The 57,671-nt window shown below is 55.5% G+C and carries 47 protein-coding genes, 1 tRNA gene and 2 pseudogenes (2 of these 50 running past the window's edge); 20 read left to right on the top strand and 30 right to left on the bottom strand.

Going from position 1 to position 57,671, the window contains the following annotated elements:
• Positions 1-793, bottom strand: the 5' portion of a protein-coding gene (locus GOV53_RS16410; protein ID WP_170468380.1) for a glycosyltransferase family 25 protein. 8 nt of this gene lie to the left of the window's left edge; the window shows 793 of its 801 coding nt (coding positions 1-793); its start codon is at positions 791-793; its stop codon lies off the left edge, out of view.
• Positions 794-1,384: 591 nt separating this feature from the next.
• Between GOV53_RS16410 and GOV53_RS16405 the strand changes: the two genes are divergently transcribed.
• A complete protein-coding gene (locus tag GOV53_RS16405) occupies positions 1,385-3,169 on the top strand; it encodes an ABC transporter ATP-binding protein (protein ID WP_170468378.1) in 1,785 nt (594 codons plus the stop codon).
• Positions 3,170-3,456: 287 nt separating this feature from the next.
• Positions 3,457-7,818, top strand: a complete 4,362-nt coding sequence (locus tag GOV53_RS16400; RefSeq protein ID WP_170468376.1) for a glycosyltransferase — start codon at positions 3,457-3,459, stop codon at positions 7,816-7,818.
• A gap of 117 nt (positions 7,819-7,935) precedes the next feature.
• On the opposite strand, the pseudogene GOV53_RS16395 reads toward GOV53_RS16400, so the two are convergent.
• A pseudogene (locus GOV53_RS16395) lies at positions 7,936-8,796 on the bottom strand (FkbM family methyltransferase); the annotation flags it as partial.
• 1,381 nt (positions 8,797-10,177) lie between these two features.
• Between GOV53_RS16395 and GOV53_RS16390 the strand changes: the two are divergent.
• The 3 genes from GOV53_RS16390 to GOV53_RS16380 all read left to right on the top strand — a co-directional run bounded on the left by GOV53_RS16390 (position 10,178) and on the right by GOV53_RS16380 (position 13,906).
• Complete coding sequence (locus GOV53_RS16390; protein WP_170468374.1) at positions 10,178-11,257, top strand: Gfo/Idh/MocA family protein; 1,080 nt, start codon at positions 10,178-10,180, stop codon at positions 11,255-11,257.
• 5 nt (positions 11,258-11,262) lie between these two features.
• On the top strand, positions 11,263-12,402 hold the full coding sequence (locus GOV53_RS16385; RefSeq protein WP_170468372.1) for an ATP-grasp domain-containing protein: 1,140 nt from the start codon (positions 11,263-11,265) through the stop codon (positions 12,400-12,402).
• Positions 12,403-12,760: 358 nt separating this feature from the next.
• Entirely contained in the window at positions 12,761-13,906 is a 1,146-nt protein-coding gene (locus GOV53_RS16380) for a DegT/DnrJ/EryC1/StrS family aminotransferase (protein ID WP_170468370.1), read from the top strand.
• A 293-nt stretch (positions 13,907-14,199) separates the two neighbouring features.
• On the opposite strand, the gene GOV53_RS21200 is transcribed toward GOV53_RS16380, so the two are convergent.
• Positions 14,200-15,882 (bottom strand): hypothetical protein, encoded by a 1,683-nt coding sequence (locus GOV53_RS21200; RefSeq protein ID WP_217361258.1) that lies wholly within the window; start codon positions 15,880-15,882, stop codon positions 14,200-14,202.
• A 170-nt stretch (positions 15,883-16,052) separates the two neighbouring features.
• Between GOV53_RS21200 and GOV53_RS16370 the strand changes: the two are divergent.
• Positions 16,053-16,202: pseudogene (locus GOV53_RS16370) on the top strand (IS5/IS1182 family transposase); the annotation flags it as partial.
• Positions 16,203-16,330: 128 nt separating this feature from the next.
• Here the strand turns inward: GOV53_RS16370 and GOV53_RS16365 are convergent.
• On the bottom strand, positions 16,331-17,314 hold the full coding sequence (locus GOV53_RS16365) for a hypothetical protein (protein ID WP_170468368.1): 984 nt from the start codon (positions 17,312-17,314) through the stop codon (positions 16,331-16,333).
• Positions 17,315-17,329: 15 nt separating this feature from the next.
• Positions 17,330-17,692: a hypothetical protein gene (locus GOV53_RS16360; protein WP_170468366.1), complete on the bottom strand. Its 363-nt coding sequence runs from the start codon at positions 17,690-17,692 to the stop codon at positions 17,330-17,332.
• A 166-nt stretch (positions 17,693-17,858) separates the two neighbouring features.
• Here GOV53_RS16360 and GOV53_RS16355 point away from each other — a divergent pair, with 166 nt between their 5' ends.
• Positions 17,859-18,230: a hypothetical protein gene (locus tag GOV53_RS16355; RefSeq protein ID WP_170468364.1), complete on the top strand. Its 372-nt coding sequence runs from the start codon at positions 17,859-17,861 to the stop codon at positions 18,228-18,230.
• A gap of 291 nt (positions 18,231-18,521) precedes the next feature.
• On the opposite strand, the gene GOV53_RS16350 is transcribed toward GOV53_RS16355, so the two are convergent.
• Positions 18,522-18,598, bottom strand: a tRNA-Arg gene (locus GOV53_RS16350).
• Between the two features lie 114 nt (positions 18,599-18,712).
• Between GOV53_RS16350 and GOV53_RS16345 the strand changes: the two genes are divergently transcribed.
• Both GOV53_RS16345 and GOV53_RS16340 read left to right on the top strand, forming a co-directional pair.
• Entirely contained in the window at positions 18,713-19,738 is a 1,026-nt protein-coding gene (locus GOV53_RS16345) for a LacI family DNA-binding transcriptional regulator (protein WP_170468362.1), read from the top strand.
• A 4-nt stretch (positions 19,739-19,742) separates the two neighbouring features.
• Positions 19,743-20,957 carry a winged helix-turn-helix domain-containing protein gene (locus GOV53_RS16340; RefSeq protein WP_170468361.1) on the top strand — a complete coding sequence of 405 codons (1,215 nt, stop codon included), beginning with the start codon at positions 19,743-19,745 and terminating at the stop codon, positions 20,955-20,957.
• 7 nt (positions 20,958-20,964) lie between these two features.
• Here GOV53_RS16340 and GOV53_RS16335 read toward each other — a convergent pair whose 3' ends face one another.
• Positions 20,965-21,657, bottom strand: a complete 693-nt coding sequence (locus GOV53_RS16335; RefSeq protein WP_170468359.1) for a fumarylacetoacetate hydrolase family protein — start codon at positions 21,655-21,657, stop codon at positions 20,965-20,967.
• A 431-nt stretch (positions 21,658-22,088) separates the two neighbouring features.
• Positions 22,089-22,523: a homoprotocatechuate degradation operon regulator HpaR gene (gene hpaR, locus GOV53_RS16330; RefSeq protein WP_170468357.1), complete on the bottom strand. Its 435-nt coding sequence runs from the start codon at positions 22,521-22,523 to the stop codon at positions 22,089-22,091.
• A 196-nt stretch (positions 22,524-22,719) separates the two neighbouring features.
• Between hpaR and GOV53_RS16325 the strand changes: the two genes are divergently transcribed.
• Complete coding sequence (locus GOV53_RS16325) at positions 22,720-23,490, top strand: HpcH/HpaI aldolase family protein (RefSeq protein ID WP_170468355.1); 771 nt, start codon at positions 22,720-22,722, stop codon at positions 23,488-23,490.
• 4 nt (positions 23,491-23,494) lie between these two features.
• Here the strand turns inward: GOV53_RS16325 and GOV53_RS16320 are convergent, their stop codons facing one another.
• The gene (locus GOV53_RS16320; protein ID WP_170468353.1) at positions 23,495-24,637 is read right to left on the bottom strand and encodes a DUF3095 domain-containing protein; all 1,143 of its coding nucleotides are present in this window, start codon (positions 24,635-24,637) and stop codon (positions 23,495-23,497) included.
• Between the two features lie 141 nt (positions 24,638-24,778).
• Here GOV53_RS16320 and GOV53_RS16315 point away from each other — a divergent pair, with 141 nt between their 5' ends.
• The 4 genes from GOV53_RS16315 (at position 24,779) to GOV53_RS16300 (ending at position 30,478) form a co-directional block, all read left to right on the top strand.
• Positions 24,779-25,951: an MFS transporter gene (locus GOV53_RS16315; RefSeq protein ID WP_170468351.1), complete on the top strand. Its 1,173-nt coding sequence runs from the start codon at positions 24,779-24,781 to the stop codon at positions 25,949-25,951.
• A 19-nt stretch (positions 25,952-25,970) separates the two neighbouring features.
• Entirely contained in the window at positions 25,971-27,011 is a 1,041-nt protein-coding gene (locus GOV53_RS16310) for a glycosyltransferase family 4 protein (protein ID WP_437436799.1), read from the top strand.
• Between the two features lie 111 nt (positions 27,012-27,122).
• Positions 27,123-28,145: an aspartate-semialdehyde dehydrogenase gene (locus GOV53_RS16305; protein WP_170468347.1), complete on the top strand. Its 1,023-nt coding sequence runs from the start codon at positions 27,123-27,125 to the stop codon at positions 28,143-28,145.
• A 242-nt stretch (positions 28,146-28,387) separates the two neighbouring features.
• Positions 28,388-30,478, top strand: coding sequence for a sterol desaturase family protein (locus GOV53_RS16300; protein WP_170468345.1), 2,091 nt, complete (start codon positions 28,388-28,390; stop codon positions 30,476-30,478).
• Between the two features lie 35 nt (positions 30,479-30,513).
• Here GOV53_RS16300 and GOV53_RS16295 read toward each other — a convergent pair whose 3' ends face one another.
• Both GOV53_RS16295 and GOV53_RS16290 read right to left on the bottom strand, forming a co-directional pair.
• Complete coding sequence (locus GOV53_RS16295; protein ID WP_170468344.1) at positions 30,514-31,050, bottom strand: SRPBCC family protein; 537 nt, start codon at positions 31,048-31,050, stop codon at positions 30,514-30,516.
• A 103-nt stretch (positions 31,051-31,153) separates the two neighbouring features.
• A complete protein-coding gene (locus tag GOV53_RS16290; protein ID WP_170468342.1) occupies positions 31,154-31,804 on the bottom strand; it encodes a carbonic anhydrase in 651 nt (216 codons plus the stop codon).
• 144 nt (positions 31,805-31,948) lie between these two features.
• Between GOV53_RS16290 and GOV53_RS16285 the strand changes: the two genes are divergently transcribed.
• The 3 genes from GOV53_RS16285 to GOV53_RS16275 all read left to right on the top strand — a co-directional run bounded on the left by GOV53_RS16285 (position 31,949) and on the right by GOV53_RS16275 (position 34,518).
• Entirely contained in the window at positions 31,949-32,338 is a 390-nt protein-coding gene (locus GOV53_RS16285; RefSeq protein WP_170468340.1) for a hypothetical protein, read from the top strand.
• A gap of 63 nt (positions 32,339-32,401) precedes the next feature.
• Positions 32,402-33,784: a leucyl aminopeptidase family protein gene (locus tag GOV53_RS16280; protein WP_170468338.1), complete on the top strand. Its 1,383-nt coding sequence runs from the start codon at positions 32,402-32,404 to the stop codon at positions 33,782-33,784.
• Positions 33,781-34,518 (top strand): NlpC/P60 family protein, encoded by a 738-nt coding sequence (locus GOV53_RS16275; protein WP_170468336.1) that lies wholly within the window; start codon positions 33,781-33,783, stop codon positions 34,516-34,518. Before GOV53_RS16280 ends, GOV53_RS16275 begins: the two co-directional genes overlap by 4 nt.
• On the opposite strand, the gene GOV53_RS16270 is transcribed toward GOV53_RS16275, so the two are convergent.
• The 13 genes from GOV53_RS16270 to GOV53_RS16210 all read right to left on the bottom strand — a co-directional run bounded on the left by GOV53_RS16270 (position 34,515) and on the right by GOV53_RS16210 (position 48,288).
• A complete protein-coding gene (locus GOV53_RS16270; RefSeq protein ID WP_170426184.1) occupies positions 34,515-34,865 on the bottom strand; it encodes a DUF2794 domain-containing protein in 351 nt (116 codons plus the stop codon). The genes GOV53_RS16275 and GOV53_RS16270 overlap by 4 nt on opposite strands.
• A gap of 77 nt (positions 34,866-34,942) precedes the next feature.
• Positions 34,943-36,607 (bottom strand): ABC transporter permease, encoded by a 1,665-nt coding sequence (locus GOV53_RS16265; protein WP_170468335.1) that lies wholly within the window; start codon positions 36,605-36,607, stop codon positions 34,943-34,945.
• 120 nt (positions 36,608-36,727) lie between these two features.
• Entirely contained in the window at positions 36,728-37,945 is a 1,218-nt protein-coding gene (locus GOV53_RS16260; RefSeq protein ID WP_170468333.1) for a phenylacetate--CoA ligase family protein, read from the bottom strand.
• Positions 37,946-37,964: 19 nt separating this feature from the next.
• A complete protein-coding gene (locus tag GOV53_RS16255) occupies positions 37,965-38,798 on the bottom strand; it encodes an ABC transporter ATP-binding protein (RefSeq protein ID WP_170426189.1) in 834 nt (277 codons plus the stop codon).
• A 70-nt stretch (positions 38,799-38,868) separates the two neighbouring features.
• Positions 38,869-40,152 carry an ABC transporter substrate-binding protein gene (locus GOV53_RS16250; RefSeq protein WP_170426191.1) on the bottom strand — a complete coding sequence of 428 codons (1,284 nt, stop codon included), beginning with the start codon at positions 40,150-40,152 and terminating at the stop codon, positions 38,869-38,871.
• A 74-nt stretch (positions 40,153-40,226) separates the two neighbouring features.
• Positions 40,227-41,303 carry a branched-chain amino acid ABC transporter permease gene (locus GOV53_RS16245; protein ID WP_170426193.1) on the bottom strand — a complete coding sequence of 359 codons (1,077 nt, stop codon included), beginning with the start codon at positions 41,301-41,303 and terminating at the stop codon, positions 40,227-40,229.
• A 3-nt stretch (positions 41,304-41,306) separates the two neighbouring features.
• The gene (locus GOV53_RS16240) at positions 41,307-41,564 is read right to left on the bottom strand and encodes a hypothetical protein (RefSeq protein WP_170426195.1); all 258 of its coding nucleotides are present in this window, start codon (positions 41,562-41,564) and stop codon (positions 41,307-41,309) included.
• Positions 41,565-41,566: 2 nt separating this feature from the next.
• Complete coding sequence (locus tag GOV53_RS16235) at positions 41,567-42,553, bottom strand: branched-chain amino acid ABC transporter permease (RefSeq protein WP_170426197.1); 987 nt, start codon at positions 42,551-42,553, stop codon at positions 41,567-41,569.
• Between the two features lie 29 nt (positions 42,554-42,582).
• On the bottom strand, positions 42,583-43,401 hold the full coding sequence (locus tag GOV53_RS16230) for an ABC transporter ATP-binding protein (protein WP_170468331.1): 819 nt from the start codon (positions 43,399-43,401) through the stop codon (positions 42,583-42,585).
• Between the two features lie 78 nt (positions 43,402-43,479).
• A complete protein-coding gene (locus GOV53_RS16225; RefSeq protein WP_170468329.1) occupies positions 43,480-45,471 on the bottom strand; it encodes an AMP-binding protein in 1,992 nt (663 codons plus the stop codon).
• A gap of 341 nt (positions 45,472-45,812) precedes the next feature.
• Positions 45,813-46,211, bottom strand: a complete 399-nt coding sequence (gene mutT, locus GOV53_RS16220) for an 8-oxo-dGTP diphosphatase MutT (RefSeq protein WP_170468327.1) — start codon at positions 46,209-46,211, stop codon at positions 45,813-45,815.
• The gene (argJ, locus tag GOV53_RS16215; protein ID WP_170468325.1) at positions 46,208-47,434 is read right to left on the bottom strand and encodes a bifunctional glutamate N-acetyltransferase/amino-acid acetyltransferase ArgJ; all 1,227 of its coding nucleotides are present in this window, start codon (positions 47,432-47,434) and stop codon (positions 46,208-46,210) included. Before argJ ends, mutT begins: the two co-directional genes overlap by 4 nt.
• A 5-nt stretch (positions 47,435-47,439) precedes the next feature.
• Positions 47,440-48,288, bottom strand: coding sequence for a peptidylprolyl isomerase (locus GOV53_RS16210; protein WP_170468323.1), 849 nt, complete (start codon positions 48,286-48,288; stop codon positions 47,440-47,442).
• A 176-nt stretch (positions 48,289-48,464) separates the two neighbouring features.
• Between GOV53_RS16210 and secA the strand changes: the two genes are divergently transcribed.
• The 3 genes from secA (at position 48,465) to GOV53_RS16195 (ending at position 53,786) form a co-directional block, all read left to right on the top strand.
• Positions 48,465-51,182 carry a preprotein translocase subunit SecA gene (secA, locus tag GOV53_RS16205; protein ID WP_170468321.1) on the top strand — a complete coding sequence of 906 codons (2,718 nt, stop codon included), beginning with the start codon at positions 48,465-48,467 and terminating at the stop codon, positions 51,180-51,182.
• A gap of 99 nt (positions 51,183-51,281) precedes the next feature.
• The gene (locus GOV53_RS16200) at positions 51,282-52,205 is read left to right on the top strand and encodes a hypothetical protein (RefSeq protein ID WP_170468319.1); all 924 of its coding nucleotides are present in this window, start codon (positions 51,282-51,284) and stop codon (positions 52,203-52,205) included.
• A 24-nt stretch (positions 52,206-52,229) separates the two neighbouring features.
• Complete coding sequence (locus GOV53_RS16195) at positions 52,230-53,786, top strand: phosphate ABC transporter substrate-binding/OmpA family protein (protein WP_170468317.1); 1,557 nt, start codon at positions 52,230-52,232, stop codon at positions 53,784-53,786.
• Between the two features lie 3 nt (positions 53,787-53,789).
• Here the strand turns inward: GOV53_RS16195 and radC are convergent, their stop codons facing one another.
• The 6 genes in view from radC to GOV53_RS16165 are tightly spaced (at most 35 nt apart) and all read right to left on the bottom strand, a layout consistent with a single transcriptional unit that may run on beyond the window.
• A complete protein-coding gene (gene radC, locus GOV53_RS16190) occupies positions 53,790-54,545 on the bottom strand; it encodes a RadC family protein (RefSeq protein WP_170468315.1) in 756 nt (251 codons plus the stop codon).
• Between the two features lie 35 nt (positions 54,546-54,580).
• A complete protein-coding gene (locus GOV53_RS16185; RefSeq protein ID WP_170468314.1) occupies positions 54,581-55,315 on the bottom strand; it encodes an ABC transporter permease in 735 nt (244 codons plus the stop codon).
• Positions 55,312-56,040 (bottom strand): ABC transporter ATP-binding protein, encoded by a 729-nt coding sequence (locus GOV53_RS16180; RefSeq protein ID WP_170468311.1) that lies wholly within the window; start codon positions 56,038-56,040, stop codon positions 55,312-55,314. Before GOV53_RS16180 ends, GOV53_RS16185 begins: the two co-directional genes overlap by 4 nt.
• Positions 56,037-56,711: a thiaminase II gene (gene tenA, locus GOV53_RS16175; protein WP_170468309.1), complete on the bottom strand. Its 675-nt coding sequence runs from the start codon at positions 56,709-56,711 to the stop codon at positions 56,037-56,039. The genes GOV53_RS16180 and tenA overlap by 4 nt, the downstream gene beginning before the upstream one ends.
• Entirely contained in the window at positions 56,708-57,643 is a 936-nt protein-coding gene (locus tag GOV53_RS16170; protein ID WP_170468307.1) for an ABC transporter substrate-binding protein, read from the bottom strand. The genes tenA and GOV53_RS16170 overlap by 4 nt, the downstream gene beginning before the upstream one ends.
• A 19-nt stretch (positions 57,644-57,662) precedes the next feature.
• Positions 57,663-57,671 carry the end of a HesA/MoeB/ThiF family protein gene (locus tag GOV53_RS16165; RefSeq protein ID WP_170468305.1) on the bottom strand. It continues 954 nt past the right edge of the window, so the window shows 9 of its 963 coding nt (coding positions 955-963); its start codon lies beyond the right edge, outside the window — the gene reads right to left on this strand; it ends in the stop codon at positions 57,663-57,665.

The raw sequence follows: 57,671 nt of genomic DNA, 5'->3' as shown, positions 1-57,671 counted from the left end.
GGTTCCGAACCCGATTATCGGCCTGCAGCAACGGGCCAAGCTCATCGATCATGTCCGGGTTCAACGGATGGCTCAACCGCCCATGGGTAAATTTGGCCTGATACATCAGGTTGCGCACAAATCTGGACAGTGGCGAACCGGGTTTCGTGCGACTACGGCAGTGGTCAATCGTGCTGGTGGCCTCTGCACGCTCGGCAACCATTTGTTCGCTGAGCGTCAGAATTGGAACGTTGTGTTCCCAATAGAATTTCAGATCGATATCGATTGGCCGCGCAATACGTTCATCAAGCGCCAACAACTGCGCCGCCGCACGGCGTCCGATGATATAGCCTGTGGTCCTGGGCGGGAGGTGATCCGACAAAACAAGGTCCTGGCCTCCGACCTTTTTGATCACTTGCCCGTTTCGCCTTGAGACACCGTCAAGCTTGATCATAACATCTTCGAAATGCGCGCCGCGTTCTGCAAGTTCTTCCAAAAATCCCCTAGGATCTTGCACAAATGTCGCGTCATCTTCCAGAACAAGCGTTACGGGGTCTTGAGAGTCCGCTATCGCCTTCCAGATAAGACGGTGCCCAAGCGTACAGGCGACCTCGTTACGACTGAGAGGGCGTTTAAACTTGATACGGTTCATGTCCGCATCATAAAAACCCTTTAACTCAGAGGTGTTTATCTGTTCACCGGGGATCGCGTCGCAAAACTCGTGCTGAAGCCCAAGGCGATCAAACTCATACCCGCAGGAACGTCGACGTTCCACGTCGTCTGGCAGACTTAGAATGACAGCCTTGATCGACACTGCACTTTAACCATAAATCTTTTCATTGCGTTCCTATGGGCCGCGCGCCCCGAGCACAAGCAAAAATGATCAATCCTATTTTCCGTCATCCGCGTTGCCGTCCTAAAGGCAGAAATCCGCTGGGAAACGACCAAAAACTAGCAAACTAAAGTCAACCTTCGGAAAAGCTGGGACTTCACACTATGCGTAACATACACATATCACAATGAAACCATGAAGAAAATCAATTGATGCAACAGGCATGGCAAACTACCGGCCCCACCAGTGTGCCTGCTTTTCACGCAATTGAGCGCACTGTTGCCCCCAAAACGCTCAACGACCTTACAACACGAGTATTCTTAAGTGTTGAAATGTATAGCGCACCCACCTTGGTCCACAGTCTTAAGTGAAGCGTTCCACTTATCAGAAACTCAACTCTGCAAGTGCTTTCACACCGGGGACTTGTACCGTACGGACACTGTGATTATTTGCCTGACGCTCCGCATAGCCAATAAAATGGGTAACTCTGTCGCGTCAATTGATCTGCCCTTTAGACTAAAACGAGTTTAGGTTAACTGAGCGAGCGCAAGATTTGACAATCTGGAGAATGCAATGATTAAGCGCGCCTGGAACAAATGGCGATCTGGCTACATGGGCCGTCTTGTAGCAGATAGTTTTTTTGCTCAGGGGGGTCTTTACGCGATCGCCATTGTTGCAATGGTTGCTGTCGCGGCCACCACTGCTGGCTCCGCTTACATGATGGAGTACATTGTCGACGCAATGACCAGCCCCGAAATGCGTGACTGGGCTGTTGTGATCGCTCTCGGTGTCGTATTACTATTTTTGACCAAAGCCATAGCCTCTTACATCCAAGCAATATACCTAGCACGTGCAGGCAACCGAATCGTGGCCATCCAACAAGAGCGAGTCTATCGCAAACTCTTAAGGCATGGTGTTTCGTTTTTTGCAACGAACGAATCCGCAGATTTGCTTATGCAAACTACCAATGGAGCTCAAGCAGCGCGCTCACTTATTGACGTCCTGGTCACAGGGTACGTTCGCGATGCTTTAACTCTTGTCGGCCTAGTGATCGTAATGGTTTATCAACAACCAGTCCTCTCAGTAATGTTTTTCGTGGTCGGTCCAGTGGCATTGTATGGGGTCCGGCAATTACTGAAGAGCGTACGGGCTATAATGCAAGCCGAGTTCAAGTCACTGGCCGAGATCATTCGAGTGCTTCAGGAGACATCTGCTGGCATCAAGGTAATCAAGGTATTTTCGCTGGAAGACCGAATGATTACCCGAATGGAAACAGCGATCCGAAAGGTTGAAGAGCGCTCAAACGACATTGCAAAGCTTCAGTCTATTGCCAGCCCTTTGATGGAGTTTCTCGCAGGACTAGCCGTCGCTGGCGTTCTAGTTGTCAGTACTCTCGGGATTGCTGGTACTGAACAACCTACCGCTGGCCAACTAATGTCTTTTATCACGGCGTTGCTGATGGCCTACGAACCAGCCAAACGTTTGTCCAGAATGCGCGTCCAAATTGAGACCGCCATGGTCGGCGTAGGCCTACTGTTCGGGATTCTTGATCAAGAGGATACGATGCAAGAAAGCCCTGAAGCCCGCGACTTAATTGAAGGTCCCGGCAGAATAGACTTGCGCAACGTAACTTTTGGTTATCACGGGTCCCTTCCAGTAATTGAAAATATGAATTTGACCTTCGAAGCCCAAAAAACTACCGCTTTAGTTGGCCAATCCGGTGGAGGAAAATCGACGATTTTTGGACTGATTATGCGGTTTTATGATCCGGATGAAGGCTATGTTGAGATTGACGGGCAAGATGTCAGTAAAGTCAGTTACTCGTCACTGAGGCAAAAAATCTCCTATGTTGGTCAGGACACCTTCCTTTTTTCGGCTTCAGTAAAAGAGAACTTGAGGTGTGTGGCACCCGAAGCAACTGATGAAGAAATCACTGCAGCCGCGCGTGCGGCTTACGCCCACGACTTCATTTGCGAACTGCCCAACGGATACGATACGCACGTTGGTGAGAACGGAACTTTCCTTTCTGGCGGTCAAAAGCAACGCATTGCTATCGCTCGCGCCATCCTGCGCAACGCTGAGATACTGCTGCTCGACGAAGCGACCAGCGCTCTTGATGCGGAGTCGGAAGCGCTCGTTAAAGAAGCGTTAGACAGGCTCACTCAAAGAATGACAGTTATAGTTATTGCTCACCGTCTATCCACCGTACTCGAAGCCGACAAAATAATGGTCGTGCAAGACGGAACCATCGTGGAAGAGGGAGATTTGGATGCGCTTATGAAAGCTGACGGGCATTTTCGCAATCTCTTCGATCAACAATTCAAGAAACGGGGGAAACAGGCCGAAACACTGGAGTGATACTACGTTTTGTTTGCAACGCAGCCCGCAAGAAGTACATCAGCCTTCGTCATAGTTTGGACTTTGGGTTTAGCTGTTCTTCTTGCCAAAAGTCGGAGACCACAACTCGTCTATCTGTATAGCATCAAAAAAGCGAACTCGGGATTGTTCTCGACCTAACAGACCGGAACCTGAATTTGGGGACTAGAAAATTAGGATGATAGGTCAAAAAACCAAGCTAACCCCAATTCCATGGGTTGACTGAACTGCACCTACGTACCTTCAGAGCATGGTATCCAAGATTTTTCTTGGCTAACCTTGTCGAAGTTGAAATGACTGCGCGAACACGCGTTGGGCGAAACGAAGAAAACATCACACTTAAAGGCCAAGACTTGATGGATCACACGAAAGAATATGGGCTTATTGACCTGTATGCTCAACATGCGGGTAAAGTTAGTGATAAGTGGAAGTCATATTTGGACTTTTATGAACTAGTCTTTCATCCATTCAAAGAAAAGCCGGTCCGGATTCTCGAAATTGGCATCCAGAATGGCGGATCTTTAGAAGTATGGGCCGAATTCTTCCCAAACGCAGAATGCATTGTGGGATGTGAAATAGAACAAACCGCTGAAAAACTGTCGTTCAATGATAGTCGGATTTCAGTAGTGATAGGCGACGCAAACTCAACCGAGACACATAAAAAAATCAAAGACATCAGTGATAACTTCGATATCATTATCGACGATGGTTCGCATGTTTCCAAGGACATCATTCGAAGCTTTGCTTTGTATTTCCCAATGATGTCTGATGGAGGTCTTTTCATCGCGGAGGATTTACATTGCAGCTATTGGGATGACTTTCAAGGTGGCATCGAAGCACCGTTTTCGTCAGTAAGCTTCTTCAAACGACTCGCGGACTTCGTGAATCGCGAGCACTGGGGGGCGGATATAAATCCCGGTAGAATATTGGATTATTTCGCCGATACTTATGGCGCCGACTTTGACATCCCCACGCTGGATAGAATTTCAGAAGTGCGGTTTATTAACTCGATCTGCATGGTAAGAAAAGGCGCTGAGGGCGAAAACATGATTGGGCAGCGGATCGTCGCTGGCACCGAAGCAGTGGTGGAGCCAAATATCAACCCGGACATTAATGGTATGAAATTTGTTGGGCCCCGCACCTCCGAAAGTCCCTTTGGACCCAATTCTGTGCGCGGCGAAGTTAGAGCCGCAAAAAACGACGAGCTTGTTCAGCTGCTCAAAAGCGCGCACGATCAGGCGAGCGATATGCAATCGATTATCAACACCCTACGCCAACAGGATTTTGCCCAGAAGTCTGTTATCGAAAAACAGGTAGTCGAACTGGAATCAATGCAGAAATTTCTAGACGCACGCACCGTAGACCTTCAAGCTGCACAGCAAACAGCGACAAATTTATCTTCCGCTTTATTGGCGGCGCAACGGCGCCCCTTTAAGCAATTAAATCGACACCTTACCTTCAAGCTGCTGAATAGAGCTCAAAACTCGAAGTTCTTTTCGGAAAGAACTCGGGCTCGTTTCTCGAACAGTGCCAAAAAACGTAACCCTGACCAAATTGATGATGCTTTGTTTGTTGGTGATCAGTCAAAATACAATGAACGTCTCACGCCTAGGGAGGATGTGACTCATCCACAAAGTTCCCTTCGACGACTCGCGTTCCATCGCAATGGAAAACCACGCGGCTGGTTCCGGGCGATAACTATGCCCCGCTCCAAAAATGAAATACGCCCTCAATTTCGTCGCGCTTTTTTTAAGAAGAATGGTGAACTTCGCCAGGACGTGTTTTCTTTTGCGAAACGAAACCCAAACTACTACCTTCAAGTCAACCCTGTAGTTGAATTACAACGTCTATTGGCCGACGCCGCTCCAATAGCTGATCGTGATGAAATCGGACGCCAGATTTTTGAGAGACAGCAAGCTGAACTTGACGGTAAGTCTGCAGTGAAATTAATATCGGAGCTCCCCCAAAAGCCCTTAATTTCAATCATCTTACCTGTATACAAGACACCTGAGAAATGGCTACACCGAGCGATCAAATCTGTGCAAGACCAATACTATGAGAATTGGGAGTTGTGTATTGTAGATGATTGCTCCCCCACCAACGAACAACGCGTTTTAATTGAATCCTATGCAGCTATAGACTCGCGCATTCGGTTTGATGTTATGGACAATAATAGCGGGATATCGGGGGCGTCTAACCGAGCTCTTGACATGGCGGAAGGCGAGTTCTGCGCGTTGCTGGACCATGATGATGAACTTACGCCAGACGCACTTCTTTGGATGGTTGAAGCCCTTAACTCTGATGAGGACACAGATTTTCTATATAGCGACGAGTGCAAAGTTGATGACAAAACTGGGCTGCGTTTTTTTGACTTTATTTTCAAGCCAAGCTGGTCGCCCGAGATTATGTTCAATTCGATGCTTACTGGCCATTTCACTATGTACCGCAGCACCTTGATACGCAAGGTTGGCGGGTTTCGCAGCGAGTTTGATTTTTCGCAGGATTACGATCTTGCATTGCGAATGTCAGAAGTTGCTCGAAAAATTGTTCACGTTGACCGCGTTCTATATCTTTGGCGAGCAATAAGCGGATCAGCGGCTTCTGGTGGCAAGGACTACGCGAGAACCAGCAATGTTGCTGCACTAAAAGCCGCGCTGGAACGTCGTGGTATACAGGGTGATGTTGAACCTCTCGCACATGCCAATCAGGTCCGCGTTGCAATTCCCGAGGAAGGGTCAAGGGTTTCGATCGTAATCCCTTCGGATTCAGCCAGCAACTTGCGCTTGGCGCTTGATGCCCTGAAGAAGGGCACTGATTATGAAAACTATGAAATCTGCGTTGTTTGCAACAGCAAGGTCGCTTCGACTTTAGAGGAAGAGTACAAGCTTTGGCCGGTCGCAAGGTTCATACGCTACGATAAACCTTACAATTTCTCGGATAAATGCAACGAAGGTGCTCGCAACGCGCAAGGCGAGATTGTTGTGTTCTACAATGACGATGTGTTTCCCATTAGTCGGGACTGGATCGAGCGTTTGATCGAGTATTTCTGGGTTCCCGGCGTTGGTGGGGTTTCACCTCAGCTGCTATATGAAAATGGCACAATCCAATATGCTGGCATGATTTCAGGTACTCCGGGAATGGCGGGAACGGCCTGTCACAACTTACCGCACGACAGCAATGCAATGTTCCCGGCCTACAACCGATTGGTTCGTAATGTCTCGGTACTTTCGGGTGCCTGTTTTGCAATACGCCGGACTTTGTTCCTTGAAGTCGGGGGATTTGATCCGAAAAATACACCTGACGGTCACTCCGACCTCGATTTGAGCTACAAGATTCAGGAAAAAGGGTTGCGTTGCGTATACACGCCTTATTCATTGCTCACTCATGTCGGTAATCACTCTTGGGGGGCAAAATCAACGAAGTACAAAGCCGACATTTTTTGCCTAAAACGCTGGGGAAAGTACGTGTCGTCCGATCCATATTTTACCGATACAATGAAAAACGCCCTTTATCCCGACTTTTTATTCGATTTCCGGATTCACGCAAACCACACTGAACCCTCTGTGAAATACTCTGGAAAAGATGTCCTATTTGTTTCACATGAACTAACCAACACGGGCGCACCCTATATGCTCCTGCAAGCCGCGAGAGCTGTAAAAGTGGCGGGCGGTTTCCCGGTTGTTGTAGCTCCTACAGACGGACCACTTAGAACCGCGTTTGAAAAGGAAGGCATCGTCGTAATCATCGACGCATCGATAGCAGCCAATCACTTTTTGTTTGAAAACTTCGCAAAAAACTTCGACCTCGCGGTGGTCAATACGGTAGTGATGCGACCTGTCGTTGAACAGCTTTCTCAGATTCCGATCCTTCAGACAGTTTGGTGGCTGCACGAGAGCCAACTATTGGAGGAAGCCCTCGCTGATATGTCCGTTTCTTTTGGAGAGCGAGTAACCATCGTTTGTGTGAGCGAATATGCTCAAACGTTTCTTCCAAAAGGCACCTCAAGCCAGGTTTTGTACAACGGCCTGCCCGACGCACTTGGCGAGCACGAAAAGCACGCTACGAAGGCAGGTTCTGAAAAACTTGTATTCTTGTTGTTGGGAACCATCGAACCACGAAAGGGTCAGGATGTTTTTCTGAGGGCAATTGAGAAGCTGAATCCAGAAATACGAAAAAACTGTCGGTTTGAAATTGCGGGCAAGCTTTCGCCAGGAAACGAAGAATTCTGGGCGAGCATCAGTAGTATGATGAAAGAACACCCAGAAGTTTCATACTTAGGAGACCTTTCACATGAGGAAGCGCTTTCTTTGATAGCACGATGTGACGTTCTTGTTTCATGCTCGCGAGACGACTCCTTTTCACTTGTTGCAGTCGAAGCCGCACAACTGGTTAAGCCGTTGATCTTAAGTGATAAAGTCGGTGTCGGTGCGATATTCGGGAGCGCAGCTTCGCTTTCTTTTAGGTCGCAAGATGACGCGGATCTGGCAAGAAAGATGATTGAGGCCTACGAGAACCAAGATAGACTTTTGGAAATGGGGCGCGCTGCTCGCAAAGTCTACGAAGCGGAATTGAACGATACGCAGTTCGCTAAGCGTTTTCTTGAAACCGTCGGTTATATTCGATTGAACTAGGACACTATTGTAACAGCAACCAAATATGTTCCAGACAAAATCTGAAACGGTCAAATTAACGATCGCCTGCAACTGTGATATTGCGGGCGTTTTTGAGGAAATCACCGAACAGGGTTGTCAGCTTGACTTTCTTTTTTCCCTACGCAGCCGGTAAGCGACCTTCAGGTATTTCCATGGATATCGCCGTGCGTGATCTCTATCAATATTCGCCTGATCCAGTTGTGCGTTCATCCTTGACAGTTCTGAGCGTAGATCGCGATTTTCCTGCTGAACTTTTTCTTTTTCGGCACTTGAGAGATTAATTATTTCTGTCGCCTGTTCAAATTCATCATCGAAACAAACGGCGGGTGTCATCCAACTAGCCGCAGCTGGCGAGTTTGCCAGTACATCCGAAAGATATTGCGGCTTGCGTAACAAAAGCAACGCGAGATCATCCTCAGACTCAATTTCTGTCAATGTTCTGAGAATTCCATCATGTTGTTCACGCTTTTCCATCGGCACCAAAACAAGCATGCACTCGGCAGCGTCACCAAAAATGTTATTGGCCTCTCCTTTGAAGTTGTTTCTGTTAAATGCCTGCGATATCGACCCGTAACTACGGTAATTTGCACCGCGGCAAAATCTAATCAGGTCTACATATCCTGCCAGGCAGTTGACTTCGCAGAAAATTATGGGGCGGCTTTCAGAAATCAATTTCGCTGCGCCTTTCAGCACTTTTATTTCGGCGCCTTCGACATCAATCTTAATGACGGCTGGTCTTGGAAGCTCGATAGCATCGAGTGTGACCAAAGCAACTGTTTCCGCGTTTCCGCCACTGTCCGAAATCAGCGAGTTAGTACCGGGCAATTCTGAGTTCACTGCAGCCAAACTCGCGGTCCCACCTTTATCCGCGACGGCTTTGTTGATCGCAACGATGTTCCCAGAAAAATCGTTTTTTATGTTTTCACTGAGATACTGGAACGTGTCGCTAGAAGCTTCAAACTGAACACTTGCCCGTCCCGTCCTACCGCCTCAGAAAAAGCTAAAGCATGTGTCCCTACGAATGCCCCAATGTCATAGACCGTTTCGCCAGATCGTACGAACGATGTCATGATATTAATCTCATCTTGCGCCCACTCTCCGTAGTACATCAAAGACTGAACGACGGCGTCTGAAACGTCCGGCACCAAAAATTCACCGTAACGAGTTATTATTCTGTTCTTTTTTGGCACTTTCACTCCCTCAGTTTATTGTTTTTGTGGGTCAAGAACGCCCGAGTGGTGCTTGAGTGCTACTCGCTGCTGAGAATTTCCTCAAGCTTTTATGACAGAAGCCCTCCGAGGGAGAGTCCTGCTGTCAATGGTCTTCGTATTAGAGCCATTAATCTGGCTTTCCCAGTTAGGAAGCGGATCGCAGTGATCAACGGCGCTACAATCAAAATCCGCCGACCTAGAATGGACACGGCCACGAGCAGCACTCTACAAAATACCGAGTACCTGTTTTTAGTTGACTGTTATTGAAAGGGATCGCCTTTATTGCTTCAAGGTTACCCCAAGTGGCTCAATCCCAATCCAGTGAAATACTCCCACCATCATCGTGCGCTATTACGTTATGTCCGAAGTCAAAGCCAAAGCGCTAAATGTCGATGTTTACTAATGAAGTAGGTTTGCGGCAAGCTGAGGAACGCCCGTTCAAATTACGAAAAAGCCTAGGAGTTTTAAATCAATTTGGTTTTGATTAAGATTTAGTAAAAAGCAGTTTTCAATTGTTAACTTTCTTCTCTCGCCGCGTATCCGCTCGCTCGACACATTTCAATAGTCATCATTATTCCTGAAGCGCAATCTCCAAACATCGCGAACATACTTCCATGGGTAACGTTTCGCGTGGTTAAACTTCCGCCTGTCGTTTTTTAGTGCCTCAGCGGCGGCACCTCGCACTATTTCCAAAGCTCCAAACTCAACAAGCAACAGTTCAGTTTCTTGCCTTGCTGATGCAAGTTGACTCTCAAAATTGCTTCGCTCCGAATTAGTACCAGCGCTCAAGGCCGAAAAGATGACCATAATTTACTCTTCGCTTAGAGGCCTAACCTCGCAAATTGGGTCGCTGAATTCGAGCCACAACTTTTGATCAAAAAACAGAAAACAATTCACGAAATCCACAGATTTGGAAACCCATTGTTTCAAAATGGCCTGTGTCTCCAACGGGATTTGCATGGATGCTGACTTAGGACGTCACGTCCGGGCGTCGTTCTGATTTAGATCTCAAACATAGTTCCGATTGACCCACAAGACATAAAGCCATACAACGGGCCCGGCTTATGACATTGCTCTGCTGCCGGTAGAGCGAATTTATTAATGTGGACGTTCGAAAGGAGTCTAAGTTGAGCCAAAAGTTGAATGTTCTGCTCATAGGCCCCGGACTAATAGGCCGGAAACACGCTGAAATCATACAACAAAGTTCGGGCGCTCGTCTCGCTGCCATCGTTGCCCCAGACCGCGGCCAGAACCGCACGTTCGCAGATAGCTGCGGAGTTGATTTCATATCCGAATTGGATCAAGCTTTTGAAGGCGGTGGAATTGATGCCGCAATAGTTAGCTCGCCTAACGCGTGGCATTTCGAACAAGCGATGGCCTGCATTGATCGGCACATTCCGGTTCTCGTTGAGAAGCCGATCACAGATGATCTCGCGTCTGCTCGTAAGCTAAATCAGGCCGCCGAGCAGAAGGGTGTCCATGTGCTTGTCGGTCATCACAGGACGCACAGTTCTCTTCTCGCACCGGTAGAAGAATTCTTGAACTCGCCTAGTTTTGGCCAGCTAGTCTGCGTTAGCGGAACGGCACTGTTTTATAAACCTGAAGAGTACTTTCTCGAAGGCGAATGGCGCACTCGTCCTGGCGGCGGGCCGGTCCTGATCAATCTCATCCACGAGATCGGGATGATGCGCCATTTCTGTGGTGAGATCGTCTCTGTGTTCGCCTTGTCTAGCAACGCAGTTCGAGGATTCGATGTGGAAGACACGGTAGCGCTCACATTCGCGTTCAAGGGTGGCGCGATCGGCTCTTTCTTACTTTCTGACACGGCTGCGAGCTCAAAGAGCTGGGAAATGACGAGCGGAGAAAACCCAGCTTATCCGAATTATGCAGACGAGAGCTGTTATCACTTCGCCGGCACAATGGGCTCGATCGACTTCCCGAGCATGAATGTACGTAGCTACCTTGGGGGTGCAAAAGCTTCTTGGTGGCTTCCATTTCAAGAAAACAAATTGGAGGTGACGCGCAGCGATCCGCTGGAAAGTCAGTTTGCGCATTTCCTGCAAGTGGTTAGGGGTGAGACCCAACCAAGGGTATCGGCCCGAGACGGTTACAAGAATGTTCTGGTCATCGAAGCGATCAAGATGTCGCTGGAAAGTCAGCAAAGTGTTCTAATTGAAAATCTTGAAGCCCAATTGGTATACGGATAAATTTTGTGAAAGTATTGCTTCTCGACTCCTCTTTTGCCGCAGGCCCGATCTATGACTATCTCCTTTCTGAAAACCACGAGGTTTGGACCATTGGAAACCGCGCCGGGGATCTCTTAGCAAAGCGCGCGGGGAAGCGTTGGATTGAAGAGGATTATAGTAATTTGGCAGCGGTACAGCGTCACGTAGAGCGGGTAGGTATCGAACGTGTCGTTCCCGGGTGTACCGACTTGTCGATTGCCATTTGTTCCGAACTTCCAATTTGCACTGGGCGCGTGGATTCCGCTCAAACCGTTCGGTTACTTAGCAACAAGGCAATGTTTCGTGAGCTTTGTCGAGAATACGATCTACCCGCACCCCGCGCGATCACGTCCGGTGAAAGGCCTACGGAAGGAAAGTGGATCTGCAAGCCGGCCGACGCCTTCAGCGGCCGTGGTATCTCGGTCATTTCCGGTGAGGATCAAGCTTCGTTCGATGAGGCCGTTCAATGCGCCAGCCGCGCCAGCCCCACTGGGAATTATCTTGTCGAGGAGTTCGTGAAAGGCCAACTATACAGTTGCACCGGCTTCGTGCAGAATCGCCGCCTCGTCGATCCACATTACGTAATCGAAGGTTCGAGTGTGAACCCTTTTGCGGTAGACACTAGCTATGTTTGCCACGATGTACCGGTGGAAGCGCGGCAACGCCTGGAGTCGGGGTTGTCCAAGCTCTGTTCAGCCATCGGTTTGTTGGACGGACTTTTGCACACCCAGTTCATCCTCGATGGCGATCGCGCCTACATTATCGAGTGCTCGCGACGTTGCCCTGGTGACCTTTATTCATTGCTAATAGAGATGAGCACTGGTTCGCGGTTCGCCGCCCATTACGCGAGCTACTTTATCGGCGGCGATCGAGTATCGGACGGCTGTCGGAAAAGGCATGTGCTTCGGCATACAGTCACCGGGGAAGACCTCGGCATTTTTGGTGGCATCCGGGCGCGTGAACCTTTTCCACTCGTTGGATACTACCCATTACAAAGAGTAGGGGAAGAGGTACAGCCCAAACAGGCAAGCCGTTGCGGAGTTGCCTTCTTTGAAACTTCCTCAGAAGAGCAACTCTCATCCTTATACCAAAGGCTCCTTGAACGGAACATCTATGACGTACTTTGAGGTTTCCGGAATCAAGCTATTTCTAACATTCGAAGGGGAACTTCTGCACTCTCGTTCTGGTTAGGCACGGCCTCGTAAAGGCTATCGCGGATGCTCAATGCAGTCTTGCTGTTCACTTTTTCGCCAACTGAGCACTTCCGAACAAGGCGCCGCCGAAATGAAGAGCGCATCGGTTTCGGGCTCGTTGCTTGGAACACATAAAGCCACTAGCTCGACTTGAACGTTTGCGCTGTCGGAAAGCCTACTTTAGTAAGGACAACCGTGCCGCGGAAAACATCGACCGCACTTGAAACGCCGCAGATTCGGTATAGAACACAGCCTTGGTTTTTTTGATACGCGGCAATGATTGAGGTGAACAATGCGCGACCCACTCTATGTCACTCGGCCTATGCTTCCCGACAGGAACGACTTGAAAGCAATGATCGACGACATCTGGGCGTCAGGTGTAGTGACAAATGGGGGGCCTGTTCATGCGCTCTTAGAGGAGAACATGGCCAACTACCTGCGAGTGCCCACAGCAATGCTGTTTGGCAACGGGACCATCGGGCTTCTTGCGGCTTTAAAGTTACTCCGCCTTCCCCCAGGTAGCGAAGTTATCACATCACCATTGACTTTCGCGGCAACCGCACATTCGATCCATTGGAACGGGCTCCGCGCGGTTTTCGCCGATGTATGTCCTGAAACGCTAACCCTTGATCCACGGTCAGTAGAGTGCGCGATTACCAGAAATACCTCAGCTATTCTCGGCATCCACGTTTACGGCACTGCCTGCGATGTAGACGCACTACAAGAGATTGCCGACGCACATGAGCTCAAACTGGTCTATGATGCCGCTCACGCATTCGGAACAGAAATCAAGGGCCGTTCGATCGCCATGTTCGGGGACGCGTCCGTCTTCTCCTTTCATGCGACCAAGCTGTTCACCACGCTTGAAGGAGGACTTGTCGCAACGCCGAAACCTGAGGATCAGCAACGCCTTTACTACCTCAGGAACTTTGGAATACTCAACGAAGAGGAAGTTGTGGATATTGGCATCAACGGAAAGATGAACGAGGTTCAGGCTGCGGTGGGTCTCCTCAACCTTCCCCATGTCGAGGCGGAACGAAGCAAACGCCGCAAGCTTCGCGCCTTTTATGACGAACAGCTCTCCGCATTGCCGGGACTGCGAACGCAAGTGCGCCAAGAAGGCGTGACGTGCTCTGAGCAATATTATCCATTAGTAATAGAAGAATCTCTATTCGGTTGCTCGCGAGACGATGTCTATGAGGCGTTGAAGTCCCGCAATATTTTCGCCCGAAAGTACTTCCACCCGATCTGCACAGACTTTGCACCGTACAGAGGTTTCCCAATTGTTTCCGCTCAGGATCAACCTTATGTCGAAACCGTGAAATCTCAAGTACTGTGTCTGCCGTTTTTCGGTGCAATTTCCGAGGTCGACGCGGAAGAGATTTGTTCGATCATAGTAGGGATGTGCAAGGGCAACCGAGCCTTTCGGGCGATCTGAACCAACATACGACAAATCCGGCGTTCCGATACCTTCATCTCGTTTCGGATTATGTTAATGCAGGCGCACGGGTGGACAGGGCCAATAAATTTCACAGGGCGGCCTCCTTCAGGATAAGCTTACCGAGTGCTAGGTCGGAGTCTCCCTTCCGAAGCCGTTCGCTCTCCTTCTGAAGCCGTTCGAGTTTTTGAGTTGGTCAGTGCCCACCGGCACCGATACCAAAAAAGGAGTCGCAATTTTTCATTAAGATGCTGTCAACATCTTTATCTGGGAACCCTCGAATTTTGAGCTACTTACAGTTTGATGATTTGACTCCAGCTTTCGGTGTACAGCGGTTGCAACTCGAACTCCCGCTTGATTAGCATCTCAATCCGCCTCAGGTAATCGTCGCGCGAATACAGATCATCATAGACTGTCATCATCTTGTCGTTGGCAAGTCGGTAGAGTTCCGGATCCTCGTCCATTCGATGGATACGATCAACGATGCACTGGACCATCTCTTCCTCCGACTGAAAGATGTTGTAAAAGTCCCTCAGACGCTCTGACGGAAAGAACTCGTCATTATAAACGGCGAACGCAACGCCGCCCTGATAAATGGGTTGTGCAAGATAGCCATCGAAACCTTCACCAAACGTTACTGAGTAACGGCACTTGGAGGCCAAGTCCATGAACGCATCAAAGGTGATCCCTTCGATCTTCAACAATTCGTAGTCGGGCAAGCCAGCGGCAAGAACGTCAAGTACTTTCTGCTTCCAAGGGGCTTCATCTGGAGAATAGATTATAAGCTTTTCCTTCTCCTGCTGTGGCACGGCTTCATAATTGCTCAGATCAGTGTAAGCCGGTAGCAATAGCATTGGTGTTCCATAATGATCTGCAAATGACTGCCCAAAATATGCGTGGTGTGCGACCGACTGGGTCAATTGATCGCTGAGGGCGCGCAAATCTTCGTACTCGCATGGCTCTGGCATGATATCCGTTTTTTGGTTTAATATATTTATAAACAGATTATCTCGCGTCTCGAGATACTCGAGCGTTTCGTTATTCAAACTATCTACAAATTCAGGAGCTGCGTACTCTGGAATATTTATATAAACGGTCTTTGCGTTTTTACACCGGACAATCTGCTCAAATCGGAAAACATCCTCCGAGTTCCTGAAATTCCTTTGGCGAAGGTAAGTTTCGCCCATCTTGTTGGGACGCGTCATCAAGACAATTTCGAAGTTATGCCTATGGCGGAGTTTGTATGCAGCGTTTGCAATAGAGAAGAATGAAAATATCCCACCACTCATCTCGTTATGCTCAGGGATAAGAATTACAAGAATCTTCTCCGCGTTTTCGAGGCTTTGTTTGAAAGCATTATCCTGAACCATGTACTTTGCCTTTAATCTTGGCAAATTCGGCATGAGTATGGAACTGTCTGGTAGTTCCCGTCCTTCCCGACGCCCATACGTTATGTAATGTTCAAACGGGTTTACGCCAGCCAACGCAACGTCGGGGTAGCACATATAATACGCTTGGCAGTCAAACCAAGCATTGGGATTACGGCCCTCTCTCCAGCCGATCGTCACAAAATGGAGGAAAGGGTCTTCAGCCACCAGATCGAGGCCTTCATTGTGTTCCACATAGTAGTTTTCATCGAACTCGCTCCGCATCTTTTTGTGAATTTCCGCTAGGAGTTCAGCGTCGATGTCGCAATCATCAGGTAAGGTATGGTTACCTTTGTAATTTAAAATAGCAGATGAGAGGATTTTGGTGTTTCTCTTATTGGCAGATCGAATGAACTTTTGACGCCTTTGAGGTGAAATTAACGGGAGGTGAGAAAAGACATTTGCAAGGATGGACTTAAAGTGGTTCAGCATCGGTGCATTCATATATTGCGAAGCATAGAGCAGCGCGTCGTCTTGGCTGATCTCGTCCGGGCGAGATGCAGATTCCATTGAAGTGCCGCCTTTTTGGCCTACCGAAGCTTTGGTCATTTGTTTCTCAATATTTGTCACTGCGTTGTCCCTTTTCTTTAGTCACCAAGTAAGAAACGAACAAGGTTTGACTTGAGTTTGGCCTCTGTCGGAACTCATGCCAATTTGGTTCAGGACGCATTAATGTTCGTCGCGCGGCTTGTTTCATGGCACAGACGCCGGGCGGTAACATGAGCGATTTCTTCTGGCTGATCGACGCGCAATCGCCACGTCTGAAACCGTTATTTCCGAAGTCTTGCGGAGAGCCTCGGGAGGACGGCAAGCGTGTTCTTAGTGGAATGATATTCATCAATCGTAGAGGCTTAAGTTGGCGTGATGCTTCGCTTGGAACTGAGGAGCACCGACGTCTTGGAAGAAAAGTAACCAGTGTTTTCTGAAATCGCTTTCGCCTCAACCAATAAAATCCTCGCAATAGCCAGAACGAATTTGCGATACTTGCCTGGCGTCTCTAATTGGACTGTTTGCGACCTGTCCTCACCGAAATAGCGCGAGAAACGTACTTCCAGGGATATCGAATTGCATGATCTCTTTCAGCAATAGCCTGCTCCCTTTCGAGGTTCACCTGCTCCTTTTGGGCGACCAAATGATCCCTTTCAGCAATCGCATGATCCCTTTCAGCAATCGCATGATCCCTTTCGGAAATCACTCGGTCTTTTTCGACAAACGCCGCGACCATTTTCTGCCTCAGATCTTTCAGCTCAGCAACCTCTTTCATCAATATTTCTACAAGAGCCTTATCGCACAGCGCCTCGAGTTCTCGCTCAGACACAGGCGCGTAAGGCTCCCGATCGGTACTATAGACCTTTGGAAATGAGTTTTTTAAGAGCGGACGGCCTGCGAGATAATCGCGAGATATGCGTTCTTCGATGTGCGCACAATCATCCACGATCTTGCGGATCGAGGCGTCGTCCACTGTTGCAATCACTGCCCGGTCGTCGCCCGTTTCGCATTGGTTATAAACATTTTCTACGAGTCTCAAGCTGTATCGCGCGCGATTAGGGGTGTCTTTCACATACTCCCAAACATACGTGGACACGTCACAGAATTTCCTCGACCTGCTAACATTGGCCCAGGTATTCCTCAGCTCTGGTACCTGCTCTGGATCCTTCCCAATGACATCAAAAAGATCCAACACCACATTCCCGCCAACTAATTGGTCTTTCTCGAATGGCCTAAAGACAATTCGGAAACCTTTTCCCCGCATTTCATCAATTGAATCAAGGAATCTGCGAAAATTTGCGATATATCTATATGTGAACTCTTCCAGACCCAAATCTATCTGCAAGGGGCCATCTACTTCGCTGCCCAATCCGTTCGCCATGGTATTATAGGGTTCCGCGTTCTCTGCGGCCCAGGACGCGACAAGATCGGCTGGGTTGCGAACGTAGACCACGATGACTTTTTCGAAACCTTCGAAGACTGAATCCAGCATGACATGCGGCTTTCCTCAAAGCGCTTCTTCAGATATCACGAGGTTTTCCGCGCCCATCGACTCTAGAATGTCTCTCGCTGCAGCACGGTCGAAGTCCTCTTGAAACAGGAAGTCGGCATTTGCGAAACGAGGAAGGTCGAGTCTCGGCTCCGAAACCGCAGGATACGCCACACCATATGCGAGCAAATTTTCGCGGTTCTCCCACAATACTCTTTGTACCGACGTCGACCCAGTTTTGACCGTACCAACATGAAAAAACAACGTCTTGCTTGTCACGGCATGAACTCCTGCGAACTTGAAGTTTTTTAACACTTTCAAAAATGAATGGAAGACTTGCAAGGCGACCGTGCTGACATTTTTGGTGCCAACATCCGGCACTGACCTGGGTGGCTCCAACTGGTTTGAGCGCCAGCAGCGTCTGCCGCGCAAAAACGCTCGAGTAGTATTGTTGGGTCGCCACCACAGTCAGTGTTTCACCGCAAGCCTCTCAAAGGCTGATTTGTGATGCACTTGCTTCAATTTGAGCCGACCGTGCGTTTCTTGTATGAATACCAGCCTAAGTCTGAAGTCTTCGCTCCCGTCGATCATCGACACGCGGCCGCTTGACCTGCTGTACGACGTTCACCGCACCCGCGCCAAGCGCGTGCCCGACTGCACTCTGCAAAAGCGTGAATTCACGAACGACCATGCTTGTGGCCACTTGCTTTTACCGCTCATCACGCCAATTGGAAACGTCCGCAGCTGTCAGGGTATCCAACCGCAGGCGCGTGAAACTACGATGATGTTTCAACATCGCACCGATGCAAAGCTGCTCTCGGTCTCCACTGCGATTTGTCAGCGCCACAGTATCTCTGAATTTAGCAACGGCAAAGCCCAGCGTCCGCTTGTCAGGCGAGCCGACTCTGCGTTGAACTAAGACACCGCGCTCGGCTCGCATCTCGGTCTCGCGCGCCCACTTCACCGCGTCTGCTCTCTTAGTGAAGGACTTGCTGGCGCTTCGTCTTTGCTACCTTACCGTTGCCTGCCACTTACCGCTTGGTCTCTTATTGATCGTCGCCATTTCGCATCACTCCTTCGTGCCTTTAAAGGCGATCTGCGTGCGGCGTTGCAGCTGTCGGTGCAGCGGAGGCGCAGCGCTTGGGGTTGCGTGCGAAGCTCACAAGCACATGCTTTGCACACATGCCACTGACAAAGCTGATAGTTGTGTTGGCGACCCCGGCAGGATTCGAACCTGCAACCTGCCCCTTAGGAGGGGGCTGCTCTATCCAGTTGAGCCACGGGGCCGCGCAAGGCTCTCTGTAGCTTGCTTTTTCGGGGTTGTCATCGCCTTTAGGCGGTGGTTGTAAAACTTGCGCTGTTCACGCTACCATCGGACAAAACAACATCGCAGGTGCCACAGTGACAACAGATACCAAACGCCCGCTTACTCTTCGTGACGTGTCCGAAGCGTCCGGAGTGTCGGAAATGACGGTCAGCCGGGTTCTGCGAAACAGGGGGGATGTGTCGGACGCGACGCGCACTCGCGTTTTGGCCGCCGCAAAAGAGCTGGGTTATGTGCCAAACAAGATCGCAGGCGCACTGGCCTCCAGCCGGGTGAACCTTGTGGCCGTGATCATCCCGTCGCTGTCGAACATGGTGTTTCCCGAAGTTCTGACCGGCATCAATCAGGTTCTCGAAGATACCGAGTTGCAGCCCGTTGTCGGCGTCACCGACTATATGCCTGAAAAAGAAGAAAAAGTTCTGTACGAGATGCTCTCGTGGCGCCCCTCAGGCGTTATCATCGCGGGTCTGGAACATACAGATGCCGCGCGCGCGATGCTGGACTCGGCTGGCATTCCGGTGGTCGAGATCATGGACACCGACGGCAAGCCAGTTGATGCGATGGTCGGAATTTCTCATCGTCGTGCAGGTCGTGAGATGGCGCAAGCAATCCTGAAGGCGGGTTACCAGCATATTGGGTTCATGGGCACCAAGATGCCGCTGGACCACCGCGCGCGTAAGCGTTTCGAGGGCTTCACTGAGGTTCTTGGCAAACACGGGGTCGAAATCGAAGATCGCGAGTTCTATTCGGGTGGATCGGCCTTAGCCAAGGGGCGCGAGATGACGCAGGCGATGCTGGAACGCTCACCCGATCTGGATTTCCTGTATTACTCCAACGACATGATTGGGGCCGGCGGGTTGTTGTACCTGCTGGATCAGGGGATTGATGTGCCGGGACAGATCGGCCTGGCCGGGTTCAACAATGTCGAACTTCTGCAGGGTCTGCCGCGCAAGTTGGCCACGATGGACGCCTGCCGGTTGGAAATTGGACGGAAAGCCGCGGAAATCATCGCCGGACAACTGGCCGATCCCAATGCCGAGATCGAATCTCGTGTGACCCTTACACCCAAGATCAGCTATGGCGATACGCTGAAACGGCGCTAGCCCTGTGGCGCTGCAACGGCTGGACAACCGGACGGCCCGCGCGCTGTTCATGGATCGCCATGCTCTGGCTGAACCGCCGTCGGGCGGGGCCAAGGGCGCGGACCTTCTGGATTTGATCCACCGCCTGGGCTTTGTGCAGCTGGACAGCATCAATACGGTCGCACGCGCGCATGACATGATCCTGTTCTCGCGGCGGCCATCGTACCGCGCCAATAACCTCAAGCGCCTTTACGAACGTGACAAATCTCTGTTTGAGCACTGGACCCATGACGCAGCCGTCATACCAATGGCGTTCTATCCCCACTGGCACTTGCGGTTTCAACGTGACGCGGATTTGTTGAAATCTCGGTGGAAGAACTGGCGTCGTGACGGGTTCGAGCAGCAATTTGAATCCGTGTTGCAGCACATACGGGATCACGGGCCGGTGTCTTCGTCCGATGTCGGCAAGGACGAAAAGAAAGGGTCCGGCGGCTGGTGGGACTGGCACCCGTCCAAGACGGCGCTGGAGTTTCTGTGGCGCTCTGGCGCGCTGACCGTAGTCGGGCGGCAAGGCTTCCAAAAGCGCTATGATCTGACCGAGCGTGTTATCGATACCCACCTGTGCCCCGGGAACATGCCCTGCGATGCAGAAGCAACAGTTGATTGGTTGTGCAACGCGGCCTTGGATCGGCTGGGCTTTGCAACCTCTAGCGAGTTGGCAGCGTTCTGGGACACCGTTTCGGTCCATGAGGCCAAGGCCTGGTGCGAACAGGGGCTGTTAAGGGGCGAATTGGAAGAAATCGAGATCACCTGCACGGACGGTAAACTTCGCAAAGTGATTGCCCGACCCTCAATCATCGAAATGGCCCAAGCCGCGCCGCGCCCGTCAGGCCGTATCCGCGTTCTCAGCCCGTTTGACCCCATGCTGCGCGACCGTGCCCGCGCCGAACGTCTGTTCGGATATCATTATCGGATCGAGGTGTTCGTTCCTGCCCCCAAACGGACTTTCGGTTATTATGTTTTCCCGCTGCTCGAGGGTGACCGGATGATCGGGCGGATCGACATGAAGGCAGACCGCGCAAACGGCGTTCTGAATGTCAGTGCCTTGTGGCCTGAACGATCTGTGCGCTGGTCCGAGGCGCGAACCCGAAGGTTAGAATCCGAACTCGACCGGGTTCGCCGGTTTGCCAGCCTGGATCGCGTCGACTTTGCGCCAGACTGGCTGAAAGACCCAAAGTAGAGCCGGTTTACGGCGCCAAAGTCAGAGAGATTGGCTGCAAGCCGTCGATCCCACCTTCAAGGACATCGCCCGCCTGCACAGGCCCGACGCCTGCGGGTGTTCCGGTCAGGATCAGGTCTCCGGGCCGCAGGTGATAGAACCCAGACAAGTGGCAGATGATCTCGTCAATCTTCCAGATCAGTTCTTCCAGAGTAGCGTCCTGACGAACCTCACCGTTCACGCTCAGATGGATGCGTTTGCTGTCACTCGGGGCCCAATCTGCCGAACGGGTCAATGGGGCGAACACAGTGCCGTTTTCCAGATCTTTCCCCAGATCCCATGGGCGTTGCTTGTTCCGTTCGCGAATTTGAAGATCGCGGCGCGTCATGTCCAATGCGCATCCATAGGCGTACACGGCCTCCATCGCCTCGGCACTGTTGGCCCGGAAAACGGATTTACCTATGGCGACTGCCAACTCCATCTCGTGGTGAAAATTCTCGGTCCCCGGGGGATAGGGAACGGTTGCCCCAGACAGAACTGCGTTTGGCGCTGATTTGGTGAAATAGAATGGGGTCTCGCGGTCGACCTCATTTCCCATTTCAGCGGCATGTGCAGCATAGTTGCGCCCGACGCAAAAAATGCGGCCCACAGGATACGTTGCCTCGACAGCCTCAACAGGGATTGAGATCGGGTCAGGCAAAGAGAACAGGTTGTCCGGCATAAAGGCCCCCTAACTGAGACAAGCAGCTCGTTTCTAAGGCGGCTGGGCTGCCCAAACAAGCTGTATGCGAGCACCCTGACGAGAGTGAAACGCTGCGAGAACTCTTCACAATTGAGTTTCCTGCCTTGGAACCTGCTCAGGTCGGGCTACTTCTGGTTGTAGTTGACTTGCCCCCGCCCGGGCGCTGCAACCGCGAACGGGCGAAACCGTATCAGAGAGCGACGGCCAAGGATCGCCACCCCCACATGATCTTTGCGCCGGATGTCCGCCTTATTTTCAGGTCGGCCGCTGCTCTGAAGCGTGAGCTGGATGGACCGGGAAATCCCCATTCGTCCAGCCACGGGCCAGACGCGAAGTCCAGTAATAGTCTGGCCACCCCGCCAGGGGATACCCCCTATCACTCTGGCGGGGGCCGTCTTTATGACCTGCGATCAGGTTTTGAGATTGTTTAGCTCGTTGAGCAGATCCAGCAGCGCTTCGTGCCGGTCAGGGCCAAGTCTGGTCTTGATGTCCTCGGCCAGATGCAATGTGACCTGCATGTTGTCCTGGATGATTTTCTCGCCCTTGGCGGTGATGTCCACGATTTGGCGGCGTTTGTCCTCGGGATGAGCGCGCCGGCGGATCAGGCCTTTGGCCTCAAGTTTTTGAAGTATGCGCGTCAGGCTGGGCAGCAAAAGACACGCACGATCCGCGATATGCGTCGGCTCTTGCGGGCCGTCTTCTTTCAGAACGCGTAAAACGCGCCATTGCTGTTCGGTGACACCCGCATCGGCCAGCATATTCCGAATGGGCCCCATGACCCTTTCGCGCGCCCGCAACAATGCAATCGGCAATGAGCGGGACGTTTTAGGCAAGTCATTGGTCATAAGAAACTTTGACCGAAATCCGGGCGAACTGCAACTACGCGTGAAACTCCGCTTTTTCCGGCATTTCATAGCCCGGTCCGGCACTTTGAGCCCTCTTACCCAAAGATATTGACCTTTCTCATGGGATGGCCATCACTGGCACAAAGTGTTTTGCGGGGTGAACACCCGCTCGTTGATGCAAGCCGGAGGTCCAGCCATGCCAGTCCCAACGAACGGTTTTAAACAGGCTCTAAAACAGGGCAAACGCCAAATCGGTTGCTGGATGAGCTTTGCTGAAGCCGTCACCGCCGAGATTATGGGCACCGCCGGGTTCGACTGGCTGGTCATTGATGGCGAGCACGCGCCAAACGACATCCGGTCGATCCGGGACCAACTGATGGCCTTGGCGACCAGTGACTCGCATCCGGTTGTACGCGTGCCGGTTGGCGACACCGCATTGATCAAGATGGTGCTGGATGCCGGTGCGCAAACGGTCCTGGTGCCGATGGTTGAAAGCGCCGAACAGGCGCGGCAACTGGTGCGGGACTGTCGCTATCCACCCACGGGCGTACGTGGCGTCGGTGCCATGGCCTCACGCGCCACGATGTACGGCACAGTGACCGACTACATCCAAGGCGCCGATGACCAGATTTGCCTGCTGGTCCAAATAGAGAACCGCGCGGGGATCGCGGCGCTGGACGACATCTTGCAGGTCGATGGGATTGACGGAGTCTTTATCGGCCCTGCAGATCTGTCTACGGATATGGGCCTTCAGGGCAACAGCGCCGACCCCGAGGTACGCGCCGTCATTGCCGACGCGTTGGCGCGTATCAAAGCCGCGGGTAAAGCCCCCGGCATTCTGGGAACCAATGACGAGGCAACCCAAGCCTATCTCGACATGGGGGCCCAGTTCCTGGCCGTTGGTATTGATGTCATGCTGCTGGCGCAGACATCCCGCACGCTTGCGGCTAAATGGAAGGCGAAGTAACGCGTCAGGCCTGCATCGCGGCGGCGGCTTGTGCATAGCCACCCGATGCTCCATCGACAAAATGCACGTGATCGTCTCGCGTGGCCGAGGGGACGATACAGGTCATCATCGCCTCATCCTGCGCATGCAGACCGTACCGGATTTTGCCCTGCCCGCGCGCCTGCTCCAGCATCATCTGAATTTGCGCCAGCGTGGGCGGATCACAATCCAGCGTCATTTTCAGCCCGTCATCGAATTTGCGGTAATCGGCATTACGGCTGACCATACGCTTGTAGTGCTCGGGCTCGAAATCTCCCATCCGTTTGCCGGACTTGAAAAGCAGAGCGATCAATAGGTTTTCACCCAGCAATTTGATCCGCTGCAGCAGCAAGCTGCGCCCCGCCCGGGATACACGCGCATCAAGCCCCACATCCGGCGGAGGCCAACTGATTGGTGGGCCATTTTCCGGCACCGGATGTCCCGAACGCTCTAACCCTTCAGAAGCTGACAAGACCGAACGTGCCAGATCAGCGAAGTCGCTTTCGGTTGCGTTTGCCGTAGGCTCTACAACGACCGAGACGATCTGGCCGTTGCGCGCCCGGCTGTTGGACCAGCGGCAGGACAGCCCGGTCAGGTCGGGCAGCGCGCCGGGGTCAGAGGCCGGGACAGTAAATTGGCCCGCTTTCATCTGCGCCTCGGCCCAGGCCAATCCGCCACCCGAAAACATCGCGTAGTCCACTCCGTCCGAAGGCGCGTAGCGCGCAACCCGTAGGTCTTTGCCCGCCCTGCGGATCTCGGCCACGGGCACCAGGGCGGCCCGCAGAGAAATCGAAAACTCTTCCTCTGCCCAGCGCCGAAGATCGGCCAGGACCTCTATGGCTGTGTCGATCTGGCTTGCGGGCACCGCAAAACCTGCTCCGTCTCCGCCGAAGACATAAGGAAAATCCATGCCCCGCAGCGCGTTGATCATGGCCGAGATCACCGCAGCACCGACCATGTTCACCGTCTTGTAACGGCCTTTCGCGATCTCTCCGGTGGAATCAACGATGTCGGCCACGCCCAGCGCCCAGTCGCCCGGTACCGCGGAAAACCGCGCGGGCTCGACGAGACGTGTGAAATCCCGCAACAGGGGAAGGCTTTCGTAAAACGCGGCCTGGGCGTCCTTCATGGGTACCTCGGGTGTTGGACACGGATAACGGTAGCTCAATTGTGACCGCAGTCCGGCAAAAACAGTATAGCACACGCGCTTGTGTGTGGCACCCGGACGTGCCAAGCATTTCCGCATGCGGAAGGGGAAGAGGCGCGGTTCATGAAAGCAGGTCTGGTGGTGTTGTGTCTGGGCTATGTGCTCAGCCAGTTTTTTCGCGCCTTTTTAGCGGTACTGAGCGTCGATCTTGGGCGCGACATCGGTGCCACCCCCGAGGACCTGGCCTTTGCCTCGGGCCTTTGGTTTCTGATCTTTGCCGCCATGCAACTGCCGGTTGGTTGGGCCCTGGACCGTGTCGGACCACGGCTGACAGCTGCTGTTCTGCTGCTGGTCGGAGGCGCAGGCGGCACGGCCCTGTTTGCCGTGGCCCAGACGCCATTTCATATCGCCCTTGCGATGGGGTTGATCGGGGTCGGTTGCTCGCCTGTCCTGATGGCCTCTTACTACATCTTCGCTCGGGAATATCCGCCTGCAAAGTTCGCAACATTGGCCGCCGTAATGCTGGGCGTTGGATCTGTTGGTAACCTTGTGGCGTCGTACCCAACCGCACTTGCAGTGGAACTGATGGGCTGGCGCGCCACCATGTGGGTGCTTGCGCTATTCTCGTCGGCCATTGCGCTGGGTATCTGGGCCACTGTCCATGATCCCAAACGGGTTAAGACCGAACACAAGGGTTCTGTGCTGGATCTGCTGAAAGAGCCTGCGTTGTGGGCCATCCTGCCGCTGATGCTGGTGGCCTACGCCCCCTCGGCTGCGACGCGAGGCCTGTGGGCGGGCCCGTATCTAAGCGATATCTTTGCGCTCAGCACAACGCAAATCGGGACAGCCACGCTGATCATGGGGGCTGCCATGATTGCAGGAACCTTTGCCTATGGGCCGTTGGACCGCTTGTTGGGTACGCGGAAATGGGTGATTTTCGGTGGCAACGCGCTGGGTGCTGCCGGGCTGGTTCTGATGTGCCTGTGGATCGACAATGCCGTCTGGCTGTCCGTCGCCCTGATGGCGGCCATCGGGTTCCTGGGCGCCAGTTTTCCGGTCATCATGGCCCACGGTCGCGCGTTCGTAGCGCCTCATCTCGTTGGACGTGGCATGACCCTGCTGAACCTCTTTGGCATTGGCGGCGTGGGCCTCGCGCAATTCGTCACCGGGCGCATCCATGCCGCCACGGTGGACATCAGCCCAACTGCGCCCTACACAGCGATATTCGGCTTTTTTGCGGTCACGCTTGCCATCGGATGCGTGATCTATCTGTTCAGTCGAGACAGCGTCGACTGACGCAGGAGCAGCCAGGAGTATCCCAGTGTCCGACCCGCGCGTCATTGCCCCCAACCTCAAACGCAGGCTTTCTGGCGTGACGGCAACGATTGCGCGATTGGTGCCGCTGCAAGTGCAGTGGATCGACATCGCCGCGACGGGTCCGGGCCTGCCCACCGATATCCCGCATATCCCGCTGGGCCGCCTGCCCTTTCTGTCGCGCAAAACCCTGCGTGTCTGGCACGCGCGCCGTAATACCGAGATGCTGCTGGGCCTGATCCTGCGCAACATCTTCCGCCTGCGCCTGAAACTTTTGTTCACCAGCGCCTCGCAACGCGCCCATAGCGGTTACACCAAATGGCTGATCGAAAAGATGGACGCGGTGGTCGCCACCTCGCGCAAAACCGCCGGGTATCTGGAGCGGGATGCGCAGGTCATCATGCACGGCATCAACCTGCAGGATTTCACTCCGCCCGAAGACAAGGCCGCCGTTCGGACCCGGCTGGACCTGCCTGACGGTTTATTGCTGGGGTGCTATGGCCGCATCCGCCACCAGAAAGGCACGGATGCCTTTGTCGATTCGATGATCGATCTGTGCGGGCGGTTCGACGACGTCCACGGCGTCGTCATGGGCCGCGCGACCGAGAAACACACTGGATTTCTGGCCGAGTTGAAGGACAAGGTCGCCAAGGCAGGCCTGTCCGACCGCATTCTCTTTATGCCCGAGGTGACCGTCGACCAGATTGCCGAATGGTATCAGGTTCTGGACCTCTTTATCGCACCGCAACGCTGGGAAGGCTTCGGCCTCACCCCATTGGAGGCAATGGCCTGTGGAGTTCCCGTGGTGGCCACCGACGTTGGGGCATTTTCCGAAATCGTCACTGACCCATCGCTGGGTCGTGTCGTGGAACCGGGCAACATCCCCGCTTTGTCCGATGCCGCAGCTGAAATGCTGTCTGACCGCGATTCCCTTGCCCGATCAGGGACAGCCGCCCGTGCCCATGTCGAGCAAAATTTCGACATCAATACCGAGGCCAAAACCCTTGTCGCCCTCTATGAACGGCTTCTGAACGGCACCTGACGCGATTTGTCGCCTCAAATCGGTGTCATTGGGCGAAATATGCCCCGAAAACTCTTTTTTCTTTGCTGCAACGCGGCTATGAACGCGCGTCCTTAACTTTGGAGACATGAAATGGGCTATCGCGTCGTTGTCGCCGGCGCCACGGGTAACGTGGGCCGCGAAATGCTGAACATCCTGGCGGAACGCCAGTTCCCAGTCGATGAACTTGCCGTACTGGCAAGCCGCCGTTCGCTGGGCACAGAAGTTAGCTTTGGCGACAAGACACTGACAACCCAAGACATCGACACCTTCGATTTCACCGGCTGGGACATGGCCCTGTTCGCCATCGGCTCGGACGCGACCAAGGTCTACGCCCCCAAGGCGGCCGAGGCTGGTTGTGTGGTGATCGATAACTCGTCGCTGTACCGTTACGACCCGGAGATTCCGCTGATCGTGCCGGAGTGCAACCCGCAGGCGATTCACGACTACAAGAACAAGAACATCATCGCGAACCCCAACTGCTCGACCGCGCAGATGGTGGTCGCGCTGAAGCCGCTGCATGACCGCGCCAAGATCAAGCGTGTGGTCGTGTCGACGTATCAGTCGGTTTCGGGTGCCGGTAAAGAGGGCATGGATGAGCTGTGGGATCAAACCAAAGCGGTCTACAACCCCACCACGGACGTTCCACCGAACAAGTTCCAGAAACAGATCGCCTTCAACGTCATTCCGCAGATCGACGTCTTCATGGAAGACGGCTCGACCAAGGAAGAGTGGAAGATGGTTGTCGAGACCAAAAAGATCGTCGATCCGTCGATCAAGGTCACAGCCACCTGCGTTCGCGTTCCCGTGTTCGTCGGCCACTCTGAGGCCGTGAACATCGAGTTCGAGGAATTCCTGGACGAAGACGAAGCGCGTGACATCCTGCGCGAAGCGCCGGGCATCATGGTGATCGACAAGCGCGAACCGGGCGGCTACGTCTCGCCGGTTGAATGCGCGGGCGACTTTGCCACCTTCATCAGCCGCATCCGTCAAGACTCGACCGTTGAAAACGGCATCAACCTCTGGTGCGTTTCGGACAACCTGCGCAAGGGTGCTGCCCTGAACGCCGTCCAGATCGCAGAACTGCTGGGCCGCGAGGTGTTGAAGAAGGGCTAGACTTCTTTCTTCGAACAAGAATTTTACAACCCCGCCAAAGAGTTGGCGGGGTTTTTTTATACTGTTGCCGATTTGCTAGTTACCCGGCGACAAAAACCTGTAACGGCTGTGTTAGGTCAGCGAAACGCCAAATTGGTGCCGTATTGTGAAACTATTCTTTGGAAAACACGAAGAGAGTTCTGGTTTTGGATACATTAAACGCATTTCTAGAGAGCGTCATAAGCGCGCCGATAGATCTAAACGTGCGCTATTCGCTTTTTTACCTGAGCTGCACCGTTATTATCGCCTATTTCATCTGGAGGCACCGTCGAGTCCAAGACAGTTTCCTGAATTGGCTTGTTCCCAAACACGTATATTCTCATCGGTCTAACTTGCTTGACATAAAGCTATTTTTTGCGAGCAGGGTCGTTGGCGCACTTGGAATTTTTGGGGCTTTGTTCTTTCCAACAACTTTGGCCTTTGCCCTTCTATATCTTTTGAGTGGAGAAAAATATGATCCTGCGCCGTCAACATGGGCACAGGCCTTTTTGGTTACGGTAATAGTTGTCGTCACAACTGACTTTTGTAAGTACTGGGCACACCGCGCGCACCATGAGATGAAATTTCTCTGGCCGTTTCACGCAGTTCATCACTCGGCGGACGTCCTTACTCCCCTTACCGTTCAACGTGTGCACCCCATTGAACCTTTGCTACGAAACATCTTGATCTCAATTGTCGTTGGCATCGTTCAAGGTGTGTGCCTCTACGTATTGGTCGGACAAATCGATATCTTGACGATTGGTGGCGCGAACGCGCTGTACTTCCTTTTTAATGCGCTTAGCGCGAATTTTCGGCACAGCCATATCTGGATCAGCTATGGACGGGTCATTGAGCACATTCTGATTTCACCCGCACAGCATCAAATCCACCACTCGGTAGCCGTCAAACACCACGATAAAAACTATGGTTCCATGTTCGCGCTCTGGGACTGGATGTTTGGGACGCTGTATATCCCGTCCAAACAAGAAAAGCTCACATTCGGAGTATCGGATGGAACCGGAAAGCCGGTCGATCAGCCTTACCCTTCACTGACCGCGGCACTCATTCTTCCGTTCAAGGAAAGCTGGGATGCAATCAAGAGTGCGACCGGTTCACGCACAGGTTTCACGCAAACGGTCGCGCCAGATGCAGAATCCATAAGCCCGGGCTTTTCCTTGTGGTTGGACTTTGTACGTGCGAGCGCCGCGTTGACCGTTCTGTTTGGCCATATGGCTCACATCAGGTTCACGCGGGGGGACTATTACTTCTTGCGGGAATGGAACGTCGCCAGCGATGCGGTAGCAGTGTTTTTTGTTCTTTCTGGCGTCGTGATTGCTTACGCGGCGGGCCGGGACCAGACGCTTGGGCGTTACGCGTTCAACCGCGCAACAAGGATCTATACAGTTCTCATTCCTGCACTCATCTTGACAATTGTTTTTGATGCGATTGGTACCCGCGTTGACATGTCCGCCTATCCGGATCGTTACTATTCCGCGCTACCTTTGGGGGAATTTCTGTGGCGGGGTCTGACCGTCACCAACCTTTGGACAGGCATGTCTGATTGGGTCCGGCTGGGCACAAACGGACCAATATGGTCACTTAGCTATGAAGTCGGGTTTTACCTTCTTTTTGGTTGCCTCATCTTCCTGAAGGGTCCCTTACGTATCGTTATCTTTTCCCTGATCGCCTTGATGGTAGGCATTCCAGTGCTGGCTATGTTCCCGGCCTGGTTGGTAGGTGTATTGGTTTGGAAGGCAGTACCGGACACCCGCACCAGTCATGCACGTGTCAAAGCTTGGTCTATGGCCCTTGGTTCCATCCTAATTTTGGTCGTGATGAAAGCGGTCAATTTACCGGGACTACTAGAACAATTCACGATCAAGGTTTTTCACCCACAGAACCATTACCTAATACTAGTTTACTCGGATGAAGTAATCTGGAACACAATAATTGCGGTCTTTGTTGCTATCCATTTGCTCGGTGTCCGCCGCATTACCCAAGGGATGTCGATTCCAGAGGAATCCTTGTTTTCTCGTACTGTGCGTTGGATAGCAGGGGCCAGTTTTTCACTTTATCTTGTCCACTATCCAACGCTTCATCTTCTTGATGCAGTATTGCCGGAAGGTTTGCCCGGATACGATCTCTGTTTGCTAGGTCTTACGTTGGCAACTTGTTTCGGATTTGCGGCGCTTTTTGAACGACCTCTGAAACAGTACAGAGCAGTCCTCAGAAAAATTGGAGGGCTGATTGCAGACACCTCCGAAGCTAAGCTCAAAGTCGAGCAAAACGCGCCTCAATCCGTCGAAAACCGATAGCGACAATGAATGCCCGCGCTATGATCACGCTCAAGCTACCCCTTCCCCTCGACCAGAACTTTCAAGTTGGTCAGTCCGCGTTCATAGTCACCGCCGACCCATTCATCCATCATCAAACCCATCCAGCGCGAAATGGGGTTCATACCCAGATCGCTTTCGAACCCCCAGGTCACCTGGGTTTGATCCCCCTCGGGTGTCAGGTCAAACGAGGCTGAGGCCGTCCCCATCGGACCAAAATCCAGAGCTGTTTTGACGGTCTGGTCCGGGATGCTTTCCACGATCTCCTGCGAGCCCGAGCCGACTTGCGGGTGATCCGAGGCCCAGTTGAGTGTGTTGCCTACACCCGCTTCCGGCCCGCTATAGGACAGTTGCGTTTCCGGGTCACGCGACAACCAAGGCGACCATTGCTCGGTCTCCTGCATGGAATTCACGTAGGGAAAGATCGCGCTGGCGGGCGCGTTGATCGTGATGCTGCGTGACAATTCGGCCTTACCGGGCAGCAGATAGGACACGCCAACCAAAACAAGAATAAGAACAATCAGACTGACAAGAACACGTTTAATGAATCGCATGATACGCTCCTGATCCGAAGAATATGCGCCGATCATATCAAAAAATGGCGCAAAATCAGAGGCCTGATCCGCGCCATTCGAATGTCTTCAGCTTGTGAACCGGTTAAACGGCTACAAATTTCTTTTCGTTGGGGTCATAGCACTGCAACCCACCTTCACCGATATCCGTCCACAGGCCGTGCAGGCTGAGCGCTCCGCTTTCGACTGCAGAGGACACGAACGGGAAGGTCATCAGGTTTTCCAGCGAAGCAACGACGGCCTGCCGTTCGAACTGACGCGCTTGTTCGACACTGTCTTCAACATCGGCAACCAATTCGTATTTCGGCTTTAGAATGTCCATCCAGCGACCCACAAAGCTCTCTTTGGCTTCCAGATGAGGGGCATGGCCTTTACACATGTCGATACAGCCCTGAACACCGCCACACTGCGAGTGGCCCAGAACGATCAAATGCGCAACCTTCAGCGCTGTGACGGCATATTCGATAGCCGCGCTGGTGCCATGGTGATCGCCATCCGGCGCATAAGGCGGAACCAGATTGGCAATATTGCGGTGAATGAAGAACTCACCCTGATCCGCGCCGAAGATCGAGGTCACATGGACCCGGCTGTCGCAGCACGAAATCACCATCGCGCGGGGACGTTGCCCTTCGGTTGCCAGCCGGCGATACCAGAATTGATTTTCCGTGTAAGTTGTGGCTTTCCAACCGTGGTAGCGCTTGACCAGATAGGCCGGCAGTGGCTTGGCTAAGTCCATTATCAAGTCCCAATTCTTATCGTTATCGGTTGCTGTACCCTGAATTCGCGGAAAATTCGACCCATTTTCCTGAAACAGCGCAAGGTTTTGCAAAGGGATTTACTGCCACTCTCCGCCTATGCCGTGGGGGCATAGAATTTTGGGGTGAATAAGGTGGATAAGATCATCACGCTTGAACACAAGGAAACTGTGCGGCTGGATTCCGACCGGTTGAATGGATTGTATAACCAACTGGGCGACAAGAACGCTCTGGATGTTCTGTGCCGCACGGTCGAGGAACTGGCTGTGCGCCTGTCAAACTGTGAACGGTTCTGGCGCCAGCGAGACTGGATCGGATTGCGCAAATGCGCGCGCTCGCTGGTGGCCATTGCTGAACAGATCGGTATGACCGCGCTGGCCCGGGTGGCTGGCGACGTGGCGCGATGCGTCGATGCCGGGGACGCGGTGGCCACCGGTGCCACCCTATCGCGCCTGATCCGGGTCGGTGAAAAGTCGCTGACCGTGATCTGGGACCAGCAGGATCTTTCGGTCTGACAGGGCTTGCGGACGGATCGTGGGCGGCTAGGCTGGGCGCAAATCGAACCAGCAGAGATGCCCATGACCCTGTCCTTCGCACCGCCATCCGAACCGTCGCTGCCGCTGCACGTTATTGCGCAACCCGATCTGGACGATTGGCTGAAAGATCAGCCTGAACAGATCGCGCAATGGGTCGAAGCCAGCGGCTTTACCGGGGCGATGGGTAAGGTCTTGCTGATTCCGGGACCAGACGGCGCACCGCAGTTGGCCCTTGCAGGTTATGGCAAAAGCAGTAGCCGGGCGCGCAAACGCTTCCCATTGGCCGCCGCCGCCGAGGTCTTGCCAAAGGGCCACTATCACATTGCATCGGGCGTACCGTCAGATGTGCTGAGCACCGAGTGTCTGGGCTGGTTGCTCACAGGATATGCCTTTGATCGCTATGCCAACCAATCACCCGCCAAAGCACGTCTGGTCGCGCCCGAAGGCGTGGATGCTGCGCGAATCGAGGTTCTGGCCAATGCCGAGGCGCTGATCCGTGATCTGGTCAACACACCGGCCTCGGATATGGGGCCTGGCCAGTTGCAGGCCGCAGCTGAGAATTTAACCCAGGAATTTGGAGCGACGTGCAACACCATTCTGGGCGATGCGCTGTTGGAGCAGAACTTCCCGATGATCCACACGGTCGGACGCGCCGCGGCGCAAGCTCCGCGTCTGATCGAGATGACATGGGGCAACTCTGGCCCCAAGCTAACACTGGTTGGAAAAGGAGTTTGCTTTGACACCGGCGGGCTGAATCTGAAACCGGGAAATTCGATGGCCCTGATGAAGAAAGACATGGGCGGCGCGGCCAATGTGCTTGGTCTGGCCCGTATGATCATGGCCTTGAAACTGCCCGTGCAGCTGCGCGTTCTGATCCCAGCCGTCGAGAACTCGGTTTCTGGTAATGCATTCCGCCCGGGGGATATTCTGACCTCGCGCAAAGGACTGACGGTCGAGATCAATAACACCGACGCCGAAGGAAGGCTGGTGCTGGCAGACGCCCTGGCCCTGGCGGATGAGGGTGAGCCTGACCTTATCATCTCGATGGCGACGCTGACGGGTGCCGCGCGGGTGGCGGTTGGCTCCGATCTTGCCCCCTTCTACACCGACGATGATACTGCGGCCAACGCGCTGGCCAACGCCGCCGCGCAAGCTGCGGATCCAGTCTGGCGGATGCCTTTCCACGAGCCTTACGAGTCTATGATCGAGCCCGGCATTGCCGATCTGGACAACGCACCTGCAGGCGCATTCGCAGGCTCGATCACGGCTGCCTTGTTCCTGCGGCGCTTTGCGGGCGACAGCCGCTATATTCATTTCGACATCTATTCCTGGCAGCCGGGCAAAGCCCCCGGTCGCAGCAAAGGTGGCCTCGGCCAGGGGCCGCGCGCCTTGCTGACCGCCCTGCCTGAGATTTTGGGCCTGTGACCCGCGCACGCGTCATAGCGCCGGTCGTCGACCTGCTACGCAGCCCGAATGGCCCGCGAGACCGGCAGTTATTGTTCGGGGATACAGTCGATGTCGCCGAAGAAGCCAACGGTTGGAGCCGACTGATCTCGGACAAGGACGGCTATCCCGGATGGGTTGCCTCGGATCAACTGGTGCCCGAGGTACCCGCAACACACTGGATCACTGCGCCCGCGACTCATGCCTATGCCAAACCGGATATGAAAAGCCCGGACCGAGTGTCGCTGAGCTTCGGCAGCCGGGTGCAAGTTTTGTCGGAACAAGGTCGGTTTCTTGAAACCGAGCTGGGCTTCATCCCGGCCATACACGCCAAACTGACGGAAACACGCCTGACCGATCCGGTCGCTGTGGCCGAACTGTTTCTGGGTACTCCCTACCTTTGGGGCGGCAACAGCCGGTTCGGCATCGATTGCTCGGGTCTGGTGCAGGCCGGGTTACTGGCATGCGGCATTCCCTGCCCCGGAGACAGCGGCGACCAGGAGCGTACGTTGGGAGAGGCACTGCCCGCAGGGACCGAGCCAAAACGCGGCGATCTGTTGTTCTGGAAGGGCCACGTGGCCTGGGTCTATGGCGACAACATGCTGCTGCACGCCAACGCCTACCACATGGATGTGACGTTCGAGCCGATGGATCAGGCGATTACACGGATCCTGGAACAGGGTGATGGGCCTGTGACGGCCCACAAAAGGCTCTAATCAAGGTCAACGGACCGGATCAGTTTGCGCTCCAGCACCCGCAGCACGGTGCGCAGGTCGTGTCCACGCTTCAGGATGCGCCCATCCATGCCGACCACCGAATACATCCCTTGCCTTGATCGCAGGCGCGGGTGTTTTTCGACCCGATAGATCGGATGCTCTGCGGTGCGTCGAAAGATGGAAAACACTGCCATGTCGCGCAGGTTGGAAATGCCATAATCACGCCATTCTCCGGCGGCGACCATCCGTCCGTACACGGACAGGATATGGGACATCTCGCGCCGGTCGAACGCGACGGGCATCTGGGCCGAGTTTGCAGAAAACCGGCTGGGAGGCTGCATGTTCATACCTTCAGCCTTGCCGGAAATCGCGTTTGAATCAAGCCTGCCGCGTTTTGGGTGTGGTATTTTTGGATCGCTGCGCGCTAGCGCCGCCCGACCTGTCGACAGATCAGAATCACCGGCAAAAGCCCGACAGCAAGGATCACCAGAGACGGCACAGCGGCCCCCTCTAACCGCTCATCCGAGGCCAAACGATAGGCCTGAACCGCCAATGTATCAAAGTTGAAAGGCCGCATGATCAGGGTCGCCGGCAGCTCTTTCATCACGTCGACAAAAACGATCAGCAGGGCCGTAAGCAGCGAAGGCGTCAGGATCGGAAGGTGCACCCGGCGCAGCGTGCCCAACGGTGATTGGCCCAAAGACCGGGATGCGGCATCCATGTTGGCATGCACGGTGCTTTGACCCCCCTCATATGCGCTGAGCGCAGCAGCCAGAAAGCGCACCATGTATGCCGCCACCAACAACCAGATCGACCCGGTGACCAGCAGCCCTGTTGAGACATCAAACGTCTCGCGCATCCACGCATCCAATGCGTTGTCGAATCTGGCGAAGGGCACCATCAATCCGACGGCAATCACGCCACCCGGCACGGCGTAGCCCAACCGCGCCAGATAACCCGCGCTGGACGACCCGCGCCCCGGACGCAGGCGTTGGAAGAACCCCACACAGATTGCCGCGCAGACGGTGACGACCGCCGCCACCCCGGCCAGTGTCAGTGAGTTCTGGATGAACCCGATATAGCGCCGCGACAGCAGGTTCTGTTCCGAAGTCAGACCCATTTGAATCAGGATGAAAACCGGCAGCAGGAACCCAAGCATCACCGGAATGGCGCATAGGGTAAAGGCCGCCACGGACTGCCAACCTTTCAACTGCGCCGACGGCAGAGAGGCATGGCTTTTGCCCGCCTGATAGTATTTCGCTTTGCCACGCTGCATCCGTTCGGCCACGGCCATTACCAGAGCGAACCCCAACAGGCACAATGCCAGCTGCGCAGCGGCGGCGCGGTCGCCGATCGAGAACCAACTGGTGTAGATACCCGTAGCAAAAGTCTGAACGCCGAAATAGGCCACCGTGCCAAAATCGGCGATCGTCTCCATGATCGCCAACAAGACACCGCCCGCAATAGCCGGGCGCGCCATTGGCAGCGACACATGCCAAAACGCTAGCCACGGGCTTTTGCCCAGCGCCCGGGCTGCCAGAAAGGCGGTGGCACTTTGCTGCAGAAACGCAGCACGGGCCAGCAGATAGACATAGGGATACAGCACGAGGATCAGCATCACCGCCGCGCCCTCGGTCGAGCGGATTTCGGGGAACCAATAGTCCCGCGGGCCCCAGCCGGTGACCTGCCTTAGCGTGGTTTGCACGATTCCCGGATGGTCCAGAATGAACGTGTAGGCATAGGCCAGCACATAGGCCGGGAAGGCCAGCGGCAGGACCAGCGCGATTTCCAGAAAGCGTACGCCCGGAAACCGGGTCATCGTCACCAGCCAAGCCGCGCCCACACCGATTGAAAACGTGCCAGCGGCCACCAGAACCACCAGAATGACGGTTGTCAGCGCATAGCCTGGCAAAACCGTCTCTAACAAATGCGAGACTGTATCTGTCCCACCCGTCACAGCAGCCAGAACAACGGCAACCATCGGCAGCAGACAGGCGGCAGCAACAAGGTAGGCCACCGTGGCCACCAATCGCGTGCCCAGCACGCCGCGATTGCGCGTTCCGTGTTCTGAATAGTCGATTTCGGCCATGGACCCGGGTTGTGACTGGCGTTGGCTGTTGATTAGCCTTTAATCGACCAAAATGCTAAGAAACACCAGTCTGCAGGGGAACAAATCTGCGGCACATACTGCCGCAGACGGGCTTTGTGATCATTCGTAGACGCGCTGATCCTCAATCACCAAACCGTCTTTGGGTAGCGATCCGGGGGCAACCACCTCGATCGCGCCTTTCAGCTTCAGGACCTCGACGACGGACCTGGCGTAGGCCATGTCGTCCCCCCCTGCGCTTTCGATCTGAACGGTCATGGTGTCCATCTCGCCCTGACGGGCAGCGATGACGCGGGCTTTGACGATCTCGTCATGTTTGTCGACAAGGGCCGCGACCTGTTCCGGTCGCACGAACATGCCTTTGATCTTGGTGGTCTGGTCCGCACGGCCCATCCAGCCCTTGATCCGCAGGTTGGTGCGACCGCAAGGGGAAACACCCGGCATGATCGCGGACAGGTCACCAGTGGCAAAGCGGATCAGCGGGTAATCAGGATTCAGAGAGGTTACCACAACCTCACCCACTTCTCCGGGTGCCACCGGTGTTCCGGTGCCCGGAGTGACGATCTCGACGATGACGTGCTCATCAATGATCATCCCCTCCATCGCGGCGCTTTCATAGGCAATGTTGCCCAGATCGGCCGTGGCATAACACTGCAGGCAGGAAATGCCCCGGTCGGCATAGTCCTGACGCAGGGACGGGAACAGTGCCCCGCCACCGACGACAGCTTTTGAGAATTCTAGGGCCACGCCCATCTCATCGGCTTTGTCCAGAATGACTTTCAGGTAATCCGGCGTGCCCGCATAAGCGGTACACCCGACGTCCCGCGCCGCAGTCACCTGCAACTCGGTCTGTCCGGTGCCAGCTGGCAGCACCGCTGCACCAACGGCCCGCGCACCATTTTCAAAGATCATGCCGGCTGGCGTCAGGTGGTAGCCGAAACAGTTCTGAACGATATCACCCGGGCCTACGCCCGCCGCGTTCAGAAACCGCCCCATGCGCCACCAGTCGTGATCCGTGCTGCCCGGTTCGTAGATCGGACCGGGGGACTGGAACACGTGATGAAAGTGTCGCGCCGGTTTAACCGTAAAACCGCCAAAGGGCGGGCGCGATGCCTGCGCTTTGGCCAGGTCTGACTTACGCAGAACCGGAAGTCTGACCAGATCGTCGGCAGAGGTCACGGCATCCGTATCCGCACCGGCCAGATGCGCCGCAAACCCGGGGGCGGATAGGGCACGGCTGATCTGAGTGCGCAGCGCCTGCGCCTGATCGGCGGCACGTTCATCGGCTGATCGGGTTTCGAGTGCGTCGTAATAGGTCATCGCCAGATCCTCCATTCCCTTACAGCCACCTCTTGCGGCGGCGGTAAGATCGCACGTCACGGAAACTTTTGCGGCCTTCATCGGACATGCCCAGATAGAACTCTTTCACATCCGGGTTTTCGCGCAGGTCGGCGGCGGGACCGTCCATAACAACGCGCCCCGATTCCAGAATATAGCCGTAATGCGCGAACCTTAGAGCCACATTTGTATTCTGTTCGGCCAGCAAGAAGGACACGCCTTCTTTCTCGTTCAGGTCCTTGACGATGCCGAAAATCTCTTCGACCAGTTGCGGGGCGAGACCCATCGAGGGTTCATCAAGCAGAATCGTCTCGGGTCGCGACATCAGGGCCCGGCCCATCGCAACCATCTGTTGCTCTCCGCCCGAGGTATAGCCTGCCTGCGATCGGCGGCGTTCCTTGAGGCGCGGGAAATACGTGTAGACCAACTCAAGGTCCTGCTGAATGGCCGCCTTGCCATCCTTGCGGGTGTAAGCCCCGGTCAGCAGATTTTCCTCAACGGTCAGGTGTTCGAAACAATGGCGGCCTTCCATCACCTGGATGACGCCCTTTTCCACCAGATCGGCAGGATCACTTTCGTGCACGCTGTTGCCGCGATAGGTGATGGTTCCTTTGGTGACCTCGCCGCGTTCCGAATGCAGCAGGTTGGAAACAGCCTTCAGCGTTGTGGTCTTGCCCGCGCCATTACCACCCAACAGGGCCGTAATACCGCCCTTGGGTACGGTCAGGCTGACGCCTTTCAGAACGAGGATCACGTGGTTGTAGATCACCTCGATATTGTTGACTTCAAGCAGGGTTTCCGCCTGCACGTCAGTGGTTTGAGCCGCATCCAGCATCCGGGCATGTCCTCGTGCGTGTGTTGGGGTCGGGGCGGCAGCAACCCGCCGCCCCGAAAGTCAAAGCGCTTTAGTTGCAGCGCGTATCGATGTTGTTTTCTGCCGCATAAGCAGCCGAGTCCTCGGCGATCAGGGCGCCAATCACTTCGGCATCGGTCGGCTTGAAGTCCTGAACCGTGTTCCAGGTCTTGGCAGAGGCATCCCACTGGACGACACCAACCAAACCTGGGCCACCGTGGTTTTCACAGGTGACCGTGAACTCCGGGCCAAAACCGCCCATACCAAGCGCATCCATTTTTGCGTTGGTCATTTCCAGAGCTTCCATACCGTCCCGCATCATCGCAGGGGTGATGTCGGCAACGCCGTGGATCTCTTGTGCGGTCTTGATGGCCTCGGCGGCCAGCATCGCGGCGTAAAGGCCCCGGTTGTACTGCACCGTGCCCAACTGATCCCCGGCACCGGCAGCTTTGCCTGCATCGACGACAAAGGTTTGCAGATCGCCATAGACCGGATAGTCCTTACCCAGACCAGTGAAGGTCAGAGCTTTGTATCCATTGGCCTTTTCACCAGCCGGTTCGACGTCAAATTCGGCACCGGACCACCAGACACCGATGAAGTTTTCCATCGGGAACCGGATGTTCGCGGCCTCTTGCACGGCGACCTGGTTCATGACGCCCCAGCCCCACATGATCACATAGTCAGGCTTGTCGCGGCGGATCTGCAGCCACTGGGACTTTTGTTCCTGACCCGGGTGATCCACCGGCAGCAACGCCAGATCATAGCCATACTTCTCGGCCAGGGTTTCCAGGGTGCGGATCGGCTCTTTTCCGTAGGCAGAGTTGTGATAAACCAGCGCGATTTTCTTACCGCTCAGGTCGCCACCATTCTGCTCGAGCAGATAGTTGATCGCGCCCGAGGCACCGTTCCAGTAGTTGGCCGGGTAGTTGAACACGTGGCTGAACACAGTGCCATTTGCCGCCGAGGTGCGGCCATAGCCCATCGTGTGCAGCGGGATGTTGTCGGCGGTCACTTTGGGGATCAGTTGATAGGTGATACCGGTGGACAGAGGCTGATACACCAGAGCGCCTTCGCCTTTGGTGGACTCGTAGCACTCAACGCCTTTTTCCGTATTGTATCCGGTTTCGCAGGACACAACACGGATCGGTTCGCCGCCAACGCCGCCGTCGCGTTCATTCAGCAGGGTGAAATAGTCGTTGTATCCGTCCGAAAACGGGATACCGCCCGCAGCGTACGGTCCGGTCCGATAGCTGAGATCCGGGATCACCAGATCCGCCATCGCCGGCCCTGCGGCCATCAGGGCGCCCAGCGCCATGGTTGCCAGTGTCTTGTTCATCGGGTGTCTCCTCCCTTGGTTAGTCCGATGTTGGGTTCGGGCTTGTGCCGCCCGTCTTATGATTGGGCCTGACCCTAGTGAGGGAACGGCCAGAGTCTGAGTTTCTCTTTCGCCACGCGCCACAACTGCGCCAGACCATGTGGTTCGAGGATCAGGAACATGATGATCAGCGCGCCGACGATCACCAGTTGCAGGTGCGCTACGATATCGGTGGGCCAGCCCAGGACGTCGACGCCGACAACTTTCAGGACCACCGGCAGCAAAACAAGGAACGCTGCGCCTGCAAAGGATCCGAAAATAGACCCTAATCCACCGATAATGATCATAAACAGCACCAGGAATGATTTCTGAATTCCGAACACTTCGCCAACTTCGACCGCACCAAGGTAGACTGCAAAGAACAGCGCGCCAGCGATGCCGATGAAGAATGAGCTAATGGCAAAGGCGCTCATTTTTGCCTTCAGCGGGTTCACCCCGATGATCTCGGCCGCGATGTCCATATCGCGGATCGCCATCCAGGTGCGCCCGGTGGTGCCACGTGTCAGGTTGCGGGCAATGATGGCGCTGATGGTCAGGAAGATCAGGCAGAACAGATAGGTGGCCCAGGCCGAGGCGTTCGGACCGGTAATGATGATGCCGAACACATCACGCTCAGGCGCGTTGATCTGTCCCGAGGCCGAATAGTTGTAGAACCAAGGCACCCGGTTGAACAACCACACAAGGAAGAACTGTGCCGCCAGCGTGGCCACGGCCAAGTAAAACCCCTTGATCCGCAAGCTGGGCAGACCAAACAGCACCCCGACAATCGCGGTGATGCCTCCGGCAAGAATGACATGGATGAACATGCTGACATCGGGAAAGGCCGTCATCAGCTTGTAACAGGCATAAGCCCCGACGGCCATGAACCCCCCTGTACCCAGGGACACCTGCCCGCAATAGCCGACAAGAATGTTCAAGCCGATTGCGGCAATCGCGTAGATCAGGAAAGGCAACAGCAGCGCGTTGGCCCAGTAGTCATTGATGATGAAGGGAATAATCCCGAACGCCACTGCCAGAACCACGTAATAGCGATACCGGTCGAATTTGATCGGGAAAGTCTGGCTGTCATCCACGTAAGAGACTTTGAAGTCTCCGGCCTCACGATAGAACATGTCTTACTTTCCCCATTCTTCCTGCGCCCGGTTCCGGGCTGCGGCGTCCAGTTGATTGGACCCTTTGGCATATCCGCTCGCCTCTGAGGCGCGCACGAGTTTCAGGTAGGCCAGAATACCCATGACCAGCCCGGCAAAGGCCAAGATCGCGGCGATCGTCAGCTGGCTCGGGCTCAGATCGTCCGAAGTCAGAGCGATATACCCAAACGCCCAGAACCCGGCCCACGAGATGACGTTTACGATGGCGATCAGCTTTTGCATCGCTAAACCCTCTCGATGATCTTCTCACCGAACAAGCCCTGCGGCCGGAAGACGAGGAAGATCAACGCCAGCACATAGGCGAACCAGTTTTCGGTCGCGCCGCCGACCAGCGGGCCGATGGCGAATTCGAACAGTTTCTCACCCACGCCGATGATCAGGCCGCCCACAATCGCTCCGGGGATCGAGGTGAACCCACCCAGCATCAGCACCGGCAGCGCCTTGAGGGCAATCAGCGACAGCGAGAACTGAACGCCCGATTTCGTACCCCACATGATGCCCGCGACCAGAGCCACAAACCCTGCGACCGACCACACCATGATCCAGATGAAGTTCAGCGAGATACCAACCGACAGCGCGGCTTGGTGATCATCGGCAACGGCACGCATTGCGCGGCCCTGTTTGGTGTACTGGCTGAACGCAACCAGCGCAGCGACCAGCAGGGCAGCGATGATCGTCGCCACTATGTCCAGATTGTCGATGAAGAAGCCGTAGCCAAAGATGTTGAACGTGCTCTCGTCGATCCACAGGTTGATGCCCTGCGGTAGGCCCACATCCAGCGTCTTGATCTCGGACCCCCACATCAGGTCAGCCACACCTTCAAGGAAATAGGCCAGACCGATGGTCGCCATGAACAGGATGATCGGCTCTTGCCCCACCAGATGGCGCATCACGAACCGTTGCACGGCCCAAGCCAACAGAACCATCACCGCCATCGTCAAGAGGATCGCCACAATGGCCGGGACGTTCCAGCCAAAGTAGTGAATATGCGTCCCAAAGATCGCGTTAATCAGATGGGAAAACGGCACTTGTCCGTTCATGATTCCCACCAGCGTCATCGCCGCGAACAGCGCCATAACCCCTTGGGCATAGTTGAAAATACCCGAAGCCTTGTAGATCAGAACAAAGCCCAGAGCCACCAGCGCATAGAGAACCCCGGCCATCAGACCGTTGAGGATAACCTCCATCGCAAATACGAGTTGTTCAGGCATGTGCGCCCCCTCTCATGTCTGTCAGATGGTCAGTCATGGCTCACCCCCAGATAGGCATCGATGACTTCCTGATTGTTGCGCACCTCGTCCGGGGTGCCGTCGCCGATCTTGCGGCCATAATCCATCACGACCACGCGGTCGCTCAGGTCCATCACAACGCCCATATCGTGTTCGATCAGGGCAATCGTGGTGCCGAACTCGTCATTCACGTCGAGGATAAAGCGGCTCATATCCTCTTTCTCTTCGACGTTCATGCCGGCCATCGGTTCATCCAGCAGCAGCAGCTTGGGCTCGGCTGCCAGAGCGCGCGCCAGTTCGACGCGTTTCTTCAGGCCATACGGCAAGCGAGACACCGGCGTCTTGCGGATGTGCTGGATTTCCAGAAAGTCGATGATCTTTTCCACCGCCTCGCGGTTTGCGACCTCTTCCGCCTCGGCTTTGCCCTTCCAAAATGCCTGCTGAAAGATGTTTGTTTTCATATAGTTCAGCCGGCCGGTCATCACGTTGTCCAGAACGCTCATGCCTTCGAACAAGGCGATGTTCTGGAACGTCCGGGCAATCCCCTGCCGCGCAACCTCATAGGGGCGCATCGGCGGGCGTTTTGCCCCATGAAACCAGACCTCGCCCTCCTGAGGCACGTAAAACCCGGAAATCACGTTGAGCATCGAGGATTTACCGGCCCCGTTCGGCCCGATGATGGCGCGAATCTCACCCTCGCGAATGTCGAACGAGATATCCTTGATCGCCACGACACCGCCAAAGCGCAGGGTGATGTTCTTCATCTCCATCACCACACCGCCGATCTTGCGGCCATCCTCGGTGACATATCCTTCGGAATTATCCAGCATCAGTCACTCCCTGACTTGCGGAAAAACGGGACGGCGGGCGGGGCGACGACCGCAGGTCGAGCGGCGCTCGACGACCCCTCATTCCGCCGCCACCTTGTGCTGCGCGACCGGCACAACCGGGGCATCGACGATTTCAAGCGTGGCCGAGATCGAGCCCTTACGTCCGTCCTCATAAGTCACTTCGGTGGTGGTCGAAACGCTCGAGGACCCGTCATAAAGCGCGGCAATAATGTCGTGGAACTTATCCTCGACAAACCCACGGCGAACCTTCCGGGTCCGGGTCATCTCGCCATCATCCGCATCCAGTTCCTTGTGCAGCACCACAAAGCGATGGACCTGGCACCCCGACAGCATCTCGTCTGCGGCCACCGATTTGTTCACCTCTTCCACATGGGCCTTGATCGTCTCCAACACGCGGGGATGGCCCGCCAGTTCCTGATATGACGCGTAGGCTACGTTGTTGCGTTCGGCCCAGTTACCTACCGCGGTCAGGTCGATATTGATGAAAGCCACACAGCGGTCCTTGCCGTTACCGAACAGCACGACCTCAAGAATATCAGGATAGAACTTCAGCTTGTTCTCGACATATTTCGGCGCGAACATCGACCCGTCAGCCATTTTGCCAACGTCCTTGGCCCGATCAATGATCCGCAAATGGCCCGAGCCTTCTTCGATGAACCCGGCATCGCCCGTCGCAACCCAACCTTCGGCATCCTTGGTCGAAGCCGTGGAATCCGGATTGTTGTAGTATTCAACGAACACGCCTGGCGAGCGATAATGGATCTCGCCATTGTCGTCGATTTTCAATTCAACATCCGGTGCGGGGACGCCCACGGTGTCCGCCCGAACCTCACCATCAGGCTGCACGGTGATGAACACGGTCGCCTCGGTCTGGCCATAAAGCTGCTTCAGGTTGATGCCCAGCGAGCGGTAGAAATCGAAAATCTCCGGCCCGATCGCCTCGCCCGCAGTATAGCCGACACGAAACCGGCCATAGCCGAGCGTGTCCTTCAGCGGTCCGTACACCAGCATATTGCCCAGCGCGTATTTCATCCGGTCGCCAAAACCAACAGGCTTGCCATCCAGCAACAAACCACCAACCTTCTTGGCGTGCGCCATGAAGTGATGGAACATGCGCTGCTTCAGCTTGCCCGCATCCTCCATCCGGATCATTACATTGGTCAGCTGCGTCTCGAACACGCGCGGAGGGGCGAAAAAGTAAGTCGGACCGATCTCACGCAGGTCGGTCATCATAGTATCAGCGCTCTCGGGGCAGTTCACGCAAAAGCCGCACCAATAGGCCTGACCGATGGAAAAGATGAAATCGCCTACCCAGGCCATCGGTAGGTAGGACAGGATGTCCTCATTCCGGGTCAGGTGGTCGAACTCAGCCGAATTCTTGGCGCTTTCGATCACATTTCGGTTCGACAAAACAACGCCCTTGGGCTTTCCGGTCGTGCCCGAGGTATAGAGCATCACGCAGGTATCGTCGTAGGTGATCGCCGCGATGCGCTTATCCAGCTCGGCATCAAACCGCGCGTGACCGGCGCTGCCCTCGGCCATGATGTCATCCAGCGCGTTCATCTGAGAATGGTCGTATTTCCGCATCCCGCGCTTGTCGGTGTAGAGGATGTGTTTGACCTGATGCAGGTTCTCCTGAATCTCGATGACCTTGTCGACCTGCTCTTGATCGCCGCAGACGACGTATTTCGCGCCGCAATGTTCCAGAACATAGGCCATCTCTTCGGCAACCGAGTCCTGATACAGAGGCACCGGAACCGCCCCTACCATCTGGGCGGCGACCATCGACCAGTAATGTGCTGGGCGGTTGCGGCCTATGACGGCGATATGGTCGCCTTGTTCGACGCCAAGCTCAAGAAATCCCAGCGCAATCGCACGAACCTCCTTGGCCGCTTCGGCCCAGGTCCAGCATTGCCAGATTCCGAACTCCTTTTCCCGATATGCCGGGACGTCCCCGAACTGGGTCGCATTGCGGTGTAGAAGCGCCGGAAGGGACTGCAACCCTTCGGCGCCCGACTGCGTCTGAGCCAATCTTCTTCTCCTCCCCATCCGGCCCCTCCTCCGGGCCGGAAACGGCGGACCCGAGGATCAACCCCGGACGCCAACGCCCCGATTAAGGGACGCTTGCACGATCAGCGTCAACTTTTTCCTGATGTTTTCTCAATTCTTACGAATTGTAACAACAGTGGGCGGATGACCTTGCCAGTTGTGCAAGAAATACAAACTGAAAGATCGAGAGTTTCTGGCTCACCAGAAAGCGATAACCAGGATCAACCAAACTTAGGCGAGTGCTGGCAAAGTTACAGCCGCCAATACAATCAGAAGTGTTAGCTTCAATCCACGTGACACAATTGCGATCCTAAATCGAAGAAAACGCTCTGCTCTCTTCTCTACAACCAATCCCTCAAAATCGGGATCAGTGGCACATCCGCTTCAGGCATCGGGTAGTTCCTCAGATCATTCGCCCGCACCCATTTCAGCGCCTGCCCTTCCTTGGACTGCGGTATCCCCTCCCACTTCCGACAAGCAAACAGTGGCATCAGCAAGTGGAAATCGTCATAGCTGTGGCTGGCGAAGGTCAAGGGCGCGAGGCATGAGGCCCAGGTGTCGATGCCCAGCTCCTCATGCAATTCTCGGATTAGAGCGGCCTCGGGGGTTTCGCCGGGTTCGATCTTACCGCCGGGAAACTCCCACAGACCAGCCATGGATTTGCCTTCAGGCCGCTGGGCAAGCAGGACGCGGCCTTCGACGTCAATCAGGGCGACAGCGGAAACCAACACTGTCTTCATGAACGGTAATCCGCGTTGATTTCGATGTACCCGTGAGTCAGGTCACAGGTCCAAACGGTGGATTTTCCATCACCCAGACCCAGATCGACGGCGATCACCAGATCCTGACCCTTCATGTATTCGGCGGCGTCTTCTTCGCGGTAATCAGGACTGACCCAGCCTTTCTCGGCCACCAGAATGTCTCCGAACGAAATGCTTAGCAGATCGCGGTCGGCAGCGGCTCCGGATTTGCCGATGGCCATCACGATGCGGCCCCAGTTGGGATCCTCACCCGCAATCGCGGTTTTCACCAGCGGTGAGTTTGCAATCGCCAACCCATGCACCTTGGCATCTGCGTCCGAGGCCGCGCCAGTCACGCGGATTTCCACGAATTTCGTGGCCCCTTCCCCGTCGCGCACAACCTGCTGCGCCAAGTCCAGCATCACCTTTTCAAGCGCCTGTTCGAACGCCGCATTTCCGCTAACGTCCACGCCCGAGGCTCCGGTCGCGCACAGCAGCAGACTATCCGAGGTCGAGGTGTCGCTGTCCACCGTGATGCAGTTGAACGTGCGGTCTGTCTGCGCGCCCAACAGGGCCTGCAGAGCCGATTGGTCGATCTTGGCATCGGTGAAGATGTAGACCAGCATCGTCGCCATGTCCGGCGCGATCATACCTGAGCCTTTGGCAATCCCTGCAATAGAGACTGTTTTGCCGTCAATCTCTACCTGTGCCGACGCCCCTTTGGGAAAGGTGTCAGTGGTCATGATCGCCCGCGCGGCGTCTTCGACCGCATGGCGGCTGAGGCCCGCCTTCAGCGCCTCAAGCTGCGCCACGATCCGATCATGGGGCAGCGGCTCGCCGATCACGCCGGTGGACGAGGTAAAGACCCGTTCCACCGGAACACCGGTTGCGGCCGAGACCGCCTGTGTCACTTCGGCCACCGAGGTTTGACCGTAATGGCCAGTAAAGGCGTTGGCGTTGCCCGAGTTCACAAGAATGGCCGCGGGTCCGTCACTGGCCCCGCCGATTTTCTCCTGACAGTCCAGAACTGGGGCCGCACGTGTGGCCGAAAGGGTGAACACCCCGGCCACCGAAGTGCCCGGGTCCAGTACCGCCAGCATGACATCGGTCCGCCCCTGGTAGCGCACGCCAGCCTCGACCGTCGCGAAACGTACACCGTCAATGGCGGGCAAGTCGGGAAAAGCCGCCGGAGCCAACGGAGAAACCTTGGTGATCGTGGCCACGCGACTTACTCCTGAATCAACTCGATCTGGCGGATGACCTCGGGGCCAACGCCATCCAGCTCGGGGCGTTCGATCTGCGCCTTCTGCGTCAACTCATCGATCTTGGCCTGAATGGTTTCCTGCTGGATGGTCTGGGCCAGCTGGTCACGCACAACCTCCAGCGCCGGTGCTTCGGACTTGCGGGTATCGTTCAGGATGATCACGTGCCAGCCAAACTGCGTCTGGACCGGTTCGGATACCTGACCCTTTTCCAGCTCAAGCACGGCGGTTTCGAATTCCGGCACCATCCGACCCTTGCCGAACCATCCCAAAGACCCGCCATTGGGGCCTGACGGGCCGGTGGATTTTTCCTTGGCCGTCTCAGCAAAATCGGCACCGTCATCCAGCAGAGTCTTGATTGCCTTTGCCTCGTCTTCTGTTTCTACCAGAATGTGGCTGGCATCAAACTCATCCTCGCCCTCAAACTCAGCGAACTGAGCGTCATAAGCAGCCTGGATCGCCTCATCCGTCACAACGTCGCCGACCAGTGTATTCACCGTCTGCACCGCCTGCATAGACCGGGCTTCGTTTTCCAGCCCCAGCTGGTTCAGTCTGGTCAGCGCGTCCTGTTCCTGAGCAAGCAATTGCTGCTGAATCAACTGCTCGATGATGAAGCCGTACAGAACATCGTCTTCGATCTCGGCGTAGTTCGGCGGCAGCGCTGCAACGGACGCAATAACGTGACCCAATGTGATCTCATCCCCATTCACGGTGGCGACGACCGTATCCGGATCAGGCTTGGTTTCGGCGGCAAGCGGCAGCGCCATCACGGCAGCCAGAGCCAGCGATGGCAGAAAAGTGAGGCCTTTGGGCATGGATTCATCCTATTTTCTTGCCGCGACAGGGCGCGGCGTTGACACTCTGGAACCTGCCGCTTACATCGCTTTGAAGCCTTGGACAGGGCCGCCTTTCACCCCCCGTATCTATGGGTTGCGCGCAAGGTGGGCAAGCCTGTCGCAACCAAGACAAGAACAGATCCGCTGGAGTGAACATGCTGGGACTCGGAACGCTCGCCAAAAAGGTGTTCGGAACACCGAACGACCGCAAGATCAAGGCGACCCGCCCCCTGATCGAAAAGATCAACGCGCTGGAACCCGAGTTCGAGAAACTGTCGGATGACGGTCTGAAGGAAAAGACCGAAGAACTGCGAAAACGCGCACTGGATGGCGAAAGCCTGGACGATCTGCTGCCCGAAGCCTTTGCCAATGTCCGCGAAGGCGCTAAACGCGCGCTGGGTCTGCGCGCCTTTGATGTCCAGCTGATGGGCGGTACGTTCCTGCATCAAGGCAACATCTCGGAAATGAAAACGGGTGAGGGCAAGACGCTGGTCGCGACCTTCCCGGCCTATCTGAACGCGCTGACCGGTAAGGGCGTGCACGTCGTTACCGTGAACGAATATCTGGCCAAACGTGACTCGGAATGGATGGGCAAGGTGTTCGCAGCCTTGGGCATGACCACGGGCGTGATCTGGTCCGGTCAACCCGACGACGAAAAGATGGCCGCTTACAAGTGCGACATCACCTATGCCACCAATAACGAGCTGGGTTTCGATTATCTGCGCGACAACATGAAGGCGGATCTGGAACAGGTTTACCAGAAACACCACAATTTCGCGATTGTGGACGAGGTGGACTCGATCCTGATCGACGAGGCGCGGACACCGCTGATCATCTCGGGGCCGTCGCAGGACCGCTCGGACTTGTATACCGCCATTGATGGTCTGATTCCGTCACTTAGCGACGAACACTTCACACTGGACGAGAAATCCCGGAACGTGACCTTCACTGATGAAGGCAACGAGTTCCTGGAGCAGCAACTGATCGCCGCCGGTCTGATCCCCGAGGGCCATTCGCTGTATGACCCCGAAAGCACAACGGTCGTACACCACGTGAACCAAGGCCTGCGCGCGCACAAACTATTCAACCGCGATAAGGACTACATTGTTCGTGACGGCAACGTGGTTCTGATCGACGAATTCACCGGCCGCATGATGCCGGGCCGCCGTTTGTCCGAAGGTCTGCATCAGGCCATCGAGGCCAAGGAAGGCGTGCAAATTCAGCCCGAGAACGTGACGCTGGCCAGCGTGACCTTCCAGAACTATTTCCGCCTCTATGACAAACTGGGCGGTATGACCGGTACAGCCCTGACCGAGGCCGAGGAATTCGCCGAAATCTACGGCCTGGGTGTGGTCGAAGTTCCGACCAACAAGCCGATCGCCCGTATGGACGAGGATGATCAGGTCTATCGCACCGCCATGGAAAAATACGGCGCGATGATCAAGGAAACCAAAGAAGCGCAGGAAAAGGGCCAACCGGTCCTGCTGGGCACGACGTCCATCGAGAAATCCGAACTGCTAAGCCAGATGCTGCAAAAAGAGGGCATCGAACACAATGTTCTGAACGCCCGCCAGCACGAGCAAGAAGCACAGATCGTCGCTGATGCCGGACGTCTTGGTGCGGTGACTATCGCCACCAACATGGCCGGCCGCGGTACCGATATTCAGCTGGGCGGCAATGTCGAGATGAAGGTTCTGCAGGCGCTGGCCGAAAACCCCGAGGCCGACCCCGCCCAGCTGCGCGCCGCGGAAGAGGCGCGCCATGCTGAAGAAAAAGAAAAAGTTTTGACTGCGGGTGGTCTATACGTGATGGCGTCCGAACGCCACGAAAGCCGCCGCATCGACAACCAGCTGCGCGGTCGTTCAGGCCGTCAGGGCGACCCTGGCCGCACCGTGTTCTACCTGAGCCTCGAAGACGATCTGATGCGTATCTTCGGCTCGGAACGTCTGGACAAGGTCCTGACTACGCTGGGTATGAAAGAGGGCGAGGCAATCGTGCACCCTTGGGTGAACAAGTCGCTGGAACGCGCGCAGTCCAAAGTTGAAGGCCGCAACTTCGACATGCGCAAAAACGTCCTGAAATTCGACGACGTGATGAACGACCAGCGAAAGGTTGTCTTTAGCCAGCGGCGCGAGATCATGTCCTCGGATGACCTGTCCGAGGTCGTGTCTGATATGCGCGAACAGGTGATCGACGACCTGATCGACGAATATATGCCGCCGAAATCCTACGCCGACCAGTGGGACACCGACGGTCTGCATGAAGCGGTCAAGGACAAGCTGACCATCGACGCGCCGGTTCAGGACTGGGCCGCCGAGGAAGGCGTGGATGACGAGCAAGTTCGCGAGCGTCTGATAAACGCCGCAGACGAGATGATGGCGCAGAAGGCTGCCGCTTTTGGCCCCGAGAACATGCGCAACATCGAAAAGCAGGTTCTGCTGCAGACCATCGACAGCAAATGGCGCGAGCACCTGTTGACGCTGGAACATCTGCGTTCGGTTGTTGGGTTCCGCGGCTACGCTCAGCGTGATCCGCTGAACGAATATAAGAACGAAAGCTTCCAGTTGTTCGAAGGCATGCTGGATTCCTTGCGCGAAACCGTGACACAGCAACTGTCGCGCGTTCGCCCGCTGACCGAGGAAGAACAGCGCGAGATGCTGGCCCAAATGCAGTCTCAGCAGGCCGAGGCCCAACAGGCGGTCGACAAGGCCGCAGATCGGGCCGAAGCCGTGGCCGAAGCGAAAGCTTCGGGCGACGCACGCCCCGGTTTTGTCGAAGACGATCCTTCGACCTGGGGTAACCCGTCGCGCAACGATCTTTGCCCCTGCGGATCCGGCAAAAAGTTCAAACACTGCCATGGTCGGCTGACCTGAGGTCACTCTTTCCCGACACAATGAGTCCGCCTCACGGCCACATATTGGCCGTGATTCGGCATCACATTGCGACTCGCTCCTTCAACTGGGGAGGGTGTTTTGTTCGTAATCAAGAATTACGTAACCACTGGCGGCACTGTGGCTTGCGCCCTGGCCATTGGTTACCTGATGCAAAATGGATGGCCCGCGCAATCGGACGATGCGCAGGTGCAATCGGATGTGATTGCCAATCAGTCTTCGGTTATTGCCGGACTGCAGGATGTCGTGCTGACCTCCTCGACTCCAGCCTTGGATACGCCGCGCGGCGCTCAGCCCACTCAGCGCACGCTGCAGCCCAGCCGGTCAACCCCTTCTGACCCTTCGAAATGCGCACTGAGCGCGCGTGCTCACGCCGTGCCCGGCGCCTCCGCCCGCCTGACCGTGAAAGCCCCCTGCCACAGCAATGAACGGATTGAGGTGCATCACAGCGGGCTGAAAGTCACTCAAAAAACGGACAAGAACGGCCGTCTGGATCTGACGATCCCGGCCCTGTCGGAATATGCCATCTTTCTGATCTCAGTCGACGATCAGACCGGGACCGTTGCCACCACTCACATCCCGGACATGGCAGATTTCACCCGCATCGCCCTGCAATGGCAGGGGAACACAGACCTGCAAATCCATGCGCTGGAATTTGGGGCCAGCTATGGCGGCACAGGTCACGTCTCGGCCAATACGGACACAGGTGGGGCGGGTAACGTCGTGCATTTGGGCCAATCCGGGTTTGGAGACGCGCAGAATATCGAGGTTTACTCCTTCCCGGTCTCCCAGACCGATCAGACTGGTTCGATCGAGCTGACCATCGAAGCCGAGGTGAACGACGCCAATTGTGGCCATGATCTCGCCCTGCAATCACTGGAACTGCGCGGGGATCGCCGCTTGCGATCACGCGATTTGACGCTGACCATGCCGGGTTGCGCACAAACCGGTGAGTTTCTGGTGTTGAATAATCTGCTCCAAGACCTGACAATCGCTGCAAACTAAACCGCAGGCAGGCTCGGCTTTCTTATGACATTCTTTCGTGTGGCAGCGGCTACACTGATTTCGGCAATTCTGGCGTCACAGGTCCTTGCGCAGGACATTACCCTGACCTCGCAGGACGGCAAGGTCGAGATCACCGGCAACCTACTGAGCTTTGATGGCGAGTTTTATCGTGTAGAGACGCAATTCGGTGAGCTGACCGTCGATGGGTCTGGCGTTACCTGCGAAGGCCCCGCCTGCCCCAGTCTCACCGACTATGTAGCCGAAGTTCGGTTTTCCGGCTCGTCGGTCATGGCAGAAAAGGTTCTGCCAGCACTCATTGTCGGCTTTGCCCAGCAGGAAGGGATGTCAGCAACACCGCAGCCTTTGGGCAACGGCGCTTTCGCATATGAACTGCACAAGGCGGGGCGCAATGCTCCGTTGGGCCGGTTTTTCTTTGATCCCGGTAACACCGGTGGTGGATTTAGGGATTTGGTCGCTGATGAGGCCGATATCGTCATGGCGCTGCGTGAGATCCGCCCTTCAGAACAAGAGGCCGCACAAACGGCCGGGCTGGGCGATCTTGCGGGCGCGCGCCGATCAAGGGTCATTGCGCTGGATGCGCTTGTCCCGATCGTAGCACGCGACAATCCGGTTCGGCAGATCTCCCCAGCTGAGTTGGTTCGCGTTTTTTCTGGCGAAATCGCAAATTGGTCTGATCTGGGCGGACCCGACGCGCCAATGTCGCTGCATCTACCCGACGCGGGCTCGGGCCTGGCACAAGGGGTCGAGGATCGGCTGCTGGCACCCGCGAATGCAACCCTTGCCGAGGGTGTTTCGCGCTATACCCGCAATAGTGATCTGGTTCGTGCGGTCGCTGATGATCCATTTGCAATCGGCATAGCCAGCCATGCCGAGATTGGGGCTGCCCGCGCCCTGCCTTTGACCGGCGGATGTGGTCACGCATTGGCGGCCACGCGGCAATCGATTAAAACCGAGGACTACCCGCTAACCTCACCAATGTTCCTGTACCTGCCGGAAATCCGTCTGCCCCGCATCGCACGGCAGTTCCTGGCCTATACCCAAAGCGCCGAGGCTCAGATGGCGATCCGTAAGGCGGGTTTTGTCGATCAGACTCCGGAAATGATGCAGATCGTGCTGCAGGGCGACCGTTTGGCCAATGCGGTGGTTTCAGGTGGTGCCGAGGTTGGGTTGGACGAGTTGCAGCGCATGATCAAGACGCTGCGCCCCCAATCCCGTCTATCGCTGTCCTTCCGGTTCGAGGCCGGATCATCCCGCCCCGACGCCCAGTCACGCTCGAATATTCGGGCACTGGCGCATGCGCTGGAAACCGGAGCTGTCGACGCCCGCAAGCTGACCTTCGTTGGCTTTAGCGACGGGGATGGTGCGGCGTCAGCAAATGCGCGGATCGCGATGTTGCGGGCCAGAACGGTACGCAACGCGGTCATTGCAGCGGTTGAAACAGCTATTCCAGACAGTATCGAGATCGCGGTGGACGCTTTCGGCGAGGCGATGCCCATGGCGTGCGATGACACCGAATGGGGCCGGAAGGTCAATCGTCGGGTCGAAGTTTGGGTGCAGTAATCCTTACAGATACCCCTCGGATTGAAAACTCAGCTCATTTGATTTGCCGATGATCAGGTGATCATGCAGCGTCAGGCCCAGCGCGACGCAAGCATCCTGTATCCGGTTGGTCATATCGATGTCCGATTGCGAGGGCGTGGGATCGCCCGACGGGTGGTTGTGCACCAGAATTAAGGCCGAAGCGTTTAGTTCCAACGCGCGTTTGGCGACCTCTCGCGGGTAGACCGGCACGTGATCAACGGTGCCTTTGGCCTGTTCTTCATCCGCGATCAGCACGTTTTTTCGGTCCAGATAAAATACCCGGAACTGTTCGGTCTCGCGATGCGCCATGGTTGTATGGCAATAGTCGAGCAGCGCGTCCCAACCTGATATCACATGCCGCTGCATCACCCGCGCACGGGCCATGCGGTGGGCACAGGCCTCAAGGATCTTCAGATCGGTGATGACCGTGTCCCCGACCCCTTTGATCTGCCGCAACCGTTCCTCAGGCGCGGTGAGGACGCGATTGAAATCGCCAAACGTATCCATCAATGCCCGCGCCAGAGGCTTCACGTCCTGCCGCGGAATTGAACGGAACAAGACCAGTTCCAACAGCTCATAATCCGGCATCGCTGCTGATCCACCCGACATGAACCGTTCGCGCAGACGTTTTCGGTGGTCTTTGATGTAAGACGGTAAGCGACCTGTAGGCAGCGGCTGCACCGGGGCTTCGTCCGTTTCAAACAGCATCGGGGCTTCAGCAAAGGCGTCCTGTGTCATGAGGCCACCCTGCCGCAGAATCGGTTTCCGAATGGTTAACGCGCCTCACCCGCTATGCGCGCCGTGGCACGGCGGACAATCATGTGCAGCAGGATCGAAAACACCCCCAGCGTCAGCATCGCCGCGAACATCAGATCGGTCTTGGCCCGCCCATTGGCCAGCAACATCAGGTACCCCAACCCTTGCGAAGACCCCACCCACTCACCAATCACCGCCCCGATGGGCGCGTAGACGGCGGCCAGACGCATTCCGGACGCCAGCGAGGGCAAGGCGGCGGGAATGCGAATATGCCACAACACTGCGCGCGGGCTGGCCTGCATGGTGCGCGCAAGGTCCAGATATCCGGGCGGCGTCCGCATCAACCCGTCAAAAAAGGATGAGGTGATTGGGAAATAGATGATCAGAACCGCCATCGCGACCTTGGACCAAAGGCCGTACCCCAACCACAAGGTCAGCAGAGGGGCCAGTGCAAAGACCGGCAGGGCTTGAGTGAAAACCAACATCGGCTGTACCAGCACCCGTGCGGCGCGGGAGTTCGCCAGTTGCAATGCAGTGACCACACCCAAAATGGTGCCGCAGGCAAGGCCAATGATGACCTCGACCGCAGTCACCCATGTGTGTTCCGCGATCAGCCAGCGGTTCTGCCACCAGGTTTCAGCCACCAGCGCCGGCCCCGGCAGGATGAACTTTGGCAGGCCGGTGAGGGACACGATCCCCTGCCAGATGGCCAGAGCAAAGACCGTTGCGGCAAGAACAGAGAGCAGCTTCATGCCGCCTCTTCGCGCAACAGACGCAGCAGCGCGCCCTGCGTTTCCAGCGTTTCAAGGTCGTCAACTTTGCGCGGGGCTGGCGCGTGCGGGGGCTGGCAGGATGTAACGCCCAATTGAGTCATGACCACGATAGATTGGCCCAGCCGGGCAGCCTCGGCCGGGTCATGGGTTACCAACAGCACAGTGCGGTCCTGCAGCGCCTCAGCCGCGAGGTCCTGCATATCCGCCCGCGTGCGGGCATCCAGCGCCGAGAAGGGTTCATCCAGCAATACGATCGGACGGTCCTCCATCAATGTCCGGGCCAGGGCAACCCGCTGACGTTGTCCACCGGAGAGCTCGGCTGGTTTCTTGCCCATATGATCTTCCAATCGCATTCGTTTGATCAGTCGATCCCTGCGGGCAAGATCGGGCTTTTGTCCCCGCAGCCGTGCACCCAGGCAGACATTTTGCGCGGCCGTGGCCCAGGGCAGCAGCAGATCGTCCTGCGCCATATAGGCGACCCGATCCTGAACCGATTTCCCATCGCTGGCAGTGATTTCTCCGTCAAACACCGCACCGGTTTCCAGACCGGCAATCAGGCGCAGAATGGTTGTTTTGCCAACGCCCGACCCGCCCAACAGACAGGTCCACTGCCCTGCCGCAAGGGTCAGGCTGAGCGGCGCGAACAGAGGCACGCCGTTGATGGTGGCAGACCCGTTGATGGTCAGATCGGGCGCTGGGGTCACGGCGTCAGGCCCATTTGCCAGAAGTTGACCTCTAGCTCGGTGGCTGTTCGGAAGGTTTGGCACAGACGCTGCCAGCGTGGAGAGGTCGCATAGTCCGAACCAATACGCCGTGTTAGAGACTGTTCTAGCAATTCACCAACCGCTTTGCAGGCCTCTTGGTAATCCGGGCCCGCATAAGTGTTGATCCAATCACGGTAAGTGTCCGAGGTCGCCTCGGACTCCAGCCTTACGCCGATCTCACCATACCCCATCACACAGGGCGCAAGGGCGGCCAGAAGGTCCAGCAGATCGCCGCTATACCCGGCCTCAAGCACAAAGCGGGTGTAAGCCAGATTTTCCGCGCGTTCCGGCGTGCCAAAAAGTTCCTCGCTGGAAATCCCCTCAGCTTGGCAAATCCCGATATGCAGCTGCATTTCCTCAGCCACCAGCGCGTTCACGGTCGCAACCGCGGTCAACATCTCAGAGTGCGTTTCCGATTTCACAACCGCCAACGCCCAGGCGCGGGAAAAGTGGATCAGGAATACGTAATCCTGCCGCAGATAGTGCAGAAACGCCGTGCGCGGCAGGGTGCCGTCTTTCATGCCCTCTACAAAGGCGTGGCGGGTGTAATCCCGCCACGGCCCCTGCGCGGCATCACGCAACAGCGTGAAGGCTTTGCCATAGTCGCTCATGGTGCGGTCACATCGACCGAGATGGCGCTGACCGGGTTGATGCTGTCGATCATGCCGCTGTCTTTCAGGAAAGCTTCGAACCGGGCATAACGACCCGCGTCAAAACCCGCCGGGCGCAGCGCAAAGCGGGGCAGCGTGTCGACCCAGGCACGAGCGTTCAGCTCATCCTGTAGCTCGGGTGAGGTGGCGGCGAAGATTTCCCAGCTTTCTTCGGGGTTGTTGACGATGAACTGTGTCGCCTTCTCGGTCGCGGCCAGAAAGCGGGCGACTTTGTCGGCGTCCATCGTATCGGGGTTGGCGACATAGATCAGCTCATCATAGGGCGGTACGCCTTCTTCCTCGATATAGAAGCAGCGGCCAGCAACGCCTTCGATATCCATCTGGTTCAGTTCAAAGTTACGGAACGCGCCGATCACTGCATCCACTTGACCAGTCATCAGCGACGGCGAAAGCGAAAAGTTGACGTTGATCATCTCAATATCGTCCAGAGCGACACCATGGGCGTTCAGCATGGCGCCCAGCACGGCCTCTTCCACACCGGCGACCGAGAAGCCGACTTTCTTACCCTTCAAATCGCCCAGCGTTTCGATCGGACCATCTTTGAGGACCAGCAGACAGTTCAACGGGGTGGCGACCAGAGTGCCGACGCGCTTGAGCGGCAGGCCCTCGTGAATCTGCAGGTGCAATTGCGGCTGGTAGGATACCGCCAGATCAGCCTGACCGGCGGCGACCAAACGCGGCGGAGCCGACGGATCGGCAGGGGGCACGATTTCGATCTCAAGCCCTTCATCGGCGAAGTAACCCTTTTCCTGCGCCACGATGATGGGACCGTGGTCGGGATTGACGAACCAGTCCAGCAGGACGGTCATCTTGTCCTCGGCCCAGGCTGGCGCGGCGGCCAGAAGGGCAATCGCTGTGATCAGCTTTTTCATGTCTCGCGTTTCCTTTTCTTCACGAGGT

This window comes from Ruegeria arenilitoris, from assembly GCF_013035315.1.
Classification (GTDB): Bacteria; Pseudomonadota; Alphaproteobacteria; order Rhodobacterales; family Rhodobacteraceae; genus Ruegeria; species Ruegeria arenilitoris_D.
This window is presented reverse-complemented; position numbering and strand designations above follow the sequence as displayed.

Bases quoted from the DNA above. Each gene is read 5' to 3' on its own strand.
- hpaR (WP_170468357.1), bottom strand. From the start codon at position 22,523: ATGACCAATGACTTGCCTAAAACGTCCCGCTCATTGCCGATTGCATTG.
- mutT (WP_170468327.1), bottom strand. From the start codon at position 46,211: ATGAAGACAGTGTTGGTTTCCGCTGTCGCCCTGATTGACGTCGAAGGC.
- GOV53_RS16320 (WP_170468353.1), bottom strand. From the start codon at position 24,637: ATGAAGGACGCCCAGGCCGCGTTTTACGAAAGCCTTCCCCTGTTGCGG.
- GOV53_RS16305 (WP_170468347.1), top strand. From the start codon at position 27,123: ATGGGCTATCGCGTCGTTGTCGCCGGCGCCACGGGTAACGTGGGCCGC.
- GOV53_RS16295 (WP_170468344.1), bottom strand. From the start codon at position 31,050: ATGCGATTCATTAAACGTGTTCTTGTCAGTCTGATTGTTCTTATTCTT.
- GOV53_RS16250 (WP_170426191.1), bottom strand. From the start codon at position 40,152: ATGAACAAGACACTGGCAACCATGGCGCTGGGCGCCCTGATGGCCGCA.
- tenA (WP_170468309.1), bottom strand. From the start codon at position 56,711: ATGAGCGACTATGGCAAAGCCTTCACGCTGTTGCGTGATGCCGCGCAG.
- GOV53_RS16265 (WP_170468335.1), bottom strand. From the start codon at position 36,607: ATGGCCGAAATCGACTATTCAGAACACGGAACGCGCAATCGCGGCGTG.
- GOV53_RS16290 (WP_170468342.1), bottom strand. From the start codon at position 31,804: ATGGACTTAGCCAAGCCACTGCCGGCCTATCTGGTCAAGCGCTACCAC.
- GOV53_RS16365 (WP_170468368.1), bottom strand. From the start codon at position 17,314: ATGCTGGATTCAGTCTTCGAAGGTTTCGAAAAAGTCATCGTGGTCTAC.
- GOV53_RS16170 (WP_170468307.1), bottom strand. From the start codon at position 57,643: ATGAAAAAGCTGATCACAGCGATTGCCCTTCTGGCCGCCGCGCCAGCC.
- radC (WP_170468315.1), bottom strand. From the start codon at position 54,545: ATGACACAGGACGCCTTTGCTGAAGCCCCGATGCTGTTTGAAACGGAC.
- GOV53_RS16235 (WP_170426197.1), bottom strand. From the start codon at position 42,553: ATGCCTGAACAACTCGTATTTGCGATGGAGGTTATCCTCAACGGTCTG.
- GOV53_RS16185 (WP_170468314.1), bottom strand. From the start codon at position 55,315: ATGAAGCTGCTCTCTGTTCTTGCCGCAACGGTCTTTGCTCTGGCCATC.
- GOV53_RS16405 (WP_170468378.1), top strand. From the start codon at position 1,385: ATGATTAAGCGCGCCTGGAACAAATGGCGATCTGGCTACATGGGCCGT.
- GOV53_RS16335 (WP_170468359.1), bottom strand. From the start codon at position 21,657: ATGCCGGACAACCTGTTCTCTTTGCCTGACCCGATCTCAATCCCTGTT.
- GOV53_RS16280 (WP_170468338.1), top strand. From the start codon at position 32,402: ATGACCCTGTCCTTCGCACCGCCATCCGAACCGTCGCTGCCGCTGCAC.
- GOV53_RS16230 (WP_170468331.1), bottom strand. From the start codon at position 43,401: ATGCTGGATAATTCCGAAGGATATGTCACCGAGGATGGCCGCAAGATC.
- GOV53_RS16380 (WP_170468370.1), top strand. From the start codon at position 12,761: ATGCGCGACCCACTCTATGTCACTCGGCCTATGCTTCCCGACAGGAAC.
- GOV53_RS16195 (WP_170468317.1), top strand. From the start codon at position 52,230: ATGACATTCTTTCGTGTGGCAGCGGCTACACTGATTTCGGCAATTCTG.
- GOV53_RS16355 (WP_170468364.1), top strand. From the start codon at position 17,859: ATGAATACCAGCCTAAGTCTGAAGTCTTCGCTCCCGTCGATCATCGAC.
- secA (WP_170468321.1), top strand. From the start codon at position 48,465: ATGCTGGGACTCGGAACGCTCGCCAAAAAGGTGTTCGGAACACCGAAC.
- GOV53_RS16240 (WP_170426195.1), bottom strand. From the start codon at position 41,564: ATGCAAAAGCTGATCGCCATCGTAAACGTCATCTCGTGGGCCGGGTTC.
- GOV53_RS16210 (WP_170468323.1), bottom strand. From the start codon at position 48,288: ATGCCCAAAGGCCTCACTTTTCTGCCATCGCTGGCTCTGGCTGCCGTG.
- GOV53_RS21200 (WP_217361258.1), bottom strand. From the start codon at position 15,882: ATGACCAAAGCTTCGGTAGGCCAAAAAGGCGGCACTTCAATGGAATCT.
- GOV53_RS16260 (WP_170468333.1), bottom strand. From the start codon at position 37,945: ATGACCTATTACGACGCACTCGAAACCCGATCAGCCGATGAACGTGCC.
- GOV53_RS16325 (WP_170468355.1), top strand. From the start codon at position 22,720: ATGCCAGTCCCAACGAACGGTTTTAAACAGGCTCTAAAACAGGGCAAA.
- GOV53_RS16225 (WP_170468329.1), bottom strand. From the start codon at position 45,471: ATGGGGAGGAGAAGAAGATTGGCTCAGACGCAGTCGGGCGCCGAAGGG.
- GOV53_RS16255 (WP_170426189.1), bottom strand. From the start codon at position 38,798: ATGCTGGATGCGGCTCAAACCACTGACGTGCAGGCGGAAACCCTGCTT.
- GOV53_RS16245 (WP_170426193.1), bottom strand. From the start codon at position 41,303: ATGTTCTATCGTGAGGCCGGAGACTTCAAAGTCTCTTACGTGGATGAC.
- GOV53_RS16270 (WP_170426184.1), bottom strand. From the start codon at position 34,865: ATGAACATGCAGCCTCCCAGCCGGTTTTCTGCAAACTCGGCCCAGATG.
- GOV53_RS16315 (WP_170468351.1), top strand. From the start codon at position 24,779: ATGAAAGCAGGTCTGGTGGTGTTGTGTCTGGGCTATGTGCTCAGCCAG.